46 protein-coding genes (1 of these 46 running past the window's edge) are annotated in these 57671 nt (G+C 55.4%); 21 read left to right on the plus strand and 25 right to left on the minus strand.

Going from position 1 to position 57671, the window contains the following annotated elements; genetic code table 11:
- From RBR60_RS08945 to RBR60_RS08965, 5 genes are all read left to right on the plus strand, one after another.
- The coding region (locus RBR60_RS08945) for a substrate-binding domain-containing protein (protein ID WP_320355888.1) at positions 1-307 on the plus strand (307 nt) is incomplete at its 5' end.
- Positions 300-1067, plus strand: coding sequence for a 4Fe-4S binding protein (locus RBR60_RS08950; protein WP_320355889.1), 768 nt, complete (start codon positions 300-302; stop codon positions 1065-1067). The genes RBR60_RS08945 and RBR60_RS08950, both read left to right, overlap by 8 nt.
- A gap of 185 nt (positions 1068-1252) precedes the next feature.
- Positions 1253-2029 (plus strand): dipeptidase PepE, encoded by a 777-nt coding sequence (gene pepE / locus RBR60_RS08955; protein WP_320355891.1) that lies wholly within the window; start codon positions 1253-1255, stop codon positions 2027-2029.
- Positions 2030-2364: 335 nt separating this feature from the next.
- The gene (locus RBR60_RS08960) at positions 2365-2592 is read left to right on the plus strand and encodes an ABC-three component system middle component 6 (RefSeq protein ID WP_320355893.1); all 228 of its coding nucleotides are present in this window, start codon (positions 2365-2367) and stop codon (positions 2590-2592) included.
- Positions 2589-4352: a DUF2326 domain-containing protein gene (locus RBR60_RS08965; RefSeq protein ID WP_320355895.1), complete on the plus strand. Its 1764-nt coding sequence runs from the start codon at positions 2589-2591 to the stop codon at positions 4350-4352. The genes RBR60_RS08960 and RBR60_RS08965 overlap by 4 nt, the downstream gene beginning before the upstream one ends.
- 184 nt (positions 4353-4536) lie before the next feature.
- Here RBR60_RS08965 and RBR60_RS08970 read toward each other — a convergent pair whose 3' ends face one another.
- Entirely contained in the window at positions 4537-5337 is an 801-nt protein-coding gene (locus tag RBR60_RS08970; RefSeq protein WP_320355897.1) for a 4Fe-4S binding protein, read from the minus strand.
- A gap of 307 nt (positions 5338-5644) precedes the next feature.
- Between RBR60_RS08970 and RBR60_RS08975 the strand changes: the two genes are divergently transcribed.
- On the plus strand, positions 5645-6724 hold the full coding sequence (locus RBR60_RS08975; protein WP_320355899.1) for a GGDEF domain-containing protein: 1080 nt from the start codon (positions 5645-5647) through the stop codon (positions 6722-6724).
- Here the strand turns inward: RBR60_RS08975 and RBR60_RS08980 are convergent.
- The 3 genes from RBR60_RS08980 to RBR60_RS08990 form a co-directional block, all read right to left on the minus strand.
- Positions 6670-6861, minus strand: coding sequence for a hypothetical protein (locus RBR60_RS08980; protein ID WP_320355901.1), 192 nt, complete (start codon positions 6859-6861; stop codon positions 6670-6672). The genes RBR60_RS08975 and RBR60_RS08980 overlap by 55 nt on opposite strands.
- A 503-nt stretch (positions 6862-7364) precedes the next feature.
- Positions 7365-7829 (minus strand): hypothetical protein, encoded by a 465-nt coding sequence (locus RBR60_RS08985; protein WP_320355903.1) that lies wholly within the window; start codon positions 7827-7829, stop codon positions 7365-7367.
- A 283-nt stretch (positions 7830-8112) separates the two neighbouring features.
- Positions 8113-8604, minus strand: a complete 492-nt coding sequence (locus RBR60_RS08990) for a DUF1566 domain-containing protein (RefSeq protein ID WP_320355905.1) — start codon at positions 8602-8604, stop codon at positions 8113-8115.
- 654 nt (positions 8605-9258) lie between these two features.
- Between RBR60_RS08990 and RBR60_RS08995 the strand changes: the two genes are divergently transcribed.
- From RBR60_RS08995 to RBR60_RS09025, 7 genes are all read left to right on the plus strand, one after another.
- The gene (locus RBR60_RS08995; RefSeq protein WP_320355907.1) at positions 9259-9798 is read left to right on the plus strand and encodes a DUF3343 domain-containing protein; all 540 of its coding nucleotides are present in this window, start codon (positions 9259-9261) and stop codon (positions 9796-9798) included.
- A complete protein-coding gene (locus tag RBR60_RS09000; protein ID WP_320355909.1) occupies positions 9789-10664 on the plus strand; it encodes an NAD(P)H-hydrate dehydratase in 876 nt (291 codons plus the stop codon). The genes RBR60_RS08995 and RBR60_RS09000 overlap by 10 nt, the downstream gene beginning before the upstream one ends.
- Positions 10665-10857: 193 nt before the next feature.
- Positions 10858-12870: a sigma 54-interacting transcriptional regulator gene (locus RBR60_RS09005; RefSeq protein WP_320355911.1), complete on the plus strand. Its 2013-nt coding sequence runs from the start codon at positions 10858-10860 to the stop codon at positions 12868-12870.
- Positions 12871-13307: 437 nt separating this feature from the next.
- Positions 13308-14750 carry a 4-hydroxyphenylacetate 3-hydroxylase family protein gene (locus RBR60_RS09010; RefSeq protein ID WP_320355913.1) on the plus strand — a complete coding sequence of 481 codons (1443 nt, stop codon included), beginning with the start codon at positions 13308-13310 and terminating at the stop codon, positions 14748-14750.
- 6 nt (positions 14751-14756) lie between these two features.
- Positions 14757-15038, plus strand: coding sequence for a hypothetical protein (locus RBR60_RS09015; RefSeq protein WP_320355916.1), 282 nt, complete (start codon positions 14757-14759; stop codon positions 15036-15038).
- 38 nt (positions 15039-15076) lie between these two features.
- Positions 15077-16399: an acetyl-CoA hydrolase/transferase family protein gene (locus RBR60_RS09020; RefSeq protein WP_320355918.1), complete on the plus strand. Its 1323-nt coding sequence runs from the start codon at positions 15077-15079 to the stop codon at positions 16397-16399.
- Positions 16400-16463: 64 nt separating this feature from the next.
- Complete coding sequence (locus tag RBR60_RS09025; RefSeq protein WP_320355920.1) at positions 16464-17240, plus strand: N-acyl homoserine lactonase family protein; 777 nt, start codon at positions 16464-16466, stop codon at positions 17238-17240.
- Between the two features lie 165 nt (positions 17241-17405).
- Here the strand turns inward: RBR60_RS09025 and RBR60_RS09030 are convergent, their stop codons facing one another.
- The 16 genes from RBR60_RS09030 to RBR60_RS09105 all read right to left on the minus strand — a co-directional run bounded on the left by RBR60_RS09030 (position 17406) and on the right by RBR60_RS09105 (position 33619).
- Positions 17406-17945, minus strand: a complete 540-nt coding sequence (locus RBR60_RS09030; RefSeq protein WP_320355922.1) for a MotE family protein — start codon at positions 17943-17945, stop codon at positions 17406-17408.
- Positions 17942-18391 (minus strand): flagellar export protein FliJ, encoded by a 450-nt coding sequence (gene fliJ, locus RBR60_RS09035; protein WP_320355924.1) that lies wholly within the window; start codon positions 18389-18391, stop codon positions 17942-17944. Before fliJ ends, RBR60_RS09030 begins: the two co-directional genes overlap by 4 nt.
- Positions 18388-19731 (minus strand): FliI/YscN family ATPase, encoded by a 1344-nt coding sequence (locus tag RBR60_RS09040; protein WP_320355926.1) that lies wholly within the window; start codon positions 19729-19731, stop codon positions 18388-18390. Before RBR60_RS09040 ends, fliJ begins: the two co-directional genes overlap by 4 nt.
- A 1-nt stretch (position 19732) precedes the next feature.
- On the minus strand, positions 19733-20728 hold the full coding sequence (locus RBR60_RS09045; RefSeq protein WP_320355928.1) for a FliH/SctL family protein: 996 nt from the start codon (positions 20726-20728) through the stop codon (positions 19733-19735).
- Positions 20721-21746 (minus strand): flagellar motor switch protein FliG, encoded by a 1026-nt coding sequence (gene fliG, locus RBR60_RS09050; protein WP_320355930.1) that lies wholly within the window; start codon positions 21744-21746, stop codon positions 20721-20723. The genes RBR60_RS09045 and fliG overlap by 8 nt, the downstream gene beginning before the upstream one ends.
- 80 nt (positions 21747-21826) lie before the next feature.
- A complete protein-coding gene (gene fliF, locus RBR60_RS09055) occupies positions 21827-23425 on the minus strand; it encodes a flagellar basal-body MS-ring/collar protein FliF (protein ID WP_320355932.1) in 1599 nt (532 codons plus the stop codon).
- Between the two features lie 135 nt (positions 23426-23560).
- Complete coding sequence (gene fliE, locus RBR60_RS09060; RefSeq protein ID WP_320355934.1) at positions 23561-23866, minus strand: flagellar hook-basal body complex protein FliE; 306 nt, start codon at positions 23864-23866, stop codon at positions 23561-23563.
- A 77-nt stretch (positions 23867-23943) separates the two neighbouring features.
- Positions 23944-24444, minus strand: coding sequence for a flagellar basal body rod protein FlgC (flgC, locus tag RBR60_RS09065; protein WP_320355936.1), 501 nt, complete (start codon positions 24442-24444; stop codon positions 23944-23946).
- Entirely contained in the window at positions 24444-24851 is a 408-nt protein-coding gene (flgB, locus tag RBR60_RS09070; protein WP_320355938.1) for a flagellar basal body rod protein FlgB, read from the minus strand. Before flgB ends, flgC begins: the two co-directional genes overlap by 1 nt.
- A 181-nt stretch (positions 24852-25032) precedes the next feature.
- On the minus strand, positions 25033-26388 hold the full coding sequence (locus tag RBR60_RS09075; RefSeq protein ID WP_320355940.1) for a sigma-54 dependent transcriptional regulator: 1356 nt from the start codon (positions 26386-26388) through the stop codon (positions 25033-25035).
- An 81-nt stretch (positions 26389-26469) separates the two neighbouring features.
- On the minus strand, positions 26470-28977 hold the full coding sequence (locus RBR60_RS09080; RefSeq protein ID WP_320355942.1) for a tetratricopeptide repeat protein: 2508 nt from the start codon (positions 28975-28977) through the stop codon (positions 26470-26472).
- A gap of 341 nt (positions 28978-29318) precedes the next feature.
- Positions 29319-30365 (minus strand): sigma-54 dependent transcriptional regulator, encoded by a 1047-nt coding sequence (locus RBR60_RS09085; protein ID WP_320355944.1) that lies wholly within the window; start codon positions 30363-30365, stop codon positions 29319-29321.
- A gap of 183 nt (positions 30366-30548) precedes the next feature.
- The gene (locus RBR60_RS09090; RefSeq protein WP_320355946.1) at positions 30549-30926 is read right to left on the minus strand and encodes a chemotaxis response regulator CheY; all 378 of its coding nucleotides are present in this window, start codon (positions 30924-30926) and stop codon (positions 30549-30551) included.
- Positions 30927-30968: 42 nt separating this feature from the next.
- Positions 30969-31430, minus strand: a complete 462-nt coding sequence (locus tag RBR60_RS09095; RefSeq protein ID WP_320355948.1) for a chemotaxis protein CheX — start codon at positions 31428-31430, stop codon at positions 30969-30971.
- A gap of 218 nt (positions 31431-31648) precedes the next feature.
- Entirely contained in the window at positions 31649-32008 is a 360-nt protein-coding gene (locus RBR60_RS09100) for a PilZ domain-containing protein (RefSeq protein WP_320355950.1), read from the minus strand.
- Between the two features lie 99 nt (positions 32009-32107).
- Positions 32108-33619: an HD domain-containing phosphohydrolase gene (locus tag RBR60_RS09105; protein WP_320355952.1), complete on the minus strand. Its 1512-nt coding sequence runs from the start codon at positions 33617-33619 to the stop codon at positions 32108-32110.
- Positions 33620-33880: 261 nt separating this feature from the next.
- Here RBR60_RS09105 and RBR60_RS09110 point away from each other — a divergent pair, with 261 nt between their 5' ends.
- Genes RBR60_RS09110 through RBR60_RS09120 form a run of 3 tightly spaced genes read left to right on the plus strand, consistent with a single transcriptional unit; the run spans position 33881 to position 37167 of the window.
- A complete protein-coding gene (locus tag RBR60_RS09110; protein WP_320355954.1) occupies positions 33881-35353 on the plus strand; it encodes a DEAD/DEAH box helicase in 1473 nt (490 codons plus the stop codon).
- A 32-nt stretch (positions 35354-35385) separates the two neighbouring features.
- A complete protein-coding gene (locus tag RBR60_RS09115; RefSeq protein WP_320355956.1) occupies positions 35386-35859 on the plus strand; it encodes an Lrp/AsnC family transcriptional regulator in 474 nt (157 codons plus the stop codon).
- 42 nt (positions 35860-35901) lie between these two features.
- Positions 35902-37167, plus strand: a complete 1266-nt coding sequence (locus tag RBR60_RS09120) for a diaminopimelate decarboxylase (protein ID WP_320355959.1) — start codon at positions 35902-35904, stop codon at positions 37165-37167.
- 126 nt (positions 37168-37293) lie between these two features.
- On the opposite strand, the gene RBR60_RS09125 is transcribed toward RBR60_RS09120, so the two are convergent.
- Positions 37294-39483, minus strand: a complete 2190-nt coding sequence (locus RBR60_RS09125) for an acetyl-CoA hydrolase/transferase C-terminal domain-containing protein (RefSeq protein WP_320355961.1) — start codon at positions 39481-39483, stop codon at positions 37294-37296.
- A gap of 761 nt (positions 39484-40244) precedes the next feature.
- Here RBR60_RS09125 and RBR60_RS09130 point away from each other — a divergent pair.
- Positions 40245-41594, plus strand: coding sequence for an acetyl-CoA hydrolase/transferase family protein (locus RBR60_RS09130; RefSeq protein ID WP_320355963.1), 1350 nt, complete (start codon positions 40245-40247; stop codon positions 41592-41594).
- Between the two features lie 88 nt (positions 41595-41682).
- Here RBR60_RS09130 and RBR60_RS09135 read toward each other — a convergent pair whose 3' ends face one another.
- The 3 genes from RBR60_RS09135 to RBR60_RS09145 are packed head-to-tail and all read right to left on the minus strand — an operon-like array spanning position 41683 to position 48292.
- Positions 41683-44754 carry an efflux RND transporter permease subunit gene (locus tag RBR60_RS09135; RefSeq protein WP_320355965.1) on the minus strand — a complete coding sequence of 1024 codons (3072 nt, stop codon included), beginning with the start codon at positions 44752-44754 and terminating at the stop codon, positions 41683-41685.
- Entirely contained in the window at positions 44751-45869 is a 1119-nt protein-coding gene (locus RBR60_RS09140; RefSeq protein WP_320355967.1) for an efflux RND transporter periplasmic adaptor subunit, read from the minus strand. The genes RBR60_RS09135 and RBR60_RS09140 overlap by 4 nt, the downstream gene beginning before the upstream one ends.
- Positions 45866-48292, minus strand: a complete 2427-nt coding sequence (locus tag RBR60_RS09145) for a TolC family protein (RefSeq protein ID WP_320355969.1) — start codon at positions 48290-48292, stop codon at positions 45866-45868. The genes RBR60_RS09140 and RBR60_RS09145 overlap by 4 nt, the downstream gene beginning before the upstream one ends.
- Before the next feature lie 449 nt (positions 48293-48741).
- Between RBR60_RS09145 and RBR60_RS09150 the strand changes: the two genes are divergently transcribed.
- A complete protein-coding gene (locus tag RBR60_RS09150; protein WP_320355971.1) occupies positions 48742-50379 on the plus strand; it encodes an NAD+ synthase in 1638 nt (545 codons plus the stop codon).
- A 179-nt stretch (positions 50380-50558) separates the two neighbouring features.
- On the opposite strand, the gene RBR60_RS09155 is transcribed toward RBR60_RS09150, so the two are convergent.
- Positions 50559-52154 (minus strand): sigma-54 interaction domain-containing protein, encoded by a 1596-nt coding sequence (locus tag RBR60_RS09155; RefSeq protein WP_320355973.1) that lies wholly within the window; start codon positions 52152-52154, stop codon positions 50559-50561.
- Positions 52155-52508: 354 nt separating this feature from the next.
- On the opposite strand from RBR60_RS09155, the gene RBR60_RS09160 reads away from it, so the two are divergent.
- The 3 genes from RBR60_RS09160 to RBR60_RS09170 all read left to right on the plus strand — a co-directional run.
- A complete protein-coding gene (locus tag RBR60_RS09160) occupies positions 52509-53783 on the plus strand; it encodes an efflux RND transporter periplasmic adaptor subunit (RefSeq protein WP_320355975.1) in 1275 nt (424 codons plus the stop codon).
- 98 nt (positions 53784-53881) lie between these two features.
- The gene (locus tag RBR60_RS09165) at positions 53882-57004 is read left to right on the plus strand and encodes an efflux RND transporter permease subunit (RefSeq protein WP_320355977.1); all 3123 of its coding nucleotides are present in this window, start codon (positions 53882-53884) and stop codon (positions 57002-57004) included.
- A 10-nt stretch (positions 57005-57014) separates the two neighbouring features.
- Positions 57015-57671 carry the 5' portion of a TolC family protein gene (locus tag RBR60_RS09170; protein ID WP_320355979.1) on the plus strand. It continues 651 nt past the right edge of the window, so the window shows 657 of its 1308 coding nt (coding positions 1-657); its start codon is at positions 57015-57017; its stop codon lies off the right edge, out of view.

Genomic DNA, 57671 nt, shown 5'->3' on the forward strand with positions numbered 1-57671 from the left:
CGTGATCCCGGAGCTCCTCAGCGGCAAGGGAGAGGCCACCATCATCGAAAAGCGCCTCACCTGCCTGCCCCAGTTCATGGGAAAACTGGAAACCCTGGCCATACCGGAAGCCTTCATCCCCGCCCCACCCGTTCCCTTTACCATCGGGGTCATGAAGTGGGCAAAGAACCGGGATCTGGCGGAGGCATACGTGGATTTCATGCTCTCGGACAAAGGACAGGTCTGGTTTGAAAAGGCGGGCTTCATTCCGGCAGCCTCCCTTCAGGGCCAGAGACTCAGCGCAAAGTACGGGGTGCACGATGCTTGAATCCATCCGTCTTTCCCTGAAACGCCGCGTGGTGCAGTGCCTTTCCCTCGGCATCATCGGGGAGTGGTCCTTTTACGGTATTTTCCGCTGCCCCTTTGCCGTTCCCTACATCGGATGCGGCAACTGCCCGGTGATCCAGTGCCCCGGCCGGTCCCTCTGGATGTGGAGCTGGATTTTCATCGCAGCCCTCACCCTGGTCTTCGGCAGGGCCTTCTGCGGCTGGATCTGCCCCGGCGGTCTGGTGCAGGATCTTCTGGCACCCTTTGCCTTTTTTAAAGAAAAAGTTTCAGACCTTATGGAAAGGCTCCTCAGTCCTGGCAAATACCTTCTTCTCTTTTCCAGCCTCTGGGTCTTTTTTGTCATGGCCAACCCCAGATGGGCCATTCCCATCCGCACGGGAGATTTCTTCGGTGCCGTGGGGCTCACCTTCGAACACGCCAATCTCTGGTGGCTGACCCGCACCGTGGCCATCCTCGCGGCCTTAAGCCTTGGCCTTCTGATTCCCCATTTCTGGTGCCGTTTTCTCTGTCCCACGGGGGCGGCCCAGGATCTTTTCCGGAAAATCGCCCTTTTCCGTTTTGCCATGACCCCTTCCTGCACGGACTGCAATCACTGCAAAAAGGTCTGCGCCCTGGAAACCCGCCCCGGAGAAGCCAACTGCACCCAGTGCGGGGACTGCAAAAGCGTCTGCCCCCACAATGCCATCGTCATCCGCCCCCTCCTTGAAAGCAAAAAAGGCGGGGAAGAAATTCAGGTCTGACTCTTAAAAAAACCGGGAAGCCTTTAAATGGGCCGCCCGGTTTTTCCATGCCCCGTTTCACCCCTTAAGGCTTGGCCCTTTTTTCCTTCTATGGATAAAACCGTAAGCGTCCTGTATCTTCCAGAAAAGCCGGGCCAGCTCCCGCAGCAGCCTTCAGGAAAACCCTGAAACACAGGAATACCCCAATGCCCCAGCTCAGACAGCGACTCAGACATCTTCTTTCTCCCTTTTTTTCACAGACCGGTTTCCGGGACGGGCTGGACGATGCCCTTCTGCAAAACCGCAGCCTTCTTCTGCTGAGCAATTCCTCTTCCCCCGGAACGGGCTATCTGGAATGGCCCAGAGCGCATATGGCGGATTTCATCCGGGGCCGGAATATCCGGGAGATGCTTTTCATCCCCTGGGCGGGTATCACCCTCGCCGCCTCCGGGCAAAAGGACGGGCTGACCGCCTCCTTCAACGCCTATACCGCCAAAGTGGCAGAGGCCTTTTCTCCTCTGGGCATCCGCATCCGGCCCATCCACAGGGAGGCGGATGTCCTCCGCGCCGTCAAAAGGGCAGAAGGACTTCTCGTGGGCGGCGGCAACACCTTCCACCTGACCCACATGCTCCACGCCTCCGGCATCATCCCTGCCGTGCGTCGGAAAGTGGCGGAAGGCTGTCCCTACATCGGATGGAGTGCCGGGGCCAATGTGGCCTGCCCCAGCCTGCGTACCACCAATGACATGCCCATCATTGAGCCGGAGAGCTTCAGCACCTTCGGGCTTGTTCCTTTTCAGATCAATCCCCATTACCTCGACACCCATCCCCAAGGCCACGCAGGAGAAACCCGGCAGATGCGCATTGAGGAATTCCTTAGGCTTCATCCTCAGGGGATCGTTCTGGGGCTGCGGGAAGGCACGGGCCTTGTGCTGAAGGGGCCTTCCATCCGCCTTCGGAAACCGTACCCTGCGGGTTTTTAAAAGCGGTAAAGCGCCCGCAGAGACCCTGCCCGGAGAGGATATCAGGCTTTAGGGAGTGCTGCTTCATGGGGCTGGCGCAAGAATTTTGAGACCTTTGTTAATGGGAAAGATTTCGGCGCATATGTTTAAAAACGGTATTCTTCTGGATCAAAAGAAGGGGGTAAGTCCACAGGAGAAAGCCATCTTTGACTATAAGAGGGATAAATTTTACGAATTCTGAACAGGAAGAGGGGGGCTGATGCTTATTTTCAGCCTTTTTCCCGGCGGCACTGGGCTCGTTCCGCAGGTCTGGCGGTACTCATCCATCTTTTTGAACTCTGCGAGGTGTTTGAAAAATGATACTGCCTTCCAAGCACATTCCGGAGCAGCAGACCCTTCTTGGCATCGGAGCCATCCTCCTGAAACATCTGGAACGGCCCCAAACGGTTACCAGCCTCTGGGGGCAGGTACGGGAAAACAGAATCGTCGGAACTTACGAGCGTTTTATCCTTGCCCTGGATCTTCTGCATATCATAGGGATGATCACCCTTTCACGCGGTCTCATCCGTCGGGAGGCTTCATGATACACAGCCTGACAGCCAATCAGGCCTCTTTCCATGCCGTACACTTTTCCAAAGGCCTCAACCTGATTGTGGCGGAAAGATCCGAAATTGCTACGCTGAAAGACACCCGCAACGGCCTTGGAAAATCCACCCTGATTGAGATCATCGATTTCTGTCTGGGCGGTAAAGCAGACAGGGGAAAGGGGCTTATCATCGAGCCTCTCAAGGAGTGGGCCTTTACGCTGGAAATCACCCTTGCGGGAAGCCACATCAGAGCAACACGGGCTATTTCTGATCCTGGCCGTATTTTTCTGGAAGGTTCCACAGCCGAATGGCCGGAGCTGCCGGAAAAAGATGGTGATACGGGAAAGCGCTTCCTGAAGGCGGATTCATGGAAACAGCTTCTTGGATGGGCACTCTTTGATATTCCTGCCGCCATGAATACGGCACCTTACAGGGCGAGCTACCGGAGTCTGATTTCCTACTTCATCCGACGTGGGGCAGATGCCTACCTTGAACCATTCCGGCATTTCCGGCAGCAGAAACCCTGGGATATACAGCTCCACATCGCCTATCTTCTCGGGATGGGCTGGGAATACGCAGCGCAGTGGCAAAAACTGAAAGACCAGGAGGAAGGAATCCGGGCACTGGAAAAGGCCATCAAGAGCGGAGCCCTGGAAGGAGCCCTTGGCAGTGTGGGAGAGCTGGAAACCCGGTGCATTCAGCTTGAACAGCAGGCTGCGGATACCCGGAAAGCCCTGGAGAGCTTCCGGGTGCATCTCCAGTATGAAGCGGTGCAGAGGGAGGCCGACCGGCTTACCACAGAAATCCATGCTCTCCTCAATGCAAACATTGCGGACAAACGTCGCCTGAACCGCTATGAAGAGGCGCTCAAAGAAGAACAGCCTCCGGCGGAACTGTCCCTTGAGCGTCTTTACGAGGAATCCGGGCTGGTATTTTCAGAGGGTGTCAAAAGAAGCCTGGAGGAGGCCCGTTCTTTCCATCAGAACATTATCCACAACCGCAGGCATTTTCTCGATACGGAGCTTCAGCGTATCCAGAAATCCACAGCCGGCAGAAATTTGAAAATCCGCGAGCTCACGGAAGAACGCTCCCGGCTCTTGCATATCCTTCAAACCCATGGAGCTTTACAGGAACTGAACCGGCTCCAGGAGCAGCATGTCACCCTTCAGGGTACTCTAAACCAGATCCAGACCAGACTGAAAGAGGTCAGGCATCTCAATACCAGCAAGAGGGAAATCAAAGCGTCAAAAACCGACCTCATGCAGATGATGGAGCAGGATCACGAAGAGCGGAAACCCGTATGGTCTGATGCCGTCCGCCTTTTCAACGAGCATTCCCAGGCGCTTTACAGGTCTCCCGGAAAACTGGTCATTGACCTGAAGGACAAGGGATTTTCCTATCTTGTGGACATTGAAAAAAGCGGCAGCGAGGGTGTGGAAAAAATGAAAATCTTCTGTTTTGACCTTACCCTCATGCAACTTCAGCAAGAGGCTGATCGTGGCATTGATTTTCTCATTCACGATACCCTGATGTTTGACTCCGTGGATTCAAGACAGAGGGCGCTGGCCTTTGAACGCGCCCATGCCATCACCTCTTCCATGAATGCTCAGTACATCTGCACCATCAACTCTGACATGATCCCTTCCGCTGATTTTTCCGATGGTTTTGATTTTAAAAACTATGTGCGGCTGACACTTTCCGATGCAACACCAGAAGGCAGTCTCCTGGGCATACGTTTTGAGAGGCCTGTAAAATAGAAACATGCCCCAGCTCAGACATCTTCGGGACAGCTGGAGCATAAAAATCATCGCATACGGGTACAGCATGTGCTCTCACCGGAAGGGATGGTTTCTGGAAAGGTTTGATTCAGGTGGTGCTGGGCCAGAGGATGCCATCAGGCCCTGAAACAAACATGGAAAGCCCAGCCTCCTGCTTCCAGCTTCAGCAGAATCGTCCCAGATCTTCGGGCTGAAGCATCCGCGAAAAACGCTCCACAGGCCCGGTTCCGGATTTCCAGAAGGCCAGGACGGAAAGAAGAAGGGCTTCCGCGCCATCGGCGGTATAAAGGCCCGGAAGCGGAATCCCTAAGCGGGGATGACGGCCCAGACGGCCTCCCAGCAGTATTCTGAACCCTTCCTCCTGAACCTTCAGCACCCCTTCCCCGCACGCGGCAATGCAGAGACCGCAGCCCATGCAGCGGTTCCTGTCCACCCCGATACCGTCTTCCTTCAGCAAAAGAGCCCTGTCCGGGCAAACCGCCACGCAGAGGCCACACCGGGAGCAGTCCTTCTGGCTGATCCCCGGAAACCGCAGGGCGAAAATGCCCATATCCCGGATCTGGGGCTGGGAGCAGGCATTGGGACAGCCTGCAACGGACACGCGGAATTCGTGGTGAAAGCGCAAGTGACCCTCCACCATTTTTTTCAGAAAAGAGAGAAGATCCTGGGATGAAAGGCAGAATTCCAGCCTCCGGACCAGGGCATCCGTTTCCAGAACCCGGTTGGGGCAGCCGCCTGAGGCAAAACAGTTTTCCACCTTAAAGCCCGTGATCATGGTCTCCTGCCCCTCCATGAAAGCCTTGCGGGCCAGGTGAACATCTTTCAGAGTTACACAGGATCTTCCCTGTGCAAGGGCCGTGGCTTCGATGCGGGCCTTCACTTTTTTCCTGACAAAAAATGGAACATTCTCCAGGGCCGCGCGGGCCGCCTGCTCCCAGGGCATGGAACCGGGTGCTGTTTTCATGGGCTTTCATCCTTTGCTCATGGCATGAACATTTTCTCCCAAAACCTGGAAGACTGAAGGCCTCATACACCAGAAAAGGAAAGAAATGCCTTGATCCGGGTCAAGGAATGGCAGGGGACAATGCTGAAAAGAGGAGGTCAGGCTCAAGCAGGTTCTGTGGCATAAGGCCATTCCAACTCACCGACATTCTTCAGGCTTCCGGTGTTGCAAAGCCCTGACGGATTTTGCATAGTGCAGGGGCCTGCGGGGGCATTTCTGAAGGCTCCCCAAAGCGGTTTTCATCTTCCTTGACGAAGAGGACAGGACAATGAATTTCGATGCGCTGTGGCGGAACATATCCGGCAACACCGATTTTGATGAAGGCGAAGAGTACCTGTCCTTTCGGTATCACTTCTTTTTTGCCGTACTGATTGCAGGTGTTCTTCTTTCCTCCCTGTACCTGTGGATGCACCATTCAGGGCTTGCGCCCCTGGCTCCCGCCTACCATCTGTCAACGTCCCTTCATGCCATGACAAGCTTTGTTCTCATCCTCTTTATACGCGGTCATAAGTCCAGACTGACATCCACGGCCTGGATCTATGAAATCATCTGCATGATAGAATTTGTCACAGCCCTCATCGCCCATACCTCCGATGAGGCCCGGCTGATCTGGCTCGTCATCAATCTCACAGGGGTGTACATCATCCTGGGCCGCGTGGCGGGAATTGCCATCACCGTCTTCACCGTGGTCTGTACCGCCACTGTGGATGCCTTCCTTGATCTGTCCTTTTCCCCAAACACCATGGCGACCTTCTATACCACCCTGATTTACAACAGCATTTTTTTCTATGCCTATTCCAGCCGTTCCTTTTCCTTTTATCTGAGACTCGTGGATGCCAATGCCAGACTCAAGCACATGGCGGAACGGGATCCCCTCACCGGCCTTTTCAATGAAAGAACCTATTACACCTTGTGCGATCAGATGATCGAAGTGTCCCGCCGTACCGGAAAACCCTATTCGGTGCTTTTCATAGATCAGGATCACTTCAAGAAGGTGAATGACACCTTCGGCCATCATGCCGGAGATGTCGTCCTGAAAACCGTGGCCGCCTGTCTTCAGGACAGTTTGCGCAAAAGCGATATTCCGGGACGGATCGGAGGCGAGGAGTTTTCCCTGTTTTTGCCGGATACGGATCTTGGCGGGGCGCTGGAAACGGGAGAAAAGTTGCGGAGAAACATCGAAAATCTGGAAATCAGCGTTGACGACAGACCCATCCGGATCACGGCCAGCATCGGAGTTTCTGAAAACAGATCGAAAAGTAAAACCTTCAGTCAGGTACAGAAAGAAGCGGATCAGGCCATGTACAGGGCCAAGGCCCAGGGCAGAAACCGGGTGACGGGCCTGTAGCAGGTACTCTCGGGAAGATGTCTGCGGATATGATCCACGCCTTTCTGTTCCTCCGAGGCCGCAATGAGCATGCTGCCGCGCAGCCTGCCATACAGGATTATTCCCTGTGAAGCCAGGGTATGGAGGGATTCGGCCACATGCCGGATCACCTCCTCTCCAACGGGAATTCCGTATTTATACTCCGCATGGTCATTCTTGATACAAGGGCTGGCTTTGAAACGATATGAAAAAGTCTTGACCCGTGCGTTTGAAATGACCGCCTGGAGGATATGATTGATGCAGCGGAGGTGGGCGATACGGATGCACAGATATAGAGAATGCTGTCATGGCGGGCATCCACAACCTCCGTTATCATCTCAATCCACTCTCCTTCAGAAGTTTTGAAGCGGGCTTTGCAGGCCCTGCCGACCTGTGGAGAAATTTCCATAAAAAACAGCGGCCGCCTGCGGGCGGTCGTGAAGGATCAGGGTGTTTTCAGCCAGGGGCTCTGCGAAGATTTCGCAGGGAAAAGAGCCGTACCAGAGATACAGGCGGGCATGGAAAATTCTTTCAAGGGCTTGGGTTGGACAAGCCCATAAAGAGCCGTATCGTGTGCGGCAAGTCAACCGAATTTCATCGTTTTGGCAGGGTCTCCGCCAGTCTACTGGCAGGTAATGCTCAGGGTCTGATAGGTGGTATTGCCTGAGACCCCCTCGGTGAGACCGACTTCTGCTTTGTGGCTGCCGCCGGGGCAGGTCTGGGTTTTGGATTCATCCGCCCATGAGCCATGGCTTGTTTCGGACATACGTCCCTTGTTGGTGTAAACGGTTTTGAAAAAATGGCAGGAAACTGTGATGTCCAGTGAGGTGCAGCTGGTGTTTCTGAAGGAGAAGGTATGGGGAGAATAGGGGCCAAGGGGGGCTGACAGCTGCTGTTTGGTGCCGTTTCCATTGGCGGACCAGCAGGTGACGCTCACCGGGGAACAGCTGGAGCCTGTTTCGTTGGTGGTTTTGCGGATCCCGTTGGAAATGCTCATGGTATAATCCGCTAAGGATGCCGTGGGAATGGAAAGAAAAAAACAGGTTCCGGCGACAAGGATCAGAAAGCGGTTGAATTTTGTTTTCATACGGAGTTCCTTTCAGGCTTGAAGGGGGGAATTGTTCTGTTTTTTTGCAAAGATTGCGCCAGTCTGCAAGACAGGTTCCACTTACAGCCCACGCTGGGAGGGCTGATATTTGCAACAGCAGCGGAACAGGTCTTTCCCACAAGCGCATTACGATAAGTGTCAAGACAGATGTCGCCTGACCTCATTTTTAAAAGCTTCCTGAATCGTCCGAAAACAGATAGCAGATTCAATTCCGGCTTCGGTTTCCGAAAACAAGAGGCAGAAGATATGGCGCACACCGGGCTTACTGCCCGGAGCGCACAAGACGAACCCGCTGGCTGGCTTTCTTGCTGTCGGCACTGACAAAGCCGTTATTGAAAAGGAGACACCAGGCAAGGTGAGTGAAGTCGGCAGAGGCCGAGGAAGACCAGAACCAGTAGTCACCAGGCAAGGCTTTATGATCGTATGGTGCAAGGGTTCTCAGCTCAGAAATGGTGGGGAGCCGGAATCCACCCGGAGCTGTCAGGCGTACGGCATCCTCCCAGCTTCCTTTCCAGGCTTCTCCACTGCAGCCTGAACCTGTCCAGCTCTGACCATGGGGGCAGCGCTGCCATTCAAGCCCTGTGGTACTGTCCCGGACAATGGAACCCTTGCTTCCTTCCACCTCCTGAAACCGGGGAGGCGGCTGCTGTGCTGCCTGCACGGCTCCTGCAACACAAAAAACCATCATTACCCCAAGAAAGATCACCAGATTTTTTTTTAAACATCCCTTCGCCTGAACCTGTTTTTTCTTCATGGTCTTGTCCTTTTTTAAAATGATTCTTCAATACTTCCCATCGCCATAAAAACCTTTTGATTCTGACCCATAAAGAACAGTTTCATGGGCCATGTCCGCTGATAAAATAAGCTTATAGCAACAAGCATACCAGAATGCGGATTGCCTGTCCCTGCGGATTATGATCCTATGAAAAATAAAAAAGATCACCCCGTTAGCACCAACAGAAATGGGCATATGACAACAAAGTTGCCATGATAGGGAAAAAGATCCGTTCTCTCTGATTGTTAAAAATATCTTCGAGGCAGATGGGCTTATGGCGTTATCAGGTTTTGCAATACACCCTGAAAAAAGCAGGCAAATCCTTTGAAGAAAAAGGCTCTCCCAGAATTCCACAGACAGCCGTCAGGCCTATAGGGCGGCGGATATTCCCAAAAAATCCCCTCCCCTGTCCGCATAGAAAAAATCCATGGAATTGTAAGGTCTCATCGAAAAGAACGATTTGATCGGAACACTTTCCATTGCCTATATCTATGCCCTATTGGGGTTTGCATACAGAAAATCTTCCTTCATTCAGAAGGAAGCCCAAGGATGCAGGCCTCTCCATGACAGTGCCTCTCCATCGGGGACTTCCCCCGAGCTGTCCCTGAACCGGATTTTTTTCCTGGAGTTTCAATGTTTTTCAAAAAGCTTTTTACCCGAAAAAAAAGAAAGCCCCTGCGGGTGGATCGGGGAATGCTTCTCTTTGATCACACCTCCGACGTGATCCGTGCGGAGACCCTCCTTAAAGCCGAAGGCTGGGCCATCCAGGTCATGGGCCCGCCACCGGAAATCCAGAGGGGGTGCGATCTTGTGGTGGAATTTCCCCTCATGGAGCAGATGCGCATCCTCGAAACCCTGAAGGCTAAAAAGGTCATCCCTCTGGAAGTGGTACCTGTGGCAGGCCCCCTTCTCTTGCCTGTGGATCTTTTCCACACAAAAGATTTCGGGGACTATCTCATGGTGCGGGCGGCCAACATGAAAATCACCATCGAAAAGAAAACCCGCATCATCGTGAACATCTCGGGCGGGGGATGTCCGGATGTGCCCTTTCTTGCGGAGCAGCTTACGGGAAAAACCCTGGAAGAAGCCCCGAAGCCAAGAGAAATCGGCCACACCCTCTGCGGGTATGCCTTGCAGCTTGCCTATGAGGAGGTAGAACGCCAATGCTCCTGATCGCAGGAACCGTACCGGATCTGAACTTTCCCCTGGTCTTTGGCCCGGCCCTTCTGGAAGGCCGGAGCCTGAAGGTGGGAGAGCACCGCATTCCCGTGCTTCGGGGAACCCCGGCCCTTGTGGCTGCGGCCATTCAGGCATCCCGCTTTGCAGGGAGTGAGCCCCCCCATGTCCTGCTGGCCGGAGACACGGGACGGGGCGGCGGCAGCCGCCTTGTGTACCAGTATCTTGTGGAAAATGCGGCCCACCTGGGGGCGGATACCCTCACCTTCCACTATCTCCAGCCTGAGGTGGACTGGCACAACCGCATCCTCATGGCCCTTGATGCCCTGCCCCGGCCCCCTGTCCGCATTGCGGATGCAGGCTTCATGTATGCCGCCAAAATGAGCGGTTACGCCAGCGCCTATGATCTCTTCACCCCGGATGTGGGAGAACTGGCCTTTCTTGCGGATGAAAAGGCCCCCCATCCCTTTTATACCCGGGGCTTCATCCTGCATCAGGACGAGAACGCGCCGGAGCTCATCGAAAGGGCCTATCTCCACGACAATGCCGCAAAATATCTGCTGGTGAAGGGGGCTTCCGATCTTTTTGCCTCAAGGGATCAAATCCACTGGCGGGTGGATGCCCCCTCCTGGGAGGCCATGGAAGCCATGGGCGGCACAGGTGATACCCTGACGGGCATGGCGTCAGCCCTCATTGCGGGCGGCATGGACATGGAAAGGGCCTGTCATCTGGCAGCCCTGGCCAACCGTCAGGCGGGTGTTCTGGCAAAGCCTACGCCCGCAAGCCAGGTGGCGGCCATTGTGGAGGTGCTTTTTGAAGCCCTTAAGCAATGCGGACAAGAAAAAATACGGGATCATGAATAGCCCCTGTCCTTTCCGGAGGGAAAAAAGCAGCCCTTAGCCTGGGGCTTGCGAAACTGGCCCGGCATGGGGCCTGGAGGATTTCCCAAAGGAAAACCAATGCGTGATCACAACTCCCAAGCGAGATCAAACAGAAAAATGTATAGTCCATCGGGTGGATGCTTTTTTTGTTTTTCAAGGCTTTGAGGAGGGATGGATGGTTTCTGAAACCGTATTAAGGTATGAGGCCCATGCTTTAAGTGAAAAAGAAACCCTGAAAGCAGCGGCGGTTTTTCTCCACGCCCATGGCCTTGAAATGGCTCCGGTTGTGGATGGCGGCCAAAGCCTTTCCGGTTTTTTTTCAAGGGAGGATATTCTGCGGGCCATCCGGGATGGCACATCCTTTGATACGGAAATCCGGAAGGTTCTCACCCGGAAACCCGAGACTCTGGAGGGGAGTACCACCCCATCTGAAAAGTCCGAAGGCGCTCTGCTCCATGGGATCATGCATGCCATCGTGAACGCCTCTGGCAGCATGGTGATCGCAACGGACCCGGATGAGACCATACGCTTTGTCAGCAGATCCGCAGAAATGCTTCTTAAGACGGAAAGCCAGGCACTGCTTGGCCGAAAATTATCCGATTTTGTAAAAATCCCCCAAACACAGGCCTCCTTTGGGTGTGAAAAGGAATCCCTGGCACCTAAGGTTCAGGTGGACGGAAGACTTTTTCATCCCAGAAGCTGTCCCATGGAGTACGAAGGCCGCACCCTTGGATTTGTGATCCACTTCCATGAAATTCTGAATCCGGAGCCGGTGTCCGGTGAGCTTGCCTCGGCAAAGGAGCTGAACCGGGAGTTGCATGCCATCATCGAGTCTTCTTCGGACGGAATCTATGTCTGCGATGGCGATGCCAACGTGCTCAGAATCAACCGGGCCTACAGGGAAATTACCGGGCTGGACACCTCCGATTTTTACGGAAGAAATATGAAAGATCTCGTAAAGGAAGGGATCTATTCAGAATCTGTGACCCTGAAGGTTCTGGAAAGCAACGGGCCTGTGAGCATTGTTCAGAAGACCAGCACGGGCAAATCTCTCCTTGCAACGGGCAAGCCCATTTTTAATGAGGATGGCAGTGTTTTCCGGGTTGTGACCAGCGTGAGGGATATCACGGAACTTTATTCCCTGCAGTTGCGCCTTGAGGAATCCAGAAGGATTTCAGAACAATACATGAAAGAGCTGCAGAGTCTGCGCGTAAAACGGGTAAGAAACATCGAGGGCATGGTCATTGGCTCGGCTGAGATGGAAAAGGTCATTGAAATGTCCATGCGGTTTGCGAAAATCCAGGCAACGGTGCTCATTACCGGTGAATCGGGAACGGGCAAGGAGATGGTTGCGGATATCATTCACAAACACAGTGACAGGGCAGACAGGCCCTGCGTGAAGGTTAACTGCGGTGCCATTCCCAAGGATCTCATGGAGTCCGAATTTTTCGGGTACGAGGAGGGGGCTTTCACAGGGGCCCGCAAAGGCGGAAAGCCCGGTTATTTTTCCATGGCTGAGGGAGGAACCCTTTTTCTGGATGAAATCGGAGAGCTGTCCTATGACCTGCAGGCAAAACTGTTGAGGATTCTGCAAAGTAAGGAGCTTTTTCAGATAGGCGGGCAGAAACCCCGCACAATGGATGTGCGCATCCTTGCGGCCACCAATAAGGACCTTGAAACCATGGTTGCGGAAAAGCTCTTTCGGGAAGACCTTTACTACCGCATCCATGTTTTTCCCCTGCATATTCCGCCGCTCAGGGAAAGGCCCGATGACATCCAGTTTCTGGCCGCGCATTTTCTGAAATTTTTCAATAAGAATTATGGAACACAAAAGCGTCTGTCGCCGGATGTACTGGATGTTTTTGAAAGGTATGCGTGGCCGGGCAATATCCGGGAGCTTCAGAATCTCATTGAGAGGCTTGTGGTCATTTCGCCGGAAGACATCATCACAGGAAAGGATCTGCCTTCCGCTTTTTGGGATTCCGAAGGAGCCTCCTCCCTTCCGACGGGTCTTTCCGTGAAAGGGCTGATGCCCCTGAAAGAAGCCCTGGAGTCCGTTGAAAAACAGCTGATCTCCATGGCCTATGAAAACTTTGCCACGACAAGAGACATGGCGGATTATCTGGGGATCAGTGCGGCTTCCGTTGTGCGCAAAGCCGCAAAATACGGGATCAGAAAAGGAAGGTAAAGGGATACCGGTCGGGTTTTCTTAACCATCCTCTCCGGGGGAAGCTTTGTTGTATTTCTGAAACACGTTTCGTTTTTGCAACAACCCGAAAATTCCAAGACTTTTCCGGCCGCAGGCTTTGGGTTTCTGCCTTTCAGGGTCACCTTTGCCATGGCCCCATGGGCGGGGTGGGATGGGGATTTTTAGGATGAACGGAGGGCCTTGTTTCCTTTGTGAAACAGGGCTTTTTTGTTTTTTAAGGATCATCGGAAATAAAAACAAAGCCCGCAACATTCATATAGTGTTTGATTACAGATGCTTACATCCTTTCTCTGCGACCTTTTTCTCCCTGGGCCGCAGCAGGCAGAAAATGGCATGACCAATGCAAAGGCTTGCTGTCATCAGGCAATATGGAACAGGGATTCCCCTATCACCCAACCCAGGCAAGGAGGTTTTGAATGAAAACAGGATCCGCGTATGAAGACAGTCTGAGAAAACTCAACCTTCAGGTGTATCTTTTTGGAAAGAAGGTGGCCAATGTTGTGGATGATCCCATCATCCGACCCTCCATGAATGCGGTGAAGCTCACCTATGAGCTTGCGGAAAAGCCGGAATATGAAGATCTCATGACAGCCACATCCCACCTGTCAGGCAAAAAAATCAACCGCTTCACCCATATCCATCAGAATGCTGAGGATCTTGTGAAAAAAACCAAGATGGAAAGGCTTCTGGGCGCGAAGACCGGCTGCTGTTTTCAGCGTTGCGTGGGAATGGATGCCTTGAATGCCCTTTCCATCACCACGTACAACATCGATAAAAAATATGGCACCTCCTATAATGCACGGTTTCTCAGGTATCTGGAATATGTGCAGGAGGAGGATCTGGTCTGCGATGGCGCCATGACGGATCCCAAAGGGGACAGGAGCCTTCCGCCCCATCAGCAGGCAGACCCGGATCTGTTCCTGCGCGTTGTAGAGGAAAGAAAAGACGGCATCCTTGTGAGAGGGGCCAAAGCCCACCAGACCGGGGCCCTCAACTCCCATGAAATCATCGTGATGCCGACCCTGTCCATGGGAGAAAAAGATAAGGACTATGCGGTTTCCTTTGCCCTTCCATCGGATGCGGAAGGTATCACGTACATTTACGGGCGCCAGTCCTGTGACACAAGAAAGCTTGAAAAGGGAAGTATCGACAGAGGCAATCAGTGCTATGGCGGTCATGAGGCTCTGGTGGTTTTTGATGATGTTTTTGTTCCCTGGGAGCGGATTTTTCTTTTCAGGGAGTTTGAATTCTCAGGGGAGCTTGTGGAGAATTTTGCCTCCTACCACAGGCAGAGTTACGCCTGCAAGGTAGGCGTAGGGGATGTTCTGATCGGGGCTTCCCAGGTGGCGGCGGAATACAATGGGGTGCACAAGGTTTCCCACATCAAAGATAAAATCATTGAAATGAACCATCTGAATGAAACCCTGTTCTGCGGCTCCCTGGCCTGCGCCTGCGAGGGAAGCCGTCAGCCCTCCGGAACCTACCTCGTCAATACCCTCCTTGCCAATGTCTGCAAACAGAATGTGACAAGATTTCCTTACGAGATTGCACGGCTTGCCCAGGACATTGCCGGAGGGCTCATGGTGACCATGCCTGCGGAAGAGGATTTTCATTCTCCGGATGTGGGACACTGGCTGAGAAAATACTATGCGGCAAGCCCTTCTGCCACCGTTGAGAACAGAATGAGAATTCTGAGGCTGATTGAAAATCTCACCCTGGGAACAGCGGCGGTGGGCTATCTCACGGAATCCATGCACGGTGCGGGCTCTCCCCAGGCGCAGCGGATCATGATCTCAAGACAGGTGAACATGGAGGAGAAGAAGAAAACCGCTAAAAAGCTCTGCGGTATTGAGGGATGAAGGCGTGTGAAGATCGGTGTGAAATACTGCGGCGGCTGCCATCCCCTTGTGGACAGGATCGCCATGGGCGCAAAAGTTCTAAAGGCTCTTCTGCCGCTGGCGACCTTTGTTCCATATGAGGATGGGGAGGCAGAAAAGGTTCTGGTCTTTGTCGGGTGCGCTTCGGCCTGCCCTGATGTCAGAGGCATTAAAGGGGAAAAACTGCGCTACATCGGCAGTGACGAGGACGCGGATCTTTTTTTGTATGAAATGGAAAGGGTTTTTCGTAATCCGGGACAAAGCAACTGAAAATCCCTGTTTTTTGCGGGAAGGAAGGGGGTTTTTCCATGCAATGGGTGCATGAATATCAAAGAAAACTCTGCAGTGCGGAAGAAGCCGTAAAGTCCATAGGCTCCGGAGACCGGGTGGTGCTGGGCCATGCGGCGGGCGAACCGCGCATTCTGGTGGATGCCATGGTCCGGAATGCGGAGGGGCTTGAGAATGTGGAAATTGTGCACATGGTCGCCCTGGGAGAAGGGGCATACTGCCTTCCCCGATATGCGGGCGTTTTCAGGCATAATGCCCTGTTTGCGGGCGCAAATACGCGAACGGCCATCCACGAGGGCAGGGCTGTTTTTACGCCCTGTCATTTCAGCAGGATTCCGGATCTTTTCAGCCGGGGGATTCTTCCGGTGGATGTGGCCCTGATCAAGGTTTCCGCGCCGGATGCCCATGGCTTCTGTTCGTTCGGGGTGTCGGTGGATTACACCAAGGCTGCGGCGGAGAATGCGAAAATCGTGATTGCCGAAGTGTCTTCCCGCATGCCGAGAACCCTTGGAGATGCCTTCATCCATATCTCTGAAATGGATTTCTGTGTGGAAAGCGATGAAGGGCCCATCCTGCTCAAGCCTCCTGTTCTCACGGAAGAGGATGAAAGAATAGGCAGGCATATTGCGGGCCTGATCGAAGATGGCGACTGTCTGCAGCTGGGGATAGGGGCCGTGCCCGATGCCATTTTGGGTTTTCTGAAGGACAAAAAGGACCTCGGTATTCACAGTGAGATGATCTCTGACGGGGTGGTGGATCTTGTGAAGAGCGGCGTCATCAATGGCGCGAGAAAGAACTGCCACAGGGGCAGAATGGTTGTCACTTTTCTGATGGGCACGGAAAAGCTCTACGATTTTATCCACAACAACCCATCCATTGAGATGCACCCCGTTGATTATACCAACCATCCTGAAATCATCGCGAGAAATGACAACATGGTTTCCGTGAACTCGGCGCTCCAGGCGGATCTCACAGGCCAGGTGGTCTCGGATACGCTGGGATACAGGCAGTACAGTGGAACCGGCGGGCAGCTGGATTTTATCCGGGGGGCCGCAGGGTCGAAAAACGGGCGTTCCATCCTGGCCTTTCACGCAACGGCCGCTAAAGGCAAGGTTTCAAGGATCGTCGCCCACATGGATGAGGGGGCCAGTGTCACCACGCCAAGGGCGGACACCCACTACATTGTCACAGAGTACGGTGTTGCGGATTTACGGGGAAAATCCATTCCCGAAAGGGCCAAGGCGCTCATTGCCATAGCACATCCGGATTTCAGAGAAGGCCTGAGGCGTTCCTTTTATGAGATTTACCGGATGGATCCGTGGAAAGGAGGGACCATTTCCTGATGGACGGAGTCAAGGGGTTTGACTGGGCGGATCTTGAAACAAGGAATATCCAGGAGGTGTTTTGATGAAACTTTATTTTTTCCAGGCCGGGATTTTAAAAAGTCAGAAACAGTTTTTTACAGCAGGCAGGGGTCTGGGAGAAGCCTTTGATGTTCCGGTGCCTTTTTTTCTCATGGAACACCCGGAAGGCTATGTGCTTTTTGACACGGGCAATGCCAGGGAAGTGATTGACCGCAAGGAAGAACACTGGGGTGATGTGGTGGCGGCCTATGATCCTGTGATGACGGAAGAGGAATGGGTGGTTTCCGCCATAGCAAAGGTGGGCGTACATCCTGAAGATGTGAAGTATGTGATTCTTTCCCACCTTCATCTGGACCATGCCGGTGGGGTGGGTCATTTTCCAAAGGCCAGGTATATTGTGCAGCGCGAGGAACTCCATTTTGCCTACGTTCCTGATTTTTATATGAAAGGTGCTTATATCCGGAAGGATTTCGATAAACCCGTAGACTGGTTTATCCTGGAAGGCTGGCAGGATGATGGTTTTGATGTATTTGGGGATGGGAAAATCAAAGTGCTCTTTACACCGGGTCATACGCCCGGCCATCAATCCGTTCTTGTGAATCTTCAGAACGAAGGGTCTTTTCTTCTTACGGGGGATTCCTGCTACACCCAGGAAAACCTGAATGAGGATGTGCTTCCGGGCCTTGTGGCAGACCCCAGGGCAACGGTGAAGACCATGCAGCGCATCCGCATGCTGAAGGATCGGAATGTCGCCGTTGTGACGGGTCATGATCCCGTTGCCTGGCAAACCTTCAGAAAGGCTCCGGAATATTACAGTTAATGAGCCCCTCTGAAACGGCAGGCTGCGGCAACTTAAAAAACAGGCCCATGAAAAACCTCTTCTGAGCTTTTTACATCCCTTGGAAGAGGTTTTTTTCAGGCGTCTATTTTTTTGTTTTTTCAGAAACAGGCAATGCTGAAGACGGCCCTTTCAGAGCATTAGGGCTTACTCCCGCACGCGTACGGCTTTTTCCGCCATGGCCTCACTGATCTGGGCGGCTTTTTCAGGATTCATACGGCCGAGAATATCCGCTGCCGTGTCCGGCCGCATTTCCCGGAAGATTTTTCTTGCCACCCCGAGATCCATGGCATCAAACACAGGAGCCGCCTGCTTGGCCTTCATGCCACCGTAAAAACGGGCCAGTTGCTGTATTTTGGCGGCATCCTCTTCATCCGCGCGGCGTTCCGCCTCACTGCGCTTGCGGGAAAGACGCTCCAGCCCTTCTGTGACCTGACGGTTCAACTCCTGCAGACGTAAGACCTCTTCTTCCACCTCCCTGCGTAAGAGGTTAAGGCGTCTTCGCTCTTCCTCCAGGGCTTCGGCTTCCTTGCGAATGGCTTCCCGACGGGCGGCCAGACCTTCCAGTTCCCGCACCACAGGATCCTTTGTGTCCTCCTGCGCAAAGACCTCTCCTGCAAACAGAATTCCCATGAAAAAAAGCAGTCCGAATCCCGCAATCCAGTAAGTTTTTCTTTTTGTTTTCATTCCATGCCCTCCCGGATTTTACGGATGGAAACCATGTCATCGGTTTCTTTCTGCTGCTGAAGATTCATTTCCTGAAGGTATTCCTCCTTGCGGCGCGTCTTCAGATTTTCAAGGGCCTTTTCCGCCATCCGCGCCTGATCAAGGAGGCGCTGCTTTTCCTTGAGCTGGTAGAGAATTCTTTTTTTTCTTTCCTCGAGCTTCACCAGTCGTATTTCAAGATCTGCGATAAAGTCCGTGTGCAGCCGGAAGCGCTCTCCGGAAATTCCCTCCTCGGTTTCCTTTTCCATGAGAAAAAGGGCGGTCTGCCGCTCTTGACCCAAAAGACGGATGTCCTCCTGGCACTGCTCCAGGAGTTTCTGCACGGCCATGAGGGCCTGCAGGGCCTGCTGAACCTGAAAACTGCGGTAGCGGAGCAGGGACTCCATGCGAAAAACAAAGCGTTTCATGGACCTTTATCTCCGGTAAGAATACCTGCCAGGGCGGCATAGCCCTCTTCCGAGGTCACTCGCACATCCACACGCTGGCGAAGAAACTCCTGGATTTTGGGAGCCATTTTTTTGGCAAGATCCACACGGGGGCTGGATCCGTCCACATAGGCACCGATCTGAATCATGTCTTCGGCTTCACGGTAGGTAGCCAATATACGGATGGCCTGCTCCCGCAGGGCCAGATTTTCCGGTCGGCTCACATCCCTGGCCACGCGGCTGACGCTGCCCAGCACATCAATGGCAGGATAGTGTCCCCGGCTGGCGATCTGACGGGAAAGCACAATGTGCCCATCCACGATGGAGCGCACCGTGTCCCCCACAGGATCGTTCATGTCATCGCCTTCCACGAGAACGGTGTAGATTCCCGTGATGCTGCCCTTGCCCTTTACCGTACCTGCCCTTTCCAGCAAAATGGGAACCTGCACGAAAAAGGAAGGTGTATAGCCCCGGGTGGTGGGCGGTTCCCCTGCGGCCAGGCCCACGTCCCGGCTGGACATGGCGTAACGGGTCAGAGAATCCAGAAGCAGCAGCACATCCTTGCCCTGGTCCCGGAAATATTCCGCCAGGGTGGTGGCGAGATAAGCCCCCCGCATGCGCACCAGGGGCGGAACGTCCGATGTGGCGGCCACCACCACGGATTTTTCCCGGCCCTTTTCCCCCAGAATGTCCTCCACAAAATCCTTTACCTCCCGGCCGCGTTCGCCAATGAGTCCGATGACCACCACGTCTGCGGCCGTATGCCGGGTCATCATGCCCATGAGCACACTTTTTCCCACACCGGATCCTGCCATAATGGCCACACGCTGTCCCCGGCCCAGGGGAATCATGGTGTTGATGGCGCAGATCCCCACATCCATGGGTTGTTTCACAGGATCCCTGTCCAGGGGGTTGATGGGCTGACCGTAAAGGGAATAGGCTGTGTCCGCTTCAATGGGGCCGAGGCCGTCCAGGGGATGGCCCATGCCGTCAATCACCCGGCCTAAAAAAGCATTGCCCACCGGAGCCAGGGGATGTGCAGCCTCCACAAGAACGCGGCTTCCGGGGCGTATGCCCCGGGTACTGCCATAGGGCATGAGAAGGGTGTGATTTTTCCGGAAGCCCACCACCTCGGCAAGGATGTCTTTTCCGTCATCCAGAAGGATACGGCAAAAACTGCCAATGCCCTGGCCCATGCCTTCCGCCTCGGCGATGAGCCCCACCACCTGCACCACACGGCCTTCCAGGGTGGTCAGGGGCGTATTCTGGACGAGGCGGTGATAGGAAGAAAAGTCCATATGAAAATCATGGGCAGAAACCATGTCATCCTCCCTTGGTGTCCGCCGCCAGCAAAAGGGTTTCTTTGAGTACATGCATGCGTTGTTTCAGATCTTCCCGGATGCTCCCTGAAGCCGCACGGATGTGGCAGCTTCCCCGGCTGATGCCGGGATCCGAGGCCACTTCCAGTTGGCGCAGTTCGGGTGCCTGCTCAAAAAAACGCTCCCTGGCCATTTCCACCTGCTGAAAATCCTCAGGATTGACGGATACGGTGACTTTCAGGGGATCCGGAAGGCGATGCAGGGCGGAAATCACGGCCCGCTCCACCACACGGCTGTCCACGGCCAGGGTTCCGAAGACCAGGGTTTCTGCGATCTCCAGGGCCAGGGAGATGATTTCCTTTTCATAGCGGGCGAGGATGGCAGGCCATTGCGCTTGTATGGACTGCAACAGCTGCCCCAGTTCTCCGGCCTGGATGGCAAGCTCTCCTGTGCCCGCAGCCCGGCCTTCTTCATAGCCCCTGTCGTACCCTTCCGCAGCGCCCTGGGCAAGCCCCTCTTCCCGGCCTGAGGCCAGGCCTTCGTTGTACCCCGCCTCAAAGCCTTCCCTGTGCCCCTGGTCCCGGCCTGAGGCGAGACCCTCTTCATACCCTGCCTTGCGTGCGGCCTCCCGTTGCTGGGTAAAATCCGGTGCTGTTTTTTTTTCAGGTTCCGGCGAGGGAGGCAGGCCTCCGGATGCAGGGACGCCTTCGCTTCCGGGCAGGGGAGCGGAGCGGGGGATCGCGGAAGCCGGAATTTCCGAAGCCCTGTGGGGAGGGAATGGAGAGGGATCCGCAGAGCGTATGGGTTTGCCTCCCGTATCAATGAAGGGCCTGAATGCTTCTTCGGGCGTATGTTCCCGGCTGTAAATGGTGCTGAAGTTTTCATCCCGTCCCTTGGTCGGCAGGGGACGGGTGGGGATATCCTCCCGGATGAATTTGCGCAGGCTGCCCACATCCATGGGTTTCCAGCCTTCATCATGGTTTTCTTTCTGATCAGACAAGGATATCGTCCTTTCCCTTGCCACCCAGGGTAATCACGCCCTGCTCTTCCAGCTCCTTGGCAGAACGGACAATGGCCTGCTGGGCTTCCTCCACGTCGGAAAGCTTCACCGGCCCCATTACCTCCAGGTCTTCCAGCAGCATTTCCGCAGCACGCAGGGAGAGGTTGCCAAGGATTTTCTGACGCATATCCTCGCTGGTGGCCTTGAGGGCCAGGGTAAGCTGGGCGCCTTCCACTTTTTTGAGAATTTCCCGCATGGCTCTGTCGTCCACCCGTACCAGATCCTCGAAAACAAACATCATTTCCCGGATTTCCGTAGCCATGTCCACGCTTTCGGATTCGATCAGTTCCATGACCACTTCCTCGGTGCTCTTGTCCACGCCATTGAGAATATCCACCAGCACCTGAAGGCCGCCGGTCTTGCCCACGCTGGAGCCCACGGCTTCCAGCTCCCGCCGCAGGGCCTCATCCACATCCCGCACCACTTCCTCAGGAACCTGACCCAGGAGGGCAATGCGATAGGCGATATCCCCCTTTTTCTCATTGGGAATGGCCATGAGAATTTCCGAAGCCACTTCCGGCGGCAGGTGGGCCAGAATCATGGCGATGGTCTGGGGATGCTCCCCTTCCACATAGGAGGCCAGGGTGTCGATGTTGATGCGACGGCTCCAGTCAAAGGGAATTTCCCGCCGGGCATCCTCGATTTCCTTGATGATGGATCGGGCGGCCTCCGGACCCAGGGCCTTTTCCAGGGTTTTTTTGAAGAAATCATCCCCTTCCACAATGAGGCTGGTTTCCCCTTCAAAGGATTCCACAAAAAGGGAGAGTACCTCTTCCATCTCGTCGGGCTCCACCTTGTCAATGCTGCCCATGGCGGCAGCTGCAATGCGGATTTCGTGGGGTTTCATACGCCGGAACATCTCAGAGGCATACTCTTCTCCCATGAGCAGAAGAAAAATGGCCGCCCGCCTGGCTCCCTTGCTCACCTCTGTGTTCTTTTTTTCCTTATTATCCGCCACCCTTTAGGCCTCCTCACCCGAAAAACCGGCTTTCCCAAGTTCCTGTCCCATCCCATGCCATTAGGAATGGCCCCCTTTTTCTACTCTTCCCGGAGCCAGCCCTTCAGGATGTTGGCTGTGCGATCCAGGTCCGTCTGAGCCAGTTTGACGGCCTTTTCATCCAGAGGCAACTCCTCTTCCACCACCTCTTCATCGGTGATGTCCAGAAGACCTCCCGCAGGTTCGGGCAGAGCCGGTGTTTCCACGCCTTCGCGGATCTCCTTGACCGTTTTATGAATGGGACGGAGGACGAAGAAAAAGAGCATGAGTACGAGGATGAGATTGGCCACAAGCCGACCATATTCCTTGCGCAGGCGCGCAAGCCCGGTCAGGGGATCCTCATCCATGACGGGTTCCTCGTCAGGATTGAAAGCAAAGGTTTCCACCACCACCTGATCGCCCCGGAGTTCGGAAAAACCCATGGCATTTTTCACCACTTCCGTGAACTGGGCCATTTCCTCCGGCGTGCGCTGCACATAACGCCTTGTCATAACCCCGTTTTCATCCCGCTGCCACTCATAACGACCATCAATCACCGCTGCCACGCTTAAACGACTGAGTACGGCAAAGGGCTTTTCCGTGCTTCTTACCCGTTTGCTCAACTCATAATTCACCACGTCATCCTGTTTTCTTCCCTTTTCCAGGGTTTCCAGGGGTCCGCCTTCGGTTCCTGGCGGTACAACGGGATTCACACTGGAAATGGCACCCAGGGGACCCCGCAGCCTTTCCGTTTCCTCATTGAGGTTCTGGCGGCTGCGGACAAAGGGGGTTTCCCTTTCTTCGGGATCAAAAATTTCCTCACTCATTTCCTCGCGGGAAAAATCCATCTCCGCCGTAACCCGGACAATGGCGCGGTCTTTACCCACCACCCGCTCCAGCAGGGTCTCAATGCGCTCACTAAGCTCTTTTTCCCGTACATTCCGGTACTGGACCTGATTTCTGACCCGCGTTCCTTCCAGCTCCGCCAGCTTTTCCGATTCACTGCGACCCCGGTACAGCACCCGTCCACGGGTATCCACCACGGTGACCAGTTCCGGCGTGAGATCCTGGATGGCCGCAGCCACCAGATGCACCACCGCATCCACCTTGCTCTGGGGAAGATCCGTACCCTGCTTGATGCGCAGGAGCACGGAAGCACTGGGAGGCCGCGTTTCTTCCACAAAAACCGAATCCTTGGGCATGACCACCATGACCCGGGCGTCCAGCACTTCATTGAACTGCCGGATGGTGCGGGAAAGCTCTCCCTGAAGGGCCCTCTGGAGGTTGAGCTTCTGCACAAACTCTGTTGTGCCGAAATCGCTCTTGTCAAAGACCTCAAAGCCCACGCCGCCGCCCTTGGGAAGTCCTTCCCCGGCCAGGGAAAGACGGGTTTCATGCACCTGGCCTGCAGGCACACGGATGGCGCTGCCGCCGCCTTCCAGCTCATAGGGAACCCGCATCTCCTTCAGCTTATCCACAATCTCCGAAGCGTCCTTTTCCGAAAGATTCGTATAAAGGACGCCGAATTCGGTTTTGTTGGCCATAAAAAACAAGGAGGCAAAGCCGATGATGGTCAGAACGACCACAGCTCCCAGCACAATCTTGCGGGGAAGGGGCATGTTCCGCCAGATGGAAAGTATTTGTTCGATGACCGGATTCATGGCGCACGCTCCGAATGCGGGAAAAGGACCTGGAAAGGCTTTTCCAGGGGGTTGTTTTCTGTCCGGGTCCGGGAAGATCTTCCGGACAGCGGGACAAGGGCAAAAAAGAATCGATTAAAAAAAACTTCTCATGCATCAGAACTGCATGTGCATGATTTCCTTATAAGCTTCCAGAGCCTTGGACCGCACCTGCACCAGAAGGCGCATGGAAAGGTCGGCTTCCTGCAGGGCCATCATGCCCTCATGCAGGTCCAGTTCTCCGAGCATGACCTTTTCCGCCGCAAGGTCAGATGTTTTCTGAAGGGTATTGACCTCCCGGACCGCTCCGTTCAGCCGATCAGCAAAACTTCTGCCGGAAAATTCCGGGGTGGCAGTTTGGACCTTTGCCTGACCCGATCCGGGGGTGGGCAGGGGAAAAAAGGGGGCACGCAGGGAATCCATGGCTTTTCTCCTTTATTGCAGGGTTTCAGGCTGAAACCGGAGGCGGGTATGCTCCGCCGGGCTTTTTTTAAAAAGGCTTATTTGCCGATTTCAAGCGCTTTCATCATCATGGCCTTGGTGTTGTTCATGGCTGTGATGCTGGCCTCATAGGCCCGCCGCGCCACCAGCATATCCGCCATTTCCGTGAGATGATCCACATTGGGCATGGCCACATATCCGGTGACAGGATCCGCATCCGGGTGGCTGGGATTGTACACCAGACGAAAATCCTCCTGGGACTGCACCACATCCGTGACCTTCACACCCCGCTGATCTCCGTCCCGTTCCCGTTCCCTTTCGAACATCTCATGAAAACCTAAGTCATCGTATTTTTCTCTGGCTTCGGCCTTTTGCAGACCAAGGGGAATTTCCTCGGGTGTTCTTGCCTCGTACACCACCATCTTTCTGCGGTAGGGACCCCCCTCTTCCGTGCGGGTGGTATCCACGTTGGCCAGGTTCTGGGCAATGACGTTCATTTTCATGCGGTGGGCGGCCAGGGCCGTTCCACTGATTTTAAAGGACTTCAGAAGATCTACCATCAGCTACCTCCTTCGGCTATGGCGTGGCGCAGAATGGTCATTTTCCGTATCATCATGTCTGCGGTGGTCCTGTACTGCATGTTGTTTTCCACAAGATTGGCCATCTGCTCGTCAATGTCCACAGAATCCAGATGGTAGGCGTCTGCATTGTCATAAATGGAGGCGCGGATGGGATCCGGAGGCGGATCTCTGTCAAGATGCCTGGGATGGGTCATGGCCACCCGTCTGGGAGGCGGATCTTCCATGGCTTTTTGCAGGGTGCGGTTGAAATCCAGATCCCTGGGCTTGTAGTGGATGGTGTCCACATTGGCCACGTTGGCGGAAATGAGGCTGTGCCGGAAACTGGAAACATCCAGGCCCTTTCCCATCATATTATAGGTGGTATCAAATAAACGGTGGTTGCTCATGGTTCTCTCCTCTCCGGGATGGTCCACCCTGGTTCTTTGGCTTTCTTCAGGACTGGGGTCGGGCGTGCTTCCCAGCGGCCTTTGCACAGCCCGGACACCAGGGGGATCTGGGCAAAAAATATGCAAGACCCATGCCGGAAAAAGGGAGGTCGGGGTGGATCGGAGAGGGAAAAAAGGAGGGTCAGGCTTCAAAGGAGAGGTCGGACTGATCTCTGTACTCGTTGAGCTTGTTGCGCAGGGTGCGCACGCTGATGCCCAGAAGCTGGGCCGCATGGGTGCGGTTACCATCAAAACGCTTCAGGGTATGGAAAATCATCTGCCGCTCCACCTCTTTGAGGGGAACATCTAAAAAGGTTTCCGGCAGAATCCAGTCGCTGGTCTGTTCCGCCTCCGATGCTGCGGAAGGCCGTGGGTTATCTTCCAGAAGCAGGTCTTCCGGACGGATTTCCACCCCATCGCAGAGCAGAACAGCGCGGCGGATGACGTTTTCCAGTTCCCGGACATTGCCGGTGAAGGTGCCGGATGTCAGACGGTCCAGGGCGCTTTGTGTCAGACCTTTGACACCCCGGCCATCTTCGGCATTGTATTTTTGGATAAAAAACCTTGCCAGAAGAGGGATGTCCCCCCGTCGATCCCGCAGGGGGGGGATACGCAGGGGAATGGTGTTCAGGCGATGGTAAAGATCCTCGCGGAACTCCCCTTCTTCCATGGCCACGCGCAGGTCCCGGTTGGTGGTTGCCACAATGCGCACATCCACCCGTACAGGACGGTTGCCGCCCACCCTGTCCACAGCGCCTTCCTGCAAGACACGCAGAAGTTTCGCCTGGAGGTGTACGGGCATTTCCGTGACCTCATCGAGAAGCAGAGTGCCGCCATGGGCCATTTCAAATTTGCCTTCTTTGCGGAAGGCTGCGCCGGTAAAAGCGCCCTTTTCATGGCCGAAAAGTTCACTCTCCAGAAGGTTTTCGGGAAGTGCTGCACAGTTGATGGCCACAAAAGGTCCCTGTTTGCGGGGGCTGTTTTCATGGATCATGCGTGCAAAAAGTTCCTTGCCCGTTCCGGATTCTCCCTGGATGAAAACCGGGGCCCGGCTGGCCGCCACCCTCAGGGTCAGATCCATGAGACGCTGCATGCCGGGGTCCTGGCTGACAATGGCGCAAGCCCCCGGTGCTTCGGGTCTTTCTCCGAAAATCTGGGCAAAAAGTCTGCGGATACGGGCTTCTTCCAGGGGAAGCAGCATAAAATCCAGGGCCCCGGCCCGGATACAGGCCACAGCAAGATTTACATCCACACTCCCGGAAATTACCAGCACAGGAATGCGGTTGCCTGCCGTCTGGGTTAAAAAAGGCAGGGGGTCTTCCCCCTCTTTCCAGACGCCCACCACCAGGCGTGGCGGCAGGGAGCGGATGAGTTGCAGGGCTTCGGCCTCTGTCTGTCCGGGCCGTATGGTACAGTTCCATTCTTCCAGCATGCGGGTCAGGGTGGCCCGGATTCCCGGATCGGAAGCAAAAATCACGCTCTGTGGTGTGCTTGTCATGGAAAAACCCTGTCTTATTGAAAGGGGCTTGTGAGAAAATCCTGAGCCCTTAAAAAAAAGAATTCCCAAGCGCTCCGGAGATCAGGACTCCCGGAGCTGGCCCTCTATGCGTATGGCCGTGAGACGTTCCTGCGCCAGAGCCCCCCAGAGAGGATCTCCGTCTTCCACAAGAAGGCGGTACAGATCCTGGGCTTCCCCGCCCTTGCCCAAGGCTTCCAGGGTTTCTGCATGGCGGAAACGCACGGCGTTTCTGTCTGAGGCCGGTATGCCCATGAGGCCTTCCGCCTTGGCGTAGGAAACCGCAGCCGCAGCCAGGAGGCCCTGGGCGACCTGGGCTTCACCCAGGGAACGCAGGAGGGCAAAACGCAGTTCTCGGGAATCTTGGCCTTCTCCATCCAAAAAAGCAAGACTGCGTTCCAGAATCACTGCTTCTTTGCCCCGTTCCTGGCTGTCGCGCAGAATCCTTGAGGCCGCATGCAGGAACCGGGCTTTCTCCTGCCCTTGGGAGGCGAGCTGTGCGGCGGTTTCATAGGCTTTCAGAGCCACCTCCTTTTTTCCCTCATTGTAGCGGATATCTCCCATGTGCCCCCAGGTGGCGGCACTGCGGACAGGGTCCTTCGGAACTTCCTTTAAAAAAAGGCCGAATTGTTCCAGGGCTTTTTCCTGGTTTCCCGTTTCTTTGGCCACCACCCCATATTCAAAACGTACCGCAGGCGGCACAGGAGCCCCTCCCCAGAGCATTTCCGCACGCTGATATTCGGGAAGGGCCTGGGGATAAAGATGGCCATCGAGGAAAGCCCGGCCCACAAGGGCATGGATTCTGGGGTTCTCCATTTCAAAGACAGGCCCCTTTTCCACCTCATACCGTCGGATAACCTCAGGAAACCCCCCCTGGTCAAGGAAGCCTTGAAACATGGCTTCCAGAGCGCGCCCCATGAGAATCAGGGCATCTCTGCGCAGAGCCCTGGGATCTTCGGTGAGCAGGCGGCGGATGAGCCTTACGGTTTCATTGTAATCTCCGGCCTGATGCCGGGATTCCGCAAGCCGCATCAGGGCAAGGCGCGCAAGGGTGTGGTCCGGGTAATGGTCAATGACCATCTGGAAGATGCTTTCCCTGTCTTCCCGTTTTTCCAGCATCTCCGCAAGGCGCATGGAGCTGATCACAAAACCATCGGTGCCCGGATACAACTCCCGCACCAGCTCATACAGGCGCTTGGCCTTTTCCTTTTCCCCCAGCCCGGCGTAGGATTCCGCAATGCGGGTCAAGACCAGGGATGGCTCCGCAAGGCCTGGAAAATCATTGTAAACCCGGACCAGTGCCTCAATGGCCTGGGCATAGCCTCCGGTATGAAAATGGCTGTTGCCCACAAGGAGCAGAAGATCGGCATCCGTGAATACGCGGTCTGGAGCGTCCCGCATCACAGCTTCCAGCATTTTCAGGGTTTCAAAGTAGCGTTTTCTCTCAAACATCACCCGGCCCAGCTCCATGCGGGCCTCCCTGGCAAAAAGGGTCTCGCCAAAGCGGGTCACAAGATCCCGGAAAAGGGGTTCCGCCTCATCCAGTCTCTGGTTGCGCATATGCATGCGGCCAAGGTGGAGGAGGATCTCCGGCATTCCGGCAAAGTTCGGCGCTTTTTCACGCAGAAGGTCAAAATAGCCCATGCCCACAGGATCATTGCCCATTTTGTGGTAGACAACGCCCAGCATGGCGTAGCCCCAGGGAACCCAGGGAGCGTCGGGTTTCCCCGCCACCAGCATCTCCAGGGTGCGGGCCAGGGCCAGAAGATCCGAAGGACTGGAAGCCTTCTGAAAACGGCACCAGCCTTCCAGGTAGGAAAAGACCTCTTCGCAGCCTTCCATGAGTCCCTGGGCCAGAACGTCCAGCCCCATGTCGCAGTTGTCTTCCTGAATGTTCCGCACGCCGATGCGCATGTGCACGCCACCACCGCAATCGGATTTCAGGATGGCATCCAGAAGGGTGTCTATTCCGCCATGGCCCTTGGGGCCGTTGGCAAGGGTTGTGACCTCCATGGCTTTTCCATTGGATGGCGGGGAGGGGCGCTGAGGAGAGGGAGGCTCTGGCGCAGGGCGGCGGGCTTGCTGGGGAGCAGAGGCTGTATCCAGGCGTTTGCGGTTTTCAAGGGCAAAGCGAGGGGTTTTGTGCGCCTGCAGGCGGGGGCCCGGGGCTGTGGTTTCCAGGCGGATTTCGAGAATCCGCACACCCGCCCGCCAGTGGGATTCCACAGACCGGATATCCATGCCCGTTTCCACAATCAAGGTGGCATTGCCCTCGCCGGTGCGTTTGTAGACAATGCGCTGAATGACCGGTGCGCCGGAGCCGCTGCGGGTGAGGTCTCTTGCCACGGAAGCGTTCTGGAGGGCGATAAGGACTTCCCTGGGGCCTGTCTGGTAGACCCGCCAGTTCACATCCGCATCAAAGCGTAAGGCAATGAGGGATGGTTTTTCGGAAAGATGAATTCCTTCCAGCAAAGGAGAAGCCGTCGCCATCCCCGCCATGCTGAGGAGAATCCACAGCCCCCAGATCCGGCCCAAGCCTTTCAGATATTTTGCCTTTGGGGTTTGCTCCATGGGCGACCGCCTCGCTTGACACCACAATGCCGGTAAAAGAATTCCTTTCATGGTCAGCACAAAAGCAAAGATGGTGCCACAGGATCATCGTTTACCCGGCTCCTTCTCCTGTCCGGAAGGTGCGGAAGACACCCTTTTAAGAACCCATGGTCTTCCTTTTTTTCGGATTTCTGCGGCAAGACGTTGTGTGCCAACAAAAAACCGGCGGTGTTTCCGCCGGTGCCTGTGTCAATATCCCAACGCTCATGCCAAAAAGATTCCGCTGGTCCCGCACCGGATCATAGCATCGGCATCCTGCACAAAAATTTTTTTAAAAAAAACGGCATTTCCCAAGGGGTGGGCTAAAAGAGGTCCGGATCTTCCTGGCCCAGGGGTTCTTCGCGGACAATTTTCAGTTTCTTGATCTTTTCCACAAGGGTGGTGCGGTTCATTTTCAAAAGGGAGGCGGCCTTGGCCTTCACCCAGTCGCAACGGTTCAGAGCTTCGATGATGAGGGTTTTCTGATACAGATCCACGGCTTCGGTAAAGCCCATGCCATTGTGCAGGGGATTTAAGGCCAGAACGCGTTCCGGCGTGCGGATTCCCCGCACAGATTCGGGCAGATCCATCTCTTCAATGACAGGCCCATCGGTCATGACGGCCATGCGTTCCATCATGTTTTCCAGTTCCCGGATGTTGCCCGGCCATTCATAGCCTAAAAGCATGTCCTGGGCGGCTGGAGAAAAGGTTTTGGGCGGTTCGTCAAAGCGTGCGGCCATGCCTTCAAGGAAGTAGCGGCAAAGAAAGGGGATGTCTCCTTTGCGTTCCCGCAGGGGAGGCACTTTGATGGGGATGACATTCAGGCGATAGTAAAGATCCTCACGAAAATCTCCCGTGCCGATGGCGGCAAGGAGATCCCTGTGGGTGGCGGACAGAACGCGGATATTCACATGAATGGGCTGACCGCCGCCTACCCGTTCAAAGGTTTGTTCCTGAAGGGCGCGGAGCAGTTTGACCTGAAGACCAGGGCTCATGTCTCCGATTTCATCGAGAAAGATGGTACCCCCATCCGCCATTTCAAAACGCCCCATGCGCGTGCGGTGGGCACCGGTAAAGGCACCCTTTTCATGGCCAAAAAGTTCAGATTCCAGAAGCTCTCCGGGGATGGCGCCGCAGTTGATGACCACCAGGGGACCGTTTCTGCGGGCGCTGAGATGATGGATGGCCCGCGCAATGAGCTCTTTTCCCGTTCCCGATTCTCCGGTGATCAGGACGGAGCTGTCCGTAGCCGCCACCTTTCGGATGGTTTCAAAAACCTTCTGCATCCGGGGGCTTTGTCCCACAAGCCCCATGAAGGCGGGAAGTCCTTCCTCCTCACCGCTCGTTATGGCTAACGATTCCCTTTGCATCACGCCCAGACTCATTGAACACGCACCCGTTCCGGCTTTGGTTTCCCACAGCCTGCTTCGCGGCTGATCCAGAAAATTCCTCTTTGCCATCCCGTTGCACCCAGTTGTGATTTTCCGGGATCCGGAAAGGCTGTCTCTGGGGATGGAAATGGCACAAAGGTTTGATTTTTTTTAAGGCGGGTTTTACTTGGCGAGAATCTTTTCGATTTTCTCGGCAATGGATTCCGCAGTAAAGGGTTTGACCACATAATTGGAAACCCCGGCCTGCACTGCTTCCACCACATTCTGTTTTTGAGCCTCAGCGGTTACCATGAGAAAGGGAATATTTTTATATTCCTCCATGGCGCGTACGGTTTTGAGCAGTTCAAGACCGGACATCTTCGGCATGTTCCAGTCGGAGATGATGAGATCAAAGCGCCCCTTTTTCAGCTCTTCAAGGGCGGTGGTTCCATCATCGGCTTCGGTGATGTTGGTAAAGCCAAGCTGCTTGAGAATGTTTTTGAGAATACGGCGCATGGTGGCAAAGTCATCAACGCAAAGAATTCTGATAGAGGTATCCATAAATGAAAAAGCTCCTGTTTTGTTCAATCAATTCAGTCGATTCTATCTTTCCAGACACACTTCGATGGTAAACTGTCCACCTTCCGTGGAAAAGGGAATGGCAATTTTGGGTCCATCCGTATAATGGGTGATGGTATGATTTTTTCCACTGACCACAGAGGGAATGGCGGCCTCAAAGACCTTGCCGAGCCCCTCCAGTTCCCGCCGTGCCTGACCGGAAATCATGTTGGTGATTTCACCCACTGCGTCGGCAACCTCGCTGTTCAGCTCTGTCATGGGCTCGCCGAACATATTGGAAACCACTTTGAGAATGGAACCCTCGTCAAAGGTAACAGCAATGGTACCATTGGCCGCACCGGTAAGACCGATGATCCCTGTCACATCACCTCTGGCCACATCTTCTTTCTTCAAAAAGGGTTTGCCGGGCTTGGACTTCACAAAAGCCATGGTTTCAAGTACGTTGATGGTTGCATTGATAAAGGGGTTGATCAGTGTTGCATCCATGCAGGATTCCTCTCTGATACATTTTGTCTATATGACGCCAGAATGAAAATCAGGTTTTTTTATTCCGTCCGGGTAAGATGACGACGCAAAATAAATACCCAAAAATTCTCCATATTACAATCAGGCCTGCTCCACAGACAAAAAAAACCTTGCCGCTTCAGGTTCCGCATACAGGGCAAGGCCCCTTCTGGAAATGCGCCTGGGAAAGGTCTGCGGCTTCAAGGAGCATCGTCGGCGTCCTGACTGTTGTACAGTACCACATTCCGCAAATGGGTAAAGGTATCCAGGTCCATTTCAAAGAATTCCACCCCCACGCCCTCGGGCACGATACGTGCGATTTTGCCTTTCATGGAAAGACAGACAGGCTCTGTCATACCCGAAAGCAGCACTTCCACCCGGCACTCCATGCCTACGGTCAAAGGAATGTCTGTGGCGACAAAAACCCCCTTCTGGCTCAGATCCCGGGTATTCCCCACCACACGGATTTCCCTTTGCCCCACATGAAGCCGCACCTCGGTCTCAAAGGTCACACGCTTCATCCGCCGTCTTTCGCCCGTTTTTTCCCTTGACTCACCCATGGGGGTCTCCTTCATTGAAAAAACCATGCTTGCCGGACATCTTGCAAAAAACCTTTAAGGTGGAAGGCCTTTCCGGCATTGCCACGCGCTTACCCGCTCTCAGGCGGGCAATGTTCCTTCGGCTGCCATCTGCAGAAAAAGATCCAGAATTTCAGGATCAAACTGTCTGGCGCGGGCCTGTTTCATGACAAGAAAAATTTCATGTTCGGGCATGCGCTTGCGGTAAGCCCGATCCGAAGCCATGGCGTCGTAGGCGTCTGCCACACTGAGAATGCGGGCCAGCAGGGGGATTTCCTTTCCCGCAAGGCCCTTGGGATAGCCACTGCCGTCGTAGCGCTCATGGTGGTAGAGGATAATTTCCTGCTCCCGGCTCCAGAGCCCGAGTTTACCCACAATGCCCGCACCGATCACAGGATGCGCCTTGATGGCGTCATATTCGGCATCCGTAAGACGTCCTGGCTTTAAGAGCACCTCATCCCGCACGCCAATCTTGCCGATGTCATGGAGCCGCCCGGCAAACAAAAGCACATCCAGGGATTCCGCGTCGAGACCCATGCGCCTGCCGAGGGCAACGGATAGGGCGGCCACCCGGTCCGAATGCTGGTGGGTGTAAGCGTCCTTGGCTTCAATGGCGGAGACAAAGGCATAGAGTGTGGCAAAAAGATTCTCGTAGATATTCTCGTACAGGGCAAGGTTTTCAATGGCATAGGCGGCATGGGTGGCCATGGCGCTGGCATAATAAAGATCCTTGTCGGAAAAATCGTCCCGGAAACGATCCCGCACCAGATACAAAAGGCCAAAAACCTTTTCCCGGATTTTCAGGGGCACCACCATGGCCGATCCTGTGATGCCGGAAAAACGCGTGGTTCCCGAATTCTTTCCAAGAAGAAAGGGCAGGCCATCCTCTGCGACCTCACGCAGAAGGTCAGCCAGCGCCGGTTCCGGGCCTCCGGAGCCGGGGAGGCAGCCCTGGGACGCCACCACTTCCCTTGGAAAGGGGAAGAGATCATTGATCACGTAAAACCAGGCCTTACCTGCACCGCAAAGGTCCTGGGCCATGTCCACCAGGCGCCGGAACACATCCCCGCTTTCCGGAACACTGGTGAACGCACCCATGATACGATTCAGGGCTCCCAGTTCTGTTACCCGTGTTTCCAGATCCCGGTTGAGGCTTTCCAGCTGGGCCTTACGGGCCACTTCTTCCTTGAGCAGGAGATTTTCCACAAAAAGCCTGCGTTCCCGGAGAACCCTTTTCACACAGAGGTTCATCTGGTTGAGATTCACAGGCTTGATCAGAAAATCCACCACCCCGTTTTTCAGGGTCCGGATGGTGTTTTCCAGAGAAGGATACCCTGTCATGACAATGACAGGTACGGTATTGTCTTTGCGGCGGATGTGTTCGGCCAGCTCAAGGCCGTTCATCTCCGGCATATTGATGTCCGTAAAGCAGCAGGAGACACTTTCATGTTCCATGATTTTAAGGGCTTCCACGCCGTTAGAGGCCGTGAGTACACGGTAGCCCTTATGCTCAAAGTATTCCTGGGCGATTTCAAGAATACTGCTTTCATCATCCACAAAAAGGATGGTTCCCGGTGTTTCCTCTTTTTCCATGGGGCCCTGCTCCACATGCCCTCCACAAACCATCAGGGAAAATATCCTGAGGGTTGTTCAGAATCGTCCCGAAAACCTGCGTTTTAAAGGCAGAGGGCCGCAAAAATACGAAAGCTTATTGAATTTCAGGGCCGGAAATCCTACCCTGATGCCCGGAATGATAAAAGACCGCAGCCGAAGACACACCCAAACGCCTGTACACCCCAATGCGGAATTTTACTCTATCATGCAGACCCTATCCTTTTCAACCGGGAATCCCTTATGCTCCCCCTGCTTTCTCTGGGCCGAAACCTTGAGGTGCGCCATCTGCCCCCTCCCCTGGAAGACCTGGTCCGTAACGCCCTGTGCCTGGAAAATCCCAGATGGCTGGAAAACCAGCGCATGGGACGGTGGAATGGGCAGACCCCACGGCATCTTACGTTTTACAAGGAGGAGGAAAAGGGCGTTCTCGTCCTTCCCAGGGGGTATACCCGCAGCCTCATGCTCCTGATCCGCAGCCAGGGGCTTGACTGGCAACTTGAAGACCACAGGCTTTGTCTGGACGCGGTGGATTTTCGTTTTTCCGCCACACTCCGGGATTTTCAGAAAAAAGCCGTGGACGCCATGGCCGCCAAGGAGTTCGGCACCCTGAATGCCCCCACAGGAGCCGGGAAAACCGTTATGGCGCTGGCCCTTGTGGCGAGGAGAAAACAACCCACGCTCATCGTGGTGCATACCCGGGAACTGGCCCTGCAGTGGGTGGAGCGCATTGGTCAGTTTCTTGGTATACCGGAAGAAGAAATCGGCTTTATCGGTAATGGCAGGCGTCATGTGGGGAAAGCCATCACCGTTGCCCTGGTGCAGAGTCTTATCCGGCACAAGGAGGCGGTTTCTCCCCACATCGGCCACATTATTGTGGACGAATGCCACAGAACGCCCTCCAGAACCTTTACCGAGGCGGTCTCCGCCTTTCCGGCGCGGTACTGCCTGGGGCTTTCCGCCACCCTTTTCCGCAGGGACAACCTTTCTCAGCTGATTTTCTGGCATCTGGGGGATGTTCACCATGCGGTGGACAGGAAAAAACTGATCCGCAACGGTGATATTCTCGCCGCAGAAGCGGTTTTCCGCAAAACGGATTTCAGGCCCTTCCACGATCCGGTCACCGCCTATGCCAAGATGATGCGGGAGCTGGTCACTGACCCCCAGCGCAACCGTCTCATAGCAGAGGATGTGGCCCACCAGTGCCGCCTTGAGCCAGGATCCATGATGTTGGTTCTGTCCGAACGCAAGCAGCATTGTGAGGTGCTGCACAGCCTTCTTCGTTTCGGTCACAGGATTTCCTCTGCCCTTCTCACCGGAGACCTGAAAACCGCAGAGCGCAGGGCTGTGATGGAGGCCCTTGAAGGAGGGGGAGTCCAGGTACTGGTGGCCACGGGGCAGCTTGTGGGCGAGGGGTTTGACTGCAAGGATCTTTCCACCCTTTTTCTGGCAACGCCCATCCGCTTTTCAGGTCGGCTGCTCCAGTACCTGGGCCGTGTGCTCCGTCCTGCTCCGGACAAAAGGAGGGCGCGGGTTTTTGATTATGTGGATGTCCACGTGGATGTACTGGTTGCCATGGCCCGCCATCGCTTGCGTGTTTATGGGGGGTCTCAGAACGAAAAAGAATGGGAGGCGATTTTTTCAGAATATAATTCTAGGATTCACGAGGTTTCATGGAATAATGTTCTTGACTGCCCAGAAAAACAAGAATATTAAGTTTAAAAAATATGGCAAAGGACCCCACTGCTATGGATGACATCAGTCTGCAGATTCTTAAGATACTTCAGGAAAAAGCCCGTATCCCCAACGTGGAGGTGGCCCGACAGGTGGGGCTTGCGCCTTCCGCAGTGCTGGAGCGCATTCGCAAGCTTGAAAAGCAGGGCATCATTGACGGGTATGAGGTTCGACTGAATCCGGAAAAACTGCACAGGGATCTTGTGACCTTCCTGCAGGTTTTTCTGGAGCGACCCGAAACCCATGGGGCTGTGGCCCAGGCCTTGACGGCCCTTGCCGATGTGCAGGAAGTTCATTTCATTTCAGGCAGCGATGCCTTTCTCGTGAAGTTGCGCAGCGCCTCCATCCCGGAGATGCACCGCATGGTGCAGGAAGAAATTGCCACCCTTCCCGGAGTGGTCCGGATTCATACCCAGATTGCCCTTGCCACCCACAAGGAAAGTACAAGAATTCCCCTGGACGCCATCCATACAGGGCCTGAACCCTGAAACAATGTAAAGATTGCAACCCCCAACAAGGAGACCCTCCCCATGCCCATGTCCCCGGATTTCAAAGAGCGCCTTTTTCCCCATCTGCCCGCCCTGGCAGACCATTTTGGCACCCCTTTTCACATCTATGACGAAAAGGGCATTCTGGAGACCGGCGCAGCTCTGAAAAAAGCCTTTTCCGGCATTCCCGGATTCAAGGAATATTTTGCGGTCAAGGCTCTGCCCAACCCTTCCATTCTGGATCTGATGAAATCCATGGGCTTTGGTTTTGACTGCAGCTCCGTTGCCGAGCTTAGCCTGGCAAGGCGGGCGGGGGCTGTGCGGGAGGACATCCTTTTTACTTCCAACAATACCTCAAAAAAGGATTTTCAGACGGCCCTGGCAGAGGACGGGTGCCTCCTGAATCTGGACGACATCAGTCTTGTGGCCAAGGTGCCCCGTATGCCGGAAACTATTTGTTTCCGCTACAATCCCGGCCCCAGGCGCACGGGCAACGCCATCATCGGCAATCCCGTGGAAGCGAAATACGGCATCACCCACGAGCAGGTGATCCCGGCCTATCAAGCGGCCATGGACAGGGGGGCGAGCCGTTTTGGCATGCACACCATGGTGTGTTCCAACGAAAGAAATTATACCTATATGGTGGAAACGGCCCGCATGCTGCTGGATCTTGCAGCTGAAACCGGAAAGGCCTTAGGCATTCGTTTTGACTTTCTCAATATCGGAGGCGGCCTTGGCATTCCTTACAGGCCTGAGGACGAAGCCCTGAACCTGGAGGCCATGGCCCTTGAAATCACGGACCTTTTCAAGGCTTTTGAAGCGAAAGAGGGCTACATGCCCGCCCTTTTCATGGAATCCGGACGCTATATGACCGGCCCCCATGGTGTACTGGTGACACGGGCCATCAACCGCAAAGACATCTACCGCACCTACATTGGGGTCGATGCCTGCATGTCATCTCTCATGCGGCCCGGCATGTACGGGGCCTACCACCATATTGACGTACTGGGAAAAACGCCGGGATTGAAAGATCTGGCCGTGGATGTGGTGGGGGCTTTGTGTGAGAACAACGACAAGTTTGCCGTAGAGCGTGCCCTCCCCCCCATTGTGGATGGGGATCTTCTCATCATCCACGACACCGGCGCCCATGGTCACGCCATGGGCTTCAACTACAACGGCCAGCTTCGGCCCCAGGAGCTGCTTTTGGGAAAAGACGGGAAGACTTCCCGCATCCGCAGGGCCGAGACCCTTGATGATCTCTTTGCCACGCTGAATTTTTCTGAAAATACCTTCAACCCCGCAAAATAGCCGTTACAAAGTCTGAAAAATGAAAGGCCGGTCTCCCCGAAAGGAAACCGGCCTTCTTCATTTTAATCCCTCCTGGCAGTGATGCCGTCTTTCAGACAAAAAAGCCAGGAGGTCAAAAGCAGAATATCAGATCGCACCCGTGTCCTTCAGTGCGCAGAGAACCACTTTCTGTAACAGTTTTTCTTTGAAATCTTTGGGATTTTCAAGCTGCATCCGCTCCAGGTAGCGTTTGGCCGCATCGGGGATGGGTGCCATGAAAGCGCCCAGAACACCTTTGGCCGCAGCGCCTTTGCTGAGCTCGGCCTTGGCCTTGAAGGTGCGCAGGGCCTTTCCAAGGGCGATTTCTTCGTCTGTGAAATCCGTACCAAAGGGGAAGGGGCCGAAAAGACCTTCCTTCTTGTACGATGCAAGGACCTTTTCCAGTTTTTCCGGGAAGTTGTTGCGGAATGCGTCGGGAATCCTGTAGTCCGTCTCGATCTTGCCTGCCTTTTTCGCCTGCTCCAGCAGACCTTCCTGGAAACGGGAGTCCGTTACATTGAGAAGTTCCTTGATGATGTTCTTGTCGGACTTGCCACGGAGGTCTGCGATGCCGTATTCCGTGATCACCATATCCCGGAGGTGGCGGGGAACGGAGCAGTGTCCGTAGTTGAAGACCACGTTGGAAACGGTTTTGGGGCCTTCACCACGGGTGGCCCGGATCATGATGGCACCGCGGGCGTCTTCCAGGGCATGGGCCATGGAGACAAAGTTGTACTGCCCGCCGATACCGGATACCACACGGCCGTTTTCAAGGCCGTCGGAAACAATGGCCCCGCCGAGGGTGACCATGAGACCGGCGTTGATGAAGCGGGCATTCTTACGCTGAAGGACCCGCAGCTCCTGGGAGCCGTACTTGTTGTTGGCATAAAGCTGATTCACGTTGAGCACGCTGGTCATGTTGATCAGGGCCCGCTCTGCGTCATCCATGGCATTGAGGGTTTCATAGAGCTTGCGGGGTCCGAGGTAGAAGCCCGCGTGGGCCCAGTACCCCTCCTTCAGGGTGTCGCCCAGCATGGTACCCGCAACCACCTTGAGATTTTCCACATCCCCCATATCCGCACCTGCGGTATTGCCGCTATCCACAAGCTTTCCATCCTGCAGCGTCACCGTAGCCTTCAGAACACCAAAGCGTTTGAGGAAGGCTACATCCTCGGCGGTCAGAACCCGATGTACGGCTCCGTCCACCACCAGCTGGCGGAAGGCTTCGGGCGTCACCTTACGATCATCCGGGCAGAGGCCTGCACTCACCACACGCTGGATGCGGATATCGTCATACACCCTGCGGTTCATGACGCCGGTCTTGTACAGATCCACAAAGGTGTCCACCAGCATTTCCGTGGAGCCGTAGAGACCCTTTCTGAAGGGCTCTGTCCCCCCCCAGGTATTAATCATGCCCTTGTATTTTTCCAGAATGCCTGCATCTTCAAGCAGTTTTTTGTACTGGTCGTTGTGGGTGTGGCGCACGGTGAGACCATAGGTGATGGCGTCTCCCAGGGAGCCGATGCCGATCTGCAGGGTGCCGTCATCGGGAATCAGGGCGCTGGCATGGAGGCCGATCATGTAGTCTGTGGTGTTGATGGACTCCTTGGGAGCGCCAAAAAGGCTGTAGTCGCTCTGGGGGCTCTCCAGGATGGCGTCAAAGATTTCAGGGGGAGTGACTGCGTCTCCGAACATGAAGGGCAGATTGTTGTTCACCTCGCCCACGGCAAGGGTCTTGCAGCCATTTTTTTCTTTTTTCCTCATGATATCCACAGCGTCAATGGCCGTATCCGCGTTACAGCCCACGGAGTACATGAGCTGGCCATTGATTTCCTTTTTACCCAGCAGGGCTCCGGCCACGTTCATGCCATTGGCGTTCACGTCCCTGGCCGCATGGGTGTAGTTGCAGCTGATGTAGTTCTGCTGCATATGGGGATTGTTCATAAAGGCCCCGGCTTTGTAGAAGAATTCAGAGACTTCCACATTGGGGGGCAGTTTTTTGAGCCGTACATCTCTGGCATAATCCAGGGGGATATAACCTTCCCAGATGCGATCCACAATGGGGCCCAGCATGCGGCGTTCCAGCTCGCTTCCAGGCACGGGGGGCTCCAGGGAAAGGGCTGTGATGATGCGCAGTTTCAGGCTGGGATCCCTCTGGGCGCGCCTGTAAACCGCATTCAGGATGTTGTTGGGTTTACCCAGACCTAATTGTGTACCAAAGACCAGCTCCTTGCCCGCATGTTCGATGATAAAATCGACCATCTGTTCAGGATCTTGAAATATAACAGGTTTTTTCATGCTTTCCCCCCGCTGTCTTCCTCTTGGTTGTGAAGTTTGTATACAATGCAATACATTGCCTTGCACGCAACCCATCGACCTCTCCTGGCTGCGGCTTATCCGTCATAAACACCATTCACTTTAAAAAATCGAAATTACCTTATAGTGACCCAGCCTGCAAAAGTCAACATTTCCAGAGATCCCTCTCCGTCGATCTCCCCTTTCCCCATGGGAGGGTGGGAATCGAAGTTTTTTTCTTGTATCCGCGGCCTCTTTCACCCATGCCTGCTCTATGATCCGGGAAAAAGCATCTGAAATTTATTGAAGACAGTTTTCTGGGCAGAGGGGAATTTTTTAAGAAAACACACAAAAAACAAAGTAAATTCAAGAACAATCTCCTCAGAAGTTCTTAAATCATCCAGAAGAACGATTCATTGCACACCTTCGGGAACGCGGTTCAGCCTTGACAGTGGTGGGTTTCACTTTATATGAGATGCAAATCAAAATCAGTATGTTCTTTGTTTTCGGCTGTTTACTATGGATAACCCTGTTTACGGTCGGGATCGGGAGAAGGCAAAAAGAAAGTCATTCGGATTTCGATGAAAATGACTCATAGAATATAAGGAGTATTTCGGCTCTTTCCTCAAAAGGGCCTAGAGGAAAACAAGGACTGAAAAAGGGGCGCATGCGCCGCAATTTCCGGGCTTACAAGGCCTGCTTTTTCAAAAAACCCCACCGGAGTGATCCGGAAATTTTTTACATACGGAAAGGATAAGACCCTGGTGAATTACGAAAAAGAGTACCAGCAAAAACGCGTATCCGCAGAAGAAGCCGTCAAGTGCGTCAAATCGGGAGACCGGGTGGACTACAGCTTCATGACCACCAAGCCCATTGCCTGTGATGCCGCCCTCGCCGCCCGTCATGGAGAACTGCGGGATGTGGAAATCTACGGGGCCATCACCGTACTGCCCGTTCCGGAAGTGGTGAAGCACCCCCAGAGCTTCATTTACCACGACCTGCATTTCAGCAAGGTCAGCCGCATCATCCAGCGGGACTTCAACCTCTGCTACTATTTCCCCATTCTCTACCACGATGCGGGCAACTGGTTCCGCAAGGGGATCGCCCATCAGCACCATGTCTATATTGCCCAGGTGCGGCCCATGGATGCCCACGGCTACTTCAACCTCTCCCTCACCAACTCCGTCAGCCTCGCCAATGCCCAGCACTGTCATAAGGTGATCGTGGAGGTAAACCCCAACCTGCCCCTGGCCCTGGGGGGTTCGGAAGAATCCATTCACATCAGTGAAGTGGATTATATCGTGGAGCTGCCCGCCGACACCCCCGTTTTTGAGGCCCCTGCTGCGTCACCTTCCGATGTGGACCGCAGAATCGCCGAAAATGTCATGGGCTTCATCCGGGACGGTTCCTGCATCCAGCTGGGTATCGGCGGCATGCCCGATGCCGTGGGCAAAATGATCGCCGCATCTGACCTCAAAAACCTGGGCGGTCACACGGAAATGCTCTCCGAAGCCTATGTGGACATGATCGAGTCCGGCCGCATGACGGGCATCCACAAGCCCTTTGACAAGTGCCGGGTGCCCTACACCTTTGCCCTGGGGCCCAAGCGCCTTTACGACTTTATCCACAACAACCCGGCGGTGGCCTCCTATCCGGCCCATTACACCAACAACCCAAGACTCATCGCCGAGATCGACAACTTCATCTCCATCAACAATGCCGTGGAGGTGGATCTCTACACCCAGGTGAATGCGGAAAGCTCCGGTATTCATCAGATTTCCGGCAACGGCGGCATGTGGGATTTTGTCATTGGCGCCCAGTGGTCCAAGGGAGGCAAAAGCCTCATCTGCCTTGCTTCCACGGTGACCAACAAGGAAGGCAAGCTCGTCTCCCGCATTGTGCCCCATTTTGATCCCTGCTCCATCACCACCATTCCCCGTCAGCAGGTGGACACCATTGTGACGGAATACGGTGTGGCGGAAGTGCGGGCCCGCTCCACCTGGGAACGGGCGGAAATGATGGTGAACATTGCCCACCCCGATTTCCGGGAAGAGCTGATCCAAAAAGCCGAAGCCCAGAAAATCTGGAAACGCTCCAACAAGAAAGTGGCCTGATATAGAAATAAAAGGGGGCGGGTTTCAGGCCCGCCCCCTCTCCTCCTTTATGTCTTCACCGTTCTGAAACGTCCCCCCTTCAGATCCCTTAAACCGTATAGCGCACACGGAAAAACAACGCATAGAGCAGGGGCACCACCCCCAGGGTCAGGGCTGTGGCAAAGATGAGGCCAAAGATGATGCCCACCGCCATGGGAGCCCAGATGGGCCCGCCTCCCCAGAGCAGGGGCACCATGCCCAGGGCCGTTGTGGCCGTACTGAGGAAAATGGGCCGCATGCGGCGGCAGGCGGCCTCCACAATGGCTTCCTGGGGTGTCCGGCCGCATTCGTCCATCTCAATGCGGATGCGGTCGATGAGCACAATGGCGTTGTTCACCACAATACCCGAAAGGGAGATGATGCCAAGCAGGGTCATGAAGCCGAAATAAAGCCCCGTAAGGTGCAGACCCGCCACAACCCCGATGAGGCCCAGCGGGATGGTGGTCATGATGATGAAGGTTTTCCGGAAAGAATTGAACTGAAGCATGAGAAGCATGAGGATGATGAAGCCCGCCACAGGCACCTGCACCATGATGGCCGCATTGGCCTGGGTCGATTTTTCCCGCTCCCCGCCAAAGGCGTAGCGGTAACCCATACCCCATGCAAAAGCTTCCCTGTCCAGCCAGGGTTGCAGACTGCGAATCACCTCTTCGGCCGTGTATCCGGGCAGAAGCCCTGAGCTTACGGTCACGGTGCGCAGCCTGTCCCTGCGCAGCACTTCCGAGGGCTGCCAGACGATTTCAATATCCGCCACCTGACTTAAGGGCACGGAGCGGCCCGTGGCCTGGGCATAGACCTGAATGGTCTCCAGTTTGCCGATGTCCTGACGGTCTGCGGCCACACTGCGCAGGCTCACGGGAATCACCTTGTCCCCTTCCCGGAATTCCGTCAGGGTGAAGCCGGAAAGCCCGGTCTGAAGGCTGACGGCGATGTCCTGGCTGGAGACACCTGCCATGCGGGCCCTCGGCTGGTTCACATGCACCACAAACTTCTTGATCCTCCGTCCCCAGTCATCGGAAATGTTCCGCACCCCCGCCTCTTCGGCAAGCCTTTCCTTCACCGTTGCCACAATGGCGAAGAGCCGGTCCGAATCCCTGCCGGAAATGCGAATCTGTACAGGATCCTGTACCGGCGGGCCGTTCTGGATTTTCCGCAGCTCCACCTTGGCATCGAGATACCTTTCCTTCACATACCGCTCCATCCCTGCCTTGATGGACGGCATGAGATCCAGATCCGTGATGTTGATCACCATGAAGGCGTAGTGGGGCATGCCCTGCTGGGGCATGTGGGTGAGTAGATAGCGGGGCCCGCCCTGACCGATGTGGGTCACCCAACTGCGAATGCCCCCTTCCCTTCCCGGCCCGATCCTGAACTCGCGGTTCATGTACCCCTCCAGATCCCTCACCATGGCTTCCGTGCTTTCAAGGGTGCTGCCTGCGGGCAACTCCAGCTCTGCGGTGAAAAAAAGGCGGTCTGAGGGCGGAAAAAACATCACGGGAAGATAACGGAAGGTGGCCATCACCCCCACAAAAACAAGAAAGACAAGGACAAGGCTTGTTCCCCGGAAGCGCAGGGAAAGGCCCAGGGTTTTGCGGTAAAGGCGGTAAAAACCGCTGTTGTAGGTTTTCTGGCCCAGACGGCCCTTTTTCACCTTCAGAACCCGTGTGGCAAGCAGGGGAATGAGGGTGAGGGACAGAATCCAGGAAGCCATGAGGGTGATGCTCACCACCTTGAAAAGGGGGGCCGTGTATTCGCCCGTGGTGGATTTTGCCAGAAAAATGGGCAGAAAAGCAGCCGCCGTACCCAGAGAAGAGGTGAGCAGGGGAACGGTCAGCTCGCGGGCGGAGCTGATGGCCGCCGCCACGGGTCCTTCCCCTTCCTCCATACGCACCATGATGGATTCGGTCATGACAATGGCGTTATCCACCAGCATGCCCAGGGCGATGACGAGGGAAGCAAGGCTCATCTGGTCAATGCCGATACCCAAAAAAGCCATGGCCATGAGGGTTAAAAACATGGTCATGGGAATGAGGGTGGCCACCACAAAACCTGTGCGCAGGCCTAAGGCAATGAGGGTGATGGCCAGCACCAGCAGCACGGACTGGGCCAGATTCTTCTGAAAAAGTCCCACCTTGTCCCGCACCTCTCCGGGAGAAAAGTTCACAAGCTCAAAATCAATGCCATAGGGATAATGGGAACGCACCCCAGCAAGAAGCCCTGTCACCGCCTCCCCGAGACGGATGAGGTTGCCTCCCTCCCGCATGGAGACGGCAAGGCCGATGGCGGGCTTTCCATTGGCCCGCATCTTACTGGAAGCCGGGTCCACATAGCCCCTGCGGATGTCCACCATGTCACCGAGAAAGAGCATCTCCGTGCGGCCCGGAACCTGAATCACGGTCTGGCGAAGGTCTTCCAGGGAATCAAAGTTGCCCGAAGGCTCCAGCACAATGCGTTCCTCCCCCACATTGATGGCCCCGCCGGGAATGATGATGTTCCTGGAGCGCAGAAGGGCCATGAGCTGATGAGGAGAAAGGCCCATTTCCGAAAGCCTTGCATTGCTGTACTCCACAAAGATCCGCTCATCCTGCACACCGTAGAGATCCACCTTGGCCACCTCGTCCAGCATGAGGAGGGCGTCCCGCACCTCGTCCGCCACGGTCTTCAGCTCCCTGTAGGTGAAATCCTCGCCCGTGATGGCGATGAGGGTGCCGAAGACATCGGCAAACTCATCATTGACCATGGGCCTGGCCACGCCTTCCGGCAGATCCGCCGCCGCCCGGTCCACCTTGCGCCTCAGGTTGTCCCAGATGGGCCGCATGGTGCGGTGCCGCTCCTTTACCCAGACATCAATGATGGATACCCCGGTTTTGGACTGGCTTTTCAGATAATCGAGCTCCGGAATTTCCTGGATCACCTTTTCAAGCTTGTCTGTGACCAGCTGTTCCACCCGCTCCGGAGAAGCGCCGGGAAAATAGGTGACCACCCGGGCCACCCGCAGGACAAAACCCGGATCATAATCCCTGGGAAGATCCCGGTAGGCAAGAAAACCGCCCGTGAGGATGATGAGAAGAAAGACAAGGGAGATGCGGTTTTTTTCAATGGCAAGGGCCGTGAGGTTCATGGCTGCGCCTCCCGCCAGAGACGAACGGCAAGGCCGTCTGAGATATGGGCAATGCCTGCGGTCACCACCCGGTCTCCGGCCTCAAGGCCCGAGAGAATCTCAAGGCCCTCTGCCGTGACCGCCCCCACTTCCACCGATCTTCTCCGTACCACAGTCTTTTTCCCGTCAAGCTCTTCCAGGCAGAAGACAAAACGCCCCTCGCCATCCTCGCCCACGCTGCGGAAGGGAACCCGGAGAACGCCTGCTGTCTCCCTTTCCATGGGAATGGCCACCTCCGCAGCCATGCCGGGCAGAATGCGCTCATCCGGTGCTTTCAGCCTCACGGTCACGGGAAAGGTGGTTTCAAGGCCCACGGAGGCCACCCCCACCTCGCTCACCATACCCTCAAAATCCCCGTTGCCCAGGGCATCCACCCGCACCCGAACGGCCATGCCTTCCCGTACGCCGGAAATGTGGGTGGCGGGAACGCCAATGCGCACATCCACCCTGGCGCCGCAGTTCACCAGCACCACTGCCTGACCTGCGGCCACATTCTCGTTTTCCTCCACAGGAATGGCCGCCACAGCACAGCGATCCGGAGCCACAAGCCGGGTGTATTCCAGCTGACGCCGGGCCAGCTCCAGGCGGTTTTCAATGGAGCGCACCGCCGCCTGGGAGGATTCAAAGGCTGCCCGCGCCGTATCCAGCTCATTGCGGGAGGCGTTTCTGCGTTCATAGAGGGCCTGAACCCTTCCATACACCGCCTCCGCGTTCCGGGCCTCGGCCTGGGCCCGGCTCAGGGCCGCCTCCGCCTCCTGCAGGCGGAGCTGGTAATCTCCCGTTTCAAGCTCGGCAATGAGCCTGCCGTTTTCCACCGTATCGCCCACCCGGACATGGAGTTTCTGCAGGGTTCCCGGAACCCGGAAACTCATGCGGGAAGCCATGCCCGAACGGGTAAGTCCCGTGAAGGTACGCACCCGCACACCGGTATCGGGTGCAAGCTCCATGAAACGCACGGGCCGGAGTTCCTCTGTCACCACCTCCTGGGGTTTTTCCCGGCATCCCCCCAGAAGCGCCAGGGCCAGCATTGCCAGCAGCATTCCAGAAAACCCCAATCCCCCACCCCATTTTTTCATTCCGCTTCCCCCTTTTCCAGTGCGGGTACGGCAATGCCCGCTTCCTCAAAATACTGTCTGAGACGCCGGAACATGGCATCCCGCCCCTCCAGGGTGGCGGAAAAATCCACATTGCCAAGAAGTCTCTGGATTCCCATGAGATCCTTTAAAAAATCATAGACACTGGCTGCGGACCCCTGTTCTGCCACCAGGGAGGCGTGCTGGGCATCGAGAAGTTCCATGGCGGAAATCACCCCCCTTTCATAGGCATCCGTCACAAGCTCCAGATTTTTTCTCGCCGCCTCCGCCGCATCCCCGGAAAGGCGTATGCCCGGCCAGGAGGCCGTGGTTCTGTGCAAAGCCGCCCGCATCCGGGCCTCCAGCCCTTCGGCCACCCGCAGTCTCTGGGTGCGCAGGGCCTCCAGCCTCTCCAGGGCCTCATCCTGGGCCGCAGACCGCGCACCGCCCGTGTACAGGGGGTAGCGCACCTTCAGAGCCACCTGCCAGCCGAAATCCTCGCTTCCCGGAAGGCGGATGGGCGGAACCCCCGGCATCAGGGCCATTTCCACAGCCCCGCTGCCCTCCCCTTCGGACACAAGACGCTGGCGCATACCGCCCTCGGCCAGCACATCGGGCAGATACCAGGAGCGCCGTGCCGCAAGGAGGCTTCTCTCCACACTTTCCATGGCCAGGGCAATGCGGGCCAGCTCAGGGGCCTGATCCCTTGCCTCCATCACCACAAAATCATGGAAATGACGGATTCTTCTGGGATTTTCCGAAAACCAGCGGATGCGGGGATCGCTGACAAAGAAAAGGGGATCGGAAAGGCGGGTGTCCTCCAGGTGCAGGGGCTGATCCAGGGGACGGTTGAGAAGGGTATTAAAACGGATTTCCGCCTGCCTTACCTGGGCTCTGGCATCCAGCAGAGCCTTTCGTGAAGAAGCCAGACGGCTCTGCCAGCGATACACCTCCGAAGGCCCGGCATAGCCCACCTCCCTGCGGGTTTCCGCCCGCTCCAGATTGGCCCGGGTGAGATCCAGATCGTCTTTGCGGATACGGGCCTGACGGCTCGCCCGGAGCACATCAATGAAGGCCAAGGTTGCGGATTCCGCAATATCAAGCCCCACCTGCCGCTCCATGAGTCTGCGGCTTTTCACCTCCAGATCCGCCACATCCCGCAGACTGCGGTCTTTTTCGGAAAAAAGGCTCTGACGCAGAAGAAGCTCCAGCCAGACCTCTTCTTCCGCCTGACGGCCAAGGCTTGAGGCGGCATTGTCCCGATCCAGCACTTTACCGGAAAGCTCCACCAGAGCCTGGGGCTTTAAGAGGGCTCTCCGGCTTCGGGCCTGGACTTCGGCAAGGGCCCTTTCCCCTTCGGCAAGCTTCATCTCCAGGTTCGCGGCAATGGCCTCCCGAACGGCCTCGTTGATGGCAAGGGCCCTGCCTTCGGGATGGGGGTCTTCATGGAGAATGTCCGCATCCAGAAGCACGTCCCAGTCCGGATATACGCCGATGCGGCGGGCCGTTTCCATGTTCACCGTGAAATCCGTATCCGGATGGAAACTGACCGACAGCCCGCCCGCATCCCTTCCCATGAGAATCTGCTGCACATGAAGGGCCACACGCCGGGAAAGGCGGGGAATGCGCTCCGAAGGGGCCAGCCCCGCCAGCACCCCCTGGGCCACCTCCTCCCGTCCCCAGAGGGAAAAGGAGGGAATTTTCCGGGCAATGAGGCCTTCTGTCAGCCGGGCAAAGGCCTCGGGGGAAAAACGCTGGAGAGGCGTGATGAAAACAGCCTCCGTATCCGGGCTTAAGGCCTTCAGCACCAGATCGGCATCCTCCCTTGCGGAAAGAAAGGTGATGTCAAGACCTGAGGCCTCGCCGAAGATGCGGGTTCTGCGGTTCAGATCCGGCAGGCCCTCTTTTATGCTCGCATCGCCGATGATGGCAAGGCGGCCAAAGGGCACCATGCTCCGGAAGGCCCGGAGATCCCGATCAAAATTCTGAAAGGATTTGATGTAGTTCAGATTTTTCACACCGGAAGTTCCATGGCTTTCCGGAAGATTCTGAAGATCTGCGGCAATGATCACCGCTGCGATGGCGGGTTTGGGCAGATCCCCCATGCCGCAGAGCAGGTGGGAGGCAATGACCCCTGTGGCGATCACAAGATCCGCATCCCTTGATGCAAGGGCCTTCTCCACCTGCCTGCGGATGGCCGGAACCTCCCAGTTTCCCGAAAAATGCAGGGTTTCGGGAAAACGGATGTCAAACTCGTCTCCCGAGAGATCACGGATTTCCCGTTTGAGCTCTTCAAGGCCATTGTAGCGCAGGCTTGGGCCATCCTCCACAATGGCGATGCGCACCAGGGGCAGGGCGGCAGAAGCCGGACCCATGAGAAATCCCCACCCAAGAAGCCCTGCAACGAAAATTTTCCACCGCTTCATGCCTTCCTCCATCCCAGAACAGCTGCCGGATCCATGGTCTGATTCATTATGATTTCTCGTGATGAGGGCCTGATTCATGGGGCCTGATTCATGGGGCTTGATTCATCGGCTCTGGTTTTCGCAGGGCATGGAAGAGGCCATGCCCTCCGGAGCCCTGAGGCATCCGCCATGAAAACAGCGTTTCAAGGCCTGCCCGACAAAGTCCTCTGCCGGGAAAAAGGGCACAAAAAAAGATTCGCAAGGAAGGAGCTGAAATGCTACAAGGCGTGTGCCCCAAGGGCACTTTACAGGCCTCCCGAAAGGATATGGGCCTTAGCATGCACCCATTCTCAGGGGCTGTCAAGGCGAGGTAAAGATCACTTACCTTTTTGGAGCATCACGGCTTTCCCCAAAAAGACGAGCCCAGGGCCTGAAATGCCTCCTCCCCCTCAACATAAAGGATATCATCCATGAAAATCGCCATGGTCCAGCGCAATCCCCTGGTGGGCGATCTCCAGGGCAATGCGGCAAAAATCAAAGAAAGCTGTGAGAAGGCCCGGGAGCTCAAGGCAGACCTTGTGGTCTTTTCCGAGCTTGTTCTCACGGGATATCCTCCCCTTGATCTTCTGGAAAGGGAGGCCTTCATCCAGGCCACCCTCCGCATGAAAGAACAGCTTATCCGCGAAATCCATGGCATTGCCGTTCTTTTCGGGTATGTGGCCCCCAACCCCTCTCCCGAAGGCCCAAGACTCCTGAATGCGGCCGTGCTGGCGGAAAACGGTGTCATCCTCGGGGAGTTCCGCAAAACCCTCCTGCCCCAGTACGATGTCTTTGACGAGTGCCGCTACTTTGCGCCGGGAACCCCCGGAGCCCCTGTTTCGTACAAGGGCCTTCGCCTCGGCATCACCCTCTGTGAGGATGCCTGGAACACAGGGCACATCCCCCAGGAAAACCGCTACGCCACTGATCCCGTGGCCGCCATTGCCCCCTGCTGCGACCTTCTCCTCAATCTCTCGGCCTCACCCTTTCATGTGGATAAGGTGGCCCTCAGGGACAGGCTTTTTTCAGGCATTGCGAAAGCCTACGGTATTCCCGTCATTGAGGTGAATCAGGCAGGTGCCAACGATACCCTGGTCTTTGATGGTCTCAGCACGGCCTATGGCCCGGACGGGGAGGTCTGGGCCAGGGCCGGGGCCTTTGGGGAGGATCTTGTGCTTGTGGATACGGATTCGGGCAAAGGCGATATCCGGCCCCTGCCTGAGGATGGACTGGATCAGATCCGTCTGGCCCTTGTAACCGGCATCCGGGACTATCTGCACAAATGTGGTTTTTCAAAGGCTGTGGTGGGTTCTTCCGGCGGCATTGATTCTGCCCTGGTACTGGCCCTTGCCGTGGAAGCCCTGGGGCCGGAAAACGTCATCAGTGTTTTCATGCCCGGCCCTTACACGGCGGCGGAGAATTTTGAGGACACAAAAAAGCTTGCGGAAAATCTCAACATCCGTCTGGATGTCCTTCCCATTGAAGAAAGCATGAAGGCCATGGCGGCCTCAAGCCCCATTTTCGACATTAAAAGCCACGGCATCACGGAGCAGAATCTTCAGGCCCGCATCCGTGGAACCTTTCTCATGGCCTATGCCAACCGCTACAATGCCATGGCCCTGCCCACGGGCAACAAGGCGGAGATGGCCGTGGGCTACAGCACCCTTTACGGAGATATGAACGGCGGGCTGGCCGTACTGGGGGATGTGTCCAAAACCCGGGTATGGGATCTCGCCCGCCGCATCAACGAAAGGGCGGGCTTTGCCCGGATTCCCGAACGTATCATCGAAAAAGCGCCCAGCGCGGAGCTGAAGCCGGATCAGAAGGATCAGGATGACCTGCCCCCCTATGAGGCGGTGGATGCCATTGTGGCCCTGCATGTGGAAGAATGTGAGGACGCGGAAGCCATCATCGGCAGGGGGTATCCCGAGGCCTTTGTGCGGGATGTGATCCGCAGGATTCAGTACAACGAGTACAAGCGCCAGCAGGCGGCACCTGTGATCCGCATCACATCCAAGGCCTTTGGCTATGGCAGGCGCTATCCCATGGCCTGTCGGTATTCCTGGTGACCTTGACGCTCTTTGCATTGAGCGGGTTCCGGCAGATCGTGCAGCCGAACCTGGATTCGCGGGCTGCCTTCGGTATATGTGGAGCTGGAAACCGATTTTGCCAAAAGCCAAGTAGAATCCCAGGTGCGTAGACCTGTGAGGATGTCAATGGGAAGAGCCGTTAAAAAACCAAATGGTTTTTATTCTGAACGGCTATGTATTATGGTTTCCTGCTGCCTCCTGCCGAAAGCGAGACCCAGCTTGCGCATCCTGGCGCGGAGGGTACTCGGATGGATGTTCAGAAGTTCCGCAGCACCTCCCGCTCCCTCCACCTTGCCCCCCGTAGTCTCCAATGCAGCCCGAATGGCCCACCTCTGGGCGTCATCCAGGGGCATCACTCCCGCTGACACCGGATGCGCCAAAGGGGAAGGCCCCTGCCTTTTTTTATGCCCGACTTCATCGAATCGGAGCCATTCCCCCTGCCGGAGAATCAACTCCCGCTCCACCACGTTCTGAAGCTCCCGGACATTCCCCGGCCAGTTATATTGCATGAGCCGATCCAGAGCTCCAGGCATCAGTCCTTCTGGTCGAACGACCTTCAGATCCCGGCTTTTATGCTCCAGAAAAAAATGGAGCAGCGCCGGGATATCCTCTTTTCGATCCCGAAGGGGCGGAATCCGGATGGGGAAAACATTGAGTCGAAACCAGAGGTCTTTTCTGAAGCGTTCTTGATCCACCATGGCCTGAAGATCCCGATGGGTGGCGGAGATCACCCGGACATCCACAGCAACGGGGTGGTTCCCTCCGACGCGTTCGATCTCCCGGTTCTGGAGTACGCGGAGGAGTCGGATCTGGGCCTGGGGAGGAAGCTCGCCCACTTCGTCCAGAAAAATGGTTCCGCCGTGGGCCCGCTCAAACCGCCCCCTGTGGCGCTCCGTTGCGCCGGTAAAGGCACCTTTTTCGTGGCCGAAGAGTTCGGAATCCATGAGGGATTCCGGGATAGCGCCGCAATTCACCTTGATGAAGGGGCCGTCTTTCCGGCTGGAAATGCTGTGGATGGCGTTGGCAATCACTTCCTTTCCCACTCCTGTTTCTCCCAGAAGGAGAACCGGGGAATGGGTCGAGGCCACCTGTCGGACCAGCTGCATCACAGGCCGGAGTCCGAAGTCCGCTCCGATGATGGTATCCCCAGAAAGATGGCGGAGCTGCTGCTGGAGGAAGCGGTTGTCGTCTTTGAGCATTTCCTTGAGCCGCAGCACCTCCTGATGCTGGATGCAGTTGGCCATGGCAATGGCGCAGGGCTCATGGAGCAGGGTGAGAAGGCGGGCATGTTCATCCCCGTACCGGTGTTTTCCTCTGGCGTGAATAATGATAAGTCCCAGCCACTTATCGTCCAGTGCCAGGTCCATGGCAAGGAGGGAGACGTTAAAATCGTCCCCCCAGACCTTGCGGTAAGCCAACAGATAAAGAGGGTTGGCGCTATGAAGATCGTTGATGCGTTCAATTCCCGGCTCTCCTTTGAGCATATCGAGGAATGCCTGCCACAGGTCTTCGGGGAAGGGGATGAGCCGGGATCGGGCTTGCAGGCTCGCAAGACCCGCAAAGGCGTAACTTCTCCATAGATTCTGATCCGCATCATAAACGGAGACGGAAACAGCGTCGGCTGGCATATACTCCTGGATAAAATTAAGAAATCGAGCCAGACCGATGTCCAGATCCAGGCTTCCGCAGATCCGTGAGGTGGCTTGACGGAAAAAGAGATTTTCATTGCTCAGATACTGGGCTGGGGTACTCATATCTGTATCCGTTAAATGTGATAGTTTTTTAAATATAACAGTTTTCCCTGCCATATGGTGAAGATTCTGCCAGTCTCCCCGTTTTTTTTCCAGCAAAAAGCAGAGAATTTCAGGTGTACATGGTGTGGCATGATTTTGGCCTATACGCTTCTTGCCAGGGAGAGAACGGGCCATCTGGGAAAAAGCGGACATGAAACGGATCCCTCTTTTACCCAGAGCGGGGAGGTGGGGATAGATCGTCTTTAGCCCTCAGGCCCTGAACGGCCTGAGATCGCAGGGATTGCCTGATCTTCCTTTGGCAAGCCTGTTGCTGGTCTAGCTTGGTTCCTTCATTTTATCCATCTGGAGTACTTCATGCCCATCCACCCATTCCGCATCTTTTTTGTCATCAGCATTCTTCTGCTTGGTGTCTGGGGCTGTTCCCGTCCCCAGGCGGACTCCTCATCCGAGATGCCACCCCGTCCGGTAAAAACCCGGCTGATCCGGTTCGAGTCCGCCACAGAAACCCGGCACTACCCCGGTGTGGTGGCACCGGCAACGGAAACCCGCCTTGCTTTCCGTGTAGGGGGCCCTCTTATCCGCTTTGATGTGAAAATCGGTCAGCAGATGCGTAAAGGGGATTTGATCGCAGAACTCGATCCCCGAGACTATCGTATCCAGGTCCGTCGACTGGAAGCAAACCTTGCCGAAGCCAGGGCCTTTCTCAGGGCCATGAAGGCCGGTGATCGGCCCGAGGACATCGCAAGCCTTGCTGCAGAGCATAACGCCGTATTGTCCCGGCTCAACGAAGCCCAACGGACCTATGAGCGCTACGAAAGACTCCACGAAGCCCATGCCGTGGCGAGGGCTACCCTCGATCATGTCCTCACGGCCTATGATACGGCGAAGGCTGCTGCCGAGGCTTCGGAAAAGGCCCTGGAAAAAGCAAGAAAAGGAGCCAGAGCCGAAGACATTGAGGCCATGGAGGCCCGAATCTTGGGGATCGCCACCGAATTGTCCGACGCACGAAACCGCCTGGGAGATACCCGACTGAGCGCTCCCTTTGACGGTGTTGTTTATCAGAAATTCGTGAAAAATTTCGATACGGTGGGCAGCGGAGAGCCCATTGCCAGCTTCTTTGATTCAGCCCATCCCGAAGTCTCCATTCGGGTTCCTGAGTCGGTCATTGCCCGTCTGGACCGGATTCGTTCTGTCGTCTGCACCCTGAATCTCTTCCCGGATCAGAATTTTACCGGAGAAATCAAGGAGATCGGAATCCGCACGGAAGCGGCCAATCAGAGCTATCCCATAATCGTTTCCCTTACTGTTCCGGAAGGGATTGACGTGCATCCGGGAATGGCTGCCACCGTTTCCCTCACCTTCGACCTCGACACAGGGGAAGAGAGCCTCTTTCTCCCCCTTGCGGCCATCACAACAGATGCGGAAAAAGGCTCCAGAGTTTTCATCCTGGATCCCAAAACGCATAGGATTCACACGACCTCTGTGACGACCGGTGTGGTTCGGGACGATCAGATCCGAATCCTGCAGGGCCTTCGGCAAGGAGATGAGGTTGTCACCGCTGGCGCACGTTTTCTTCGCACCGGGCAGGAGGTGCGCAGGCTGTCTCAGGAAAAATTGGTAATTCAGTAGCTCGCAGGGTCTGTGTTTATAAGAATCTGAAAAAATTTATTATTTTCATGACGAAGACAAAGAATGCTGAACCTTGTGAAAAAGGAGAAGGCCTTCGTATGATGCAATTGACGCAATGGACCCTGAAAAACCGGACGGTCGCCTGGGTGATGACGATTCTCCTCATTGCAGGAGGCGTTAAAGCCTATCTCGGGCTGGGCCGTCTGGAATATCCGGCATTCACCATTAAAACCGCCCTTGTCATCACCGCCTATCCCGGCGCCACGGCTGAGGAAGTGGAAAAGGAGGTGACCCACCCCATTGAAACAGCGGTGCAACAGCTTTCGCAGATCAAGCAAGTGAAGTCCATCTCCCGGACCGGACTTTCCATCATTTTTGTGGATATCCAGGAGTCTTTTATGGGGCCGGATCTCCCCCAGATCTGGGATGAACTCCGGCGCAAGGTGGGGGATATCCAGCCCAGCCTCCCAGAAGGGGTCCTTCCTTCCCAGGTGAATGACGACTTCGGGGATGAGTACGGTATCTTCTTCGCCCTTACGGGAGAAGGATACTCCTTTAAGGAGCTGAAAGACTACGCGGATATCCTGAAGCGGGAGCTTCTTCTGGTGCGGGATGTGGCGAGAGTCGAAATCTGGGGGGATCAGCCCGAAGCGATCTACTTTGAGGTGGAGCGGAGCCGGATGGTCGAGATGGGAATTTCCATTGAGGACATCGCTGATCTCCTGAACCGCCAGCACCGGATTGTGGACGCAGGTACGTTTCAGAGTGGCAGAGAGGATCTTCGCATCCGCCCGACGGGGGGAATTCAGACCATTGAAGGGATGGGGAGCCTCCTTGTGAAAACCGATACGGATGGCAATCTGGTCCGATTATCGGACATTGCTGCCTTTAAACGCGCATACCAGGATCCGCCTCAGTGGATGATGCGTTATAACGGGTTCCCTGCCCTTGGTATCGGGGTTGCCATCATGGGTACGGGCAATGTTGTTGAGATGGGAAAGGCTGTCAAGGCCCGTATTGCGGAACTGGAGAGGGAGATGCCCTTGGGCATGGAGCTGGCCGCCATCGCGTATCAGGCAGATACCGTTTCTGAGGCTGTGGATGATTTTATCCTGAACCTGGTGGCGGCGGTGATGATCGTTGTGGGCGTTCTATGCCTTGCCATGGGATTGGCCTGCGGTATTCTCATTGGGGGGATTCTGCTTTTCACCATACTTGGCACCTTCATTCTGATGGATCTGACCGGGATAAGCCTCCAGCTCATTTCCCTTGGCGCCCTGATCCTGGCCCTGGGCATGCTGGTGGATAACGCCATTGTGGTCACTGAAGGAATTCTTGTCAAAATCCAGCGGGGCCTGGACCGGGAGCAGGCGGCCCTGGACACGGTCCGCCAGACCGCCTGGCCCCTTCTCGGGGCCACAGCGGTAGCCATCCTGGCCTTTGCCGCCATTGGCACATCCCAAGACGAAACCGGAGAATTCTGTGGATCCCTTTTTTATGTTCTGGCCTATTCCTTAGGAATATCCTGGCTCCTGGCTGTAACCCTGACGCCACTGTTCGCCGTTCGTTTTCTTAAGGTACCCGAAGCATCGGATGAGACGGATCCTTATGCTGGCCGATTTTTTGTTCGTTACCGGAATCTTCTTATGACGGCTCTCAGGAAACGCCACCTGACCGTAATCCTTCTTATGGGGCTTCTTTTTACGTCGGTCTGGGGTTTTGGATTTGTGGAAAAGGCTTTTTTTCCCGACTCCAGGCGGCCACAGTTCATGATTGATATCTGGCGGGCGGAAGGGGCCAGAATTGAGGAAACGGCAAGGGATCTTGATAAAATAACGACTTATCTTCACACCCTGGATCATGTGACGGACACGGCCACTTTTGTCGGGCAGGGCGCTCTTCGCTTCCTCCTCACCTATGATCCGGAAATGCCCAATCCGGCTTACGGCCAGGTATTGGTTACCGTGGACGATTATCGTGCGATCGATGGTCTGATAGGGGAAATGCGCACGTGGCTTACCCATGCCCTCCCGGATACGGAATCCAACGTGAAAAAATTTGTCATCGGTACGGGAAGCGGATCAAAGATTGTAGCGAGGTTCAGAGGTCCGGATGCCGCAATTCTCCGGCAATTGGGGGATCAGGCGAAAGAGATCATGGCCAAGGATCCCATTTCCTACTCCATTCGGGATGACTGGCGGCAACCCGTACCTGTTCTGATGCCCATGGTCGTTGACGCCAGCGCCAGGCGTCTCGGCCTCTCCCGACCGGAGATTGCCGATGCCCTTGCCGTGAGCGCCACAGGACTTCCCGTTGGCGTATATCGAGAAAAAGATCATTTGATCCCCATCCTGCTCCGGCTTCCGGAGGAAGAACGCCAGAACCCGAACACTCTTAAGGATGTCCAGATCCCGCATCCCGTGGCCCATGTATCCTTAGGGCATCTTGCCCCGGAAATACGCCTTGGATGGGAGGAGTCGGTAATCCATCGCAAAAACCGGGTCCGGACCCTCTCTGTGATCTGTGATCCTCTGGAAGGAAACGCCAGCGTTCTCTTTAACCGTATCCGTCCTGAAATCGAGCAGATCCCGTTGCCACCGGGCTACACTCTGGAGTGGGGCGGAGAGTACGAAGAGTCACGCGATGCCGAGGAAAGTATTTTCAGCATGATTCCTTTTTTCTTTCTGGGGATGGTGGTCATCGTGATTATGCTTTTCAACGCACTGCGCCAACCTGCCATCATCTTTCTCTGCGTGCCACTGGCTGTGATTGGTGTCACGGCAGGGCTGCTGATATTCAAGCAGGCCTTCGGATTCATGGCGCTTCTGGGCTTCCTCAGCCTGTCCGGGATGCTGATCAAGAACGCTGTGGTGCTTATTGATCAGATAGATCTCGAAATACGTGATGGAAAAGCCCCTTCAGAGGCCATCCTGGATGCATCGGTAAGCAGGCTCCGACCCGTGATCATGGCGGCCCTTACCACGGTATTGGGAATGATTCCCTTGGTTTTCGATCCATTTTATGCAGCCATGAGCGTTACCATCATGGGCGGACTCACCTTTGGGACCGTGCTGACCCTCATCGTGGTTCCGGTACTTTATGCGTATTTCTTTCGGATCGAAACCCGGAAAAACCATATTTCCCGCGGGAACGACTGGCTGACTTCGGAAGTGGAGGGGCCTGACGTCCCGGAAATGGCGCACATCAGGACGAATCGATAGGGAGGTTCGTGTGAAAACCACGCACATCATATTTTTTTACCTGGTTTTTCTGCCGGGTTTGGTTTTGGGCGCACCTATGGAAAAGATCCTCACCATTGATGAGCTGATCTTTCGAGCCATGACCGTCAGCGATAGGGTTATGGCAGCAGAAGCCGAGCTGGCCGCTGCCAGTGCAGGCCACAAGAGCGCCCGGGCTGATTTTTTTCCCAAAGTGGATGCTGTCTACAGCGTTACGCACCTGTCCGAAGACCCGGTCTCCAAAATGGGGGGAACGCAAATGCCGGTGGGCCACGACACCACCCACACCTGGGCTGTTGCCGTGACCCAGCCCCTTTTTACCGGATTTTCCCTATCTGCCATTGGAAAAATTGCAGAACTTGATGTGGGTATGCGCAAACAGGAAGGGATTCGAACCCGTCAGACTGTGGTCCGTGATGTGAAAAATTTCGCTTATGCCGTTCTTCTGGCGGAAAAACTCCGCAAGGTTGCCCAAGCCGAGGTGGCGGCTCTGCGGGCCCATGAAGAAGATGCGAAGCAGTTTTACAAGGAGGGACTGATTCCTCTGAATGATGTTCTGAAGAGTCAGGTGGCGCTGGCTGAGGCCATGCAGAAAGAGGAACGAGCCAAGGCGGATCTCAAGCTGGCCAGAATACGGCTGGGTCTTATG

Origin of the sequence: Desulfobotulus sp., from assembly GCF_034006065.1 — a bacterium.
GTDB lineage: Bacteria > Desulfobacterota > Desulfobacteria > Desulfobacterales > ASO4-4 > Desulfobotulus.

Coding starts and splice junctions, on each gene's coding strand:
- RBR60_RS08950 (WP_320355889.1), top strand. CDS start 300: ATGCTTGAATCCATCCGTCTTTCCCTGAAACGCCGCGTGGTGCAGTGC.
- pepE (WP_320355891.1), top strand. CDS start 1,253: ATGCCCCAGCTCAGACAGCGACTCAGACATCTTCTTTCTCCCTTTTTT.
- RBR60_RS08960 (WP_320355893.1), top strand. CDS start 2,365: ATGATACTGCCTTCCAAGCACATTCCGGAGCAGCAGACCCTTCTTGGC.
- RBR60_RS08965 (WP_320355895.1), top strand. CDS start 2,589: ATGATACACAGCCTGACAGCCAATCAGGCCTCTTTCCATGCCGTACAC.
- RBR60_RS08970 (WP_320355897.1), bottom strand. CDS start 5,337: ATGAAAACAGCACCCGGTTCCATGCCCTGGGAGCAGGCGGCCCGCGCG.
- RBR60_RS08975 (WP_320355899.1), top strand. CDS start 5,645: ATGAATTTCGATGCGCTGTGGCGGAACATATCCGGCAACACCGATTTT.
- RBR60_RS08985 (WP_320355903.1), bottom strand. CDS start 7,829: ATGAAAACAAAATTCAACCGCTTTCTGATCCTTGTCGCCGGAACCTGT.
- RBR60_RS08990 (WP_320355905.1), bottom strand. CDS start 8,604: ATGAAGAAAAAACAGGTTCAGGCGAAGGGATGTTTAAAAAAAAATCTG.
- RBR60_RS08995 (WP_320355907.1), top strand. CDS start 9,259: ATGTTTTTCAAAAAGCTTTTTACCCGAAAAAAAAGAAAGCCCCTGCGG.
- RBR60_RS09000 (WP_320355909.1), top strand. CDS start 9,789: ATGCTCCTGATCGCAGGAACCGTACCGGATCTGAACTTTCCCCTGGTC.
- RBR60_RS09005 (WP_320355911.1), top strand. CDS start 10,858: ATGGTTTCTGAAACCGTATTAAGGTATGAGGCCCATGCTTTAAGTGAA.
- RBR60_RS09010 (WP_320355913.1), top strand. CDS start 13,308: ATGAAAACAGGATCCGCGTATGAAGACAGTCTGAGAAAACTCAACCTT.
- RBR60_RS09020 (WP_320355918.1), top strand. CDS start 15,077: ATGCAATGGGTGCATGAATATCAAAGAAAACTCTGCAGTGCGGAAGAA.
- RBR60_RS09025 (WP_320355920.1), top strand. CDS start 16,464: ATGAAACTTTATTTTTTCCAGGCCGGGATTTTAAAAAGTCAGAAACAG.
- RBR60_RS09030 (WP_320355922.1), bottom strand. CDS start 17,945: ATGAAAACAAAAAGAAAAACTTACTGGATTGCGGGATTCGGACTGCTT.
- fliJ (WP_320355924.1), bottom strand. CDS start 18,391: ATGAAACGCTTTGTTTTTCGCATGGAGTCCCTGCTCCGCTACCGCAGT.
- RBR60_RS09040 (WP_320355926.1), bottom strand. CDS start 19,731: ATGGTTTCTGCCCATGATTTTCATATGGACTTTTCTTCCTATCACCGC.
- fliF (WP_320355932.1), bottom strand. CDS start 23,425: ATGAATCCGGTCATCGAACAAATACTTTCCATCTGGCGGAACATGCCC.
- fliE (WP_320355934.1), bottom strand. CDS start 23,866: ATGGATTCCCTGCGTGCCCCCTTTTTTCCCCTGCCCACCCCCGGATCG.
- flgC (WP_320355936.1), bottom strand. CDS start 24,444: ATGGTAGATCTTCTGAAGTCCTTTAAAATCAGTGGAACGGCCCTGGCC.
- flgB (WP_320355938.1), bottom strand. CDS start 24,851: ATGAGCAACCACCGTTTATTTGATACCACCTATAATATGATGGGAAAG.
- RBR60_RS09075 (WP_320355940.1), bottom strand. CDS start 26,388: ATGACAAGCACACCACAGAGCGTGATTTTTGCTTCCGATCCGGGAATC.
- RBR60_RS09080 (WP_320355942.1), bottom strand. CDS start 28,977: ATGGAGCAAACCCCAAAGGCAAAATATCTGAAAGGCTTGGGCCGGATC.
- RBR60_RS09085 (WP_320355944.1), bottom strand. CDS start 30,365: ATGCAAAGGGAATCGTTAGCCATAACGAGCGGTGAGGAGGAAGGACTT.
- RBR60_RS09090 (WP_320355946.1), bottom strand. CDS start 30,926: ATGGATACCTCTATCAGAATTCTTTGCGTTGATGACTTTGCCACCATG.
- RBR60_RS09095 (WP_320355948.1), bottom strand. CDS start 31,430: ATGGATGCAACACTGATCAACCCCTTTATCAATGCAACCATCAACGTA.
- RBR60_RS09100 (WP_320355950.1), bottom strand. CDS start 32,008: ATGGGTGAGTCAAGGGAAAAAACGGGCGAAAGACGGCGGATGAAGCGT.
- RBR60_RS09105 (WP_320355952.1), bottom strand. CDS start 33,619: ATGGAAAAAGAGGAAACACCGGGAACCATCCTTTTTGTGGATGATGAA.
- RBR60_RS09110 (WP_320355954.1), top strand. CDS start 33,881: ATGCTCCCCCTGCTTTCTCTGGGCCGAAACCTTGAGGTGCGCCATCTG.
- RBR60_RS09115 (WP_320355956.1), top strand. CDS start 35,386: ATGGATGACATCAGTCTGCAGATTCTTAAGATACTTCAGGAAAAAGCC.
- RBR60_RS09120 (WP_320355959.1), top strand. CDS start 35,902: ATGCCCATGTCCCCGGATTTCAAAGAGCGCCTTTTTCCCCATCTGCCC.
- RBR60_RS09125 (WP_320355961.1), bottom strand. CDS start 39,483: ATGAAAAAACCTGTTATATTTCAAGATCCTGAACAGATGGTCGATTTT.
- RBR60_RS09135 (WP_320355965.1), bottom strand. CDS start 44,754: ATGAACCTCACGGCCCTTGCCATTGAAAAAAACCGCATCTCCCTTGTC.
- RBR60_RS09140 (WP_320355967.1), bottom strand. CDS start 45,869: ATGAAAAAATGGGGTGGGGGATTGGGGTTTTCTGGAATGCTGCTGGCA.
- RBR60_RS09145 (WP_320355969.1), bottom strand. CDS start 48,292: ATGAAGCGGTGGAAAATTTTCGTTGCAGGGCTTCTTGGGTGGGGATTT.
- RBR60_RS09150 (WP_320355971.1), top strand. CDS start 48,742: ATGAAAATCGCCATGGTCCAGCGCAATCCCCTGGTGGGCGATCTCCAG.
- RBR60_RS09155 (WP_320355973.1), bottom strand. CDS start 52,154: ATGAGTACCCCAGCCCAGTATCTGAGCAATGAAAATCTCTTTTTCCGT.
- RBR60_RS09160 (WP_320355975.1), top strand. CDS start 52,509: ATGCCCATCCACCCATTCCGCATCTTTTTTGTCATCAGCATTCTTCTG.
- RBR60_RS09165 (WP_320355977.1), top strand. CDS start 53,882: ATGATGCAATTGACGCAATGGACCCTGAAAAACCGGACGGTCGCCTGG.